This is a genomic window from Stackebrandtia albiflava (genome assembly GCF_007994225.1).
Lineage (GTDB): Bacteria > Actinomycetota > Actinomycetes > Mycobacteriales > Micromonosporaceae > Stackebrandtia > Stackebrandtia albiflava.
In genome coordinates, this window is record NZ_VLLL01000005.1 from 1,218,502 (window position 1) to 1,273,221 (window position 54,720).

Sequence of the window (54,720 nt, forward strand, 5' to 3'; positions counted from 1 at the left end):
AGCCGTTGGACGCATGGCGCACCCGCGTGAACCTGCGGATGGCCTTCGCGCCGGAGGGGGTCACGGAGAAGGCGGGGGCGGCGACCGGCCTCGTCGGTGGCCGGATCGAGGGTGATCTCGACCGGTTCAAGGACTTCATCGAATCACGGGGTGCCGAGACCGGGGCGTGGCGCGGCCGCGTCGAACCGGGTGGCATGACCCCGCCGATCTGATGACACGGGCGTCGTGGCCGGACACCGTCTCACCGGTGTCCGGCCACGACGTCGTCGTTCGCCACATCGCCCGGATGCTCCGCCCTCGTGTCGGTAGGCTCGGTGGGGCCCGTGGAGCGGCCGAGGGAGGCGGTGTGGCATGTCGACGGCGGCGGATCCCACGGTGATCCTGTTGCACGCCATGGGTTCCAGCCGTCGCATGTGGCGTGCGGAACGTGCGGCGCTCGCGGATCGGTTCCATGTGGTCACCCCCGACCTGCCCGGACACGGCGGCCGCACCGAGTCCTTCACCCTGGAGGCGGCGGTGGCCGAGGTGTGCCATCTCGTCGGGGCGGCCACCCGCCCGGTGGTGCTGGCGGGTTCGTCTCTGGGGGCGACGGTCGCGTTGCGGGCCGCCGTGACCGTTCCGGAACGGGTGGCCGGGCTGCTTCTGTCCGGCGCGATGGTGTCGGTACCGCGGTTGACGTTGTCCCTGCAGCGGGCGGTGACCCGCGTCCTGCCGCTGGAGTGGACGGCCAAGGCGTCGGTGAACATGATCGCCCCCGCCGAGGAGACGGACGGGTTCGCGTTGCTGGCCGACATCCGGTCCGCCGGGAAGCGGGTCCAGACGGCGGTTCTGCGGGAGCTGGCGGCGGCGGACCTCGACGCGGGGGTGGAACGGGTCTCCGCCCACACCGTCGTGGTGTGCGGGGAACGGGATCGGCTCAATCTCCGTTCGGCGCGGTTGCTCGCCGAACGGATACCGGACGCGCGTCTGGTGGTGCTGGCGGGCGAGTCCCATCTGTGGCACATGTCCCGGCCCGGTGGGTTCGCCGAGCTGGTGCGCCGGGTCGCGACGGCCTCCCGGAGTAGTGGGGCGTAGTCCCGGCCGGCCCCGCCGGTCCGGATGGCCGGGTGACGGGGCGCGACGGGGAACGCGCCGGAAATCGCGTGACAGCGGAAAGGTCATGAGGTGGAATCGGGGCGGACCCTGCACTGAACGGACTTCCAATGTATATCGAACCCGAGGCATTCGCCGCCGGGCGCGCCGGCGCCCCCGGAGCGGCACCGATCACCGAGTCGCCCCACGGCCGACATGAGCTGGCCCGCCGGTGGCGTGCCGGGGAGCGGTTCCGTTTCGTCCACTTCTGGGGGGCCGCTTCCGGCGCGGACCACGAGGTGGGCCGACGCTGCCTGAGCCAGTGGTCGCCCGCGGAGTTCACCACCGAGGGCCACCGGTTCCCCACCGCCGAGCACTACATGATGTGGCGTAAGGCGGTGGTCTTCGGCGACCACGCCACCGCCGACCGCGTGCTCTCCGCGTCACACCCCGGCGAGGCCAAACGGCTCGGCCGCCAGGTCTCCGGGTTCGACCCGCGCGAGTGGGAACGGGTCCGCGAGTCGGTGGTGTTCGCCGGCAACCACGCGAAGTTCACCGCGCACCCGCGGATGCGCGCCTACCTCGCCGCCACCCGCGCCCGGGTGCTGGTCGAGGCGAGCCCGGTGGACACCGTGTGGGGGATCGGCCTGAGCGCGGACGACCCCGCCGCCGCCGATCCGACCCGATGGCGCGGTGACAACCTGCTCGGCTTCGTGCTCATGCGGGTGCGCGCCGCACTCGCGGCGGAGTGAGGACGCCGGTCAGTCGGCGTCGAGGTGTCGTCTGATGTGGACCTCGATGCCGTCCAGGATGCGTTGGAGCCCGAAGTCGAGGAGACCGTGGTCGATGACGTATTCCAGCTCGTCGCCCGGACCGGCGATCATCTCGGGGTCGACGGCGGGGAAGAGGCCGTCCTCGACCAGGCGGTGGAGCGCCGGTAGCCGCTCGGCGGTCGCGAAGCGCTCGAATCCTCGTTGGAACAGCAGTTCCTCCTGCATCGTGTCCGTGCCGCGGCGCCGCTGCTCGCGCAGGTTGCCGCCGCCCATGGCGACTTCGTTGCGCGCGTAGCCGTTGAGGAGCATGAGGCAGCTCAGCTTCTCGATGGGCGGTAGTGGGACGTCGGTGAGCAGGGAGGCGCCCCAGTCGGTCCACTCCAGGCTGCGTGGCATGAGTGGTCCGCTGGAGATGGACGAGGCGATCTCGATGCTCCACGGATGCCGGCCGAGTTCGAGGAGGATCTGGCGGGTCCACACGGTCAGGCCGTCACGCCACTGCATGCCCTCGGTGAGGTGGCGTGGCGCGGGGCCGAGGGCGGCGTCCTGCATGTGTCGCAGCAGTTCGTCCTTGTTGGCGACGTGCCGGTACAGCGACATGGTCGTGTAGCCGAGTGCCTTGGCGACCCGGCCCATCGACACCGCCGCCAGGCCCTCCCGGTCGGCCAGTTCCACGGCGGTGGCCGTGATGGCCTCCAGTGAGAGTTCGGCGCGGGGGCCTCGGCTGCCGCCGGGGAGTTCACCCCAGGCGGCCAGCACCTCACGGGGGAGTTCCGTCGGGACGTCGTCGGTGCTCATCGCTCTCCTCTCGTCGCGGTTGCACGAGTGGAGAAACTGTGTGTATATTACACACACAGTTTTTCCACACATGTCGTGATCACTCATCATGCCAATCGGGAGCGCCATGACCCTCACCCCGATCGTCGAAGTCGTCGGTCTCCGCAAGTCCTATCGAGGTCTGCGGGTGCTCGACGGCGTCGACCTCTCCATCGAAGCCGGCCGGATTCTCGCCCTGCTCGGGCCGAACGGCAGCGGGAAGACCACCACCGTCGGCATCCTCAGCACACTTCGCAGGCCCGACGCCGGACGTGTCCGGGTAGCCGGGTTCGACGTCGTCGCGCAACCCGACGGCGTCAGGTCCGTCATCAGCCTCACCGGGCAGTTCACCGCCGTGGACGAGTTGCTGACCGGACGCGAGAACCTGCGGATGATGGCGCGGCTGCACCGGCTGCCCGGCCGCGAGATCGCCTCGCGGGTCGCGGACTCGCTGTCCCGCTTCGGATTGACCGAGGCCGCGGACCGGCGCGCGGGCTCCTACTCGGGCGGCATGCGCCGCAGGCTCGATCTGGCGATCGGGGTGTTGTCGAAGCCGCGCGTGCTGTTCCTCGACGAACCGACGACCGGCCTGGACCCCCACAGCCGCCGAGAGGTCTGGCGGGCGGTGACGGAGCTGGCGGCACAGGGCGTGGCGGTGCTGTTGACGACCCAGTACCTGGAGGAGGCCGATCAGTTGGCCGACCGGGTCGCGGTCCTGAACGACGGCCGGATCATCGCCGAGGGCACGCCCGCCGAACTCAAGCGGCTCGTCGGCGCCGATCTCGTCGAGGTGCGCTACGCCGACGGCACCCTTCGCCGCGTTCCCACCGACGGCACCATACCGGGCCTCCAGGCCATCCTCGCCGACCTCGCCGCGCAGGACGCGCGGGTGACGTCGGTCGCGGTACGTCCACCCAGTATGGACGACGTGTTCCTGCAGTTGACCGGTCGGCCCACCGCTGCCGCCGCACGAGAGGAGGTCGCGGCATGACGACCGCGTACGTGAGACGACGCCCGGTGTCGGATTCGATGGTGATGGTGGGCCGCAGTGTCCGGCACGCGTGGCGCAACGGGGATTCGCTGGTCCTCGGCGTCGTGTTGCCCGTGATGATCCTGGTCCTCTTCACCGTGGTGTTCGGCGGGGCGCTCGACACCGGCGGTGTCGACTACGTCGACTACGTGGTGCCGGGGATCATCCTGCTGTGCAGCGGTTACGGCGCCTCGACCACCGCGATCAGTGTCACGAAGGACATGACGGAGGGCATCGTGGACAGGTTCCGCACCATGACGGTGACGGGTTCGGCGGTCCTGTTCGGTCACGTCGCCGCCAGTCTGCTGCGGAACCTGGTGTCCACGGCGCTGGTCGTGGTGACGGCCGTGGTGCTCGGGTTCCGGCCGGCGGCGGGTCCGGTGGAGTGGCTCGCGGTGGCGGGCGTGGTCGTGCTGTTCGTGCTCGCGATGTCGTGGTTGGCGGCCATGGTCGGACTGCTCACCAAGACGGTGGACGCGGCGGCGTCCATGAGCTTCTTCATGCTGTTCCTGCCGTACGCCTCAAGCGCGTTCGTGCCGATCGAGACGATGCCGGGTTGGTTGCAGCCCGTCGCGCGGCACCAGCCGGTGACTCCGGTCATCGAGGCGATGCGGGGTTGGCTGTCGGGCGGTGACGTCGGTGGCGACGGTTGGGTGGCGGTCGCCTGGTGCGTCGGCATCCTGGTGGCCGCCGTGGTCGGTTCCGCGTTGCTGTGGCGGCGTTCCACTCGGGACTGATCGGAGTCGTGGTCCGGCGGTGGGACGCCCCGCGTCGGCGGGCTCGACCTTCCCCGGCCGTGCCGACGGGGTACCGGCGGCTCAGTCGCCGGCCGGCCGGTAGTAGGAGTCGACCGCGGGTTGTCCGGTGTGGTTCGGGCCCGCGTCGGCGTCGGCGCCCAGGTAGGTGAGCCGCCAGTCGATGTCGCGCGGTCCCGTGCACGACAGTCGCCGTGCCCGGGGATGGTACTGCACGTCGTGGTCGCGCAGCGCCCGGTGGAACCGCCGTGTGAGCGGACCTCCGGTCGCGGAACGCAGGGCCGTGGCGGCGAGGTGGGCGACGAACCGGCCGTCGGGAGCCAGCGTCGCGACCGCCCGCGTCACCGCGAGCAGTTTGTCGCCGACGTAGTGGAGGCCGTGAACGCAGGTGATGAGGTCGTACCGAGCGCCGGGCGGCGTCGGCCAGGTGGTGACCGAGGCGGTGTGGAGGTCGGCCGCCGCGCGGGCCGCCGGGTCGAAGTGGTCGACCAGGTCGACGCCGGTCAACGTCACCCGGTCCGCCAGGCCGTACCGGGTGAGTGCGCGACGGGCCTCCGTCAGTGCGTTCCCGGAACCACAGCACAGGTCCAGCCAGTGGGCGGTCCCGTGTCGCCGTACCGCCTCGACGAGCGTCGCGACCACGTCGAGGCCGAGTTCGCGCCGATACCCGTCGAGGCCCCGCAACCGGTTCATGTCGCAGTTCGCGACCACCGCCGACGCCTCGAGCGTCCGGTCGTCGACGAGTCGGTCCTTCGCGGGCATGTGTGTCCTTCGCTTCCCGGGGTACTCCGTCGAGAGTAGTCGCCGGTTACCGCTCCGGCCGGATGCGGACGGCCGGGGGAAAGCGCACGATTGGCGGCGTCGACGGTTCGGCGTGGAAGGGAGAATAAGGTGATAGTGGTGGACATCGCAGTCCCGGCGGGACGGTACGGGCCCGAGCGACTCGACCGCATCGGGCGTGAGGTGGCGGCGCGGTTGTTGACGGAGTCCGACGCGGTGGCGCCCACCGTGGCCTCCTTCCGGGAGTGGACCCGGGTACTGGTCTCGGAGGTGCCCGGTTGGTTCGCCGGTGAGGGGGAGGAGCCGTTCGGTTTCACGGTCACGGTGACCGTGCCGGGCCTGTGGCGGAAGGAGGTGACGGGGCACTTCATCGCGCGCGTCACCGAGGGCTTGGCGGCGGCGGTCCCGGAGTCGGCGGACCGGATTCGGCGGGAGCCGGCGGCGTGGGTGCAGGTGGTCGGTGTCCCCGAGGGCGGGTTGGGCGTGTACGGCCGGTCGGTGGGTTCGGCCGAGCTCGCGGAGCTGATGTCGGCGGGTTTCCGTGACGCGGCCGACCGCGACGGCCTGGTCGGCCGGCCGCCCGAGGGCATGTCCGTCGACCCGACATGCGGTGCGATCGTCCCCGAGGACTCGGTTCTCACCGCCGTGTACGGCGGGGTCCGTTTCGGATACTGCTGTACGGACTGTCGTGACGCGCACGCGGTACGGATGTCAACGGCGGGCGCGATGCCGGAATCCGTCGAGGACGTGTCGCTTCAACAGGTGACCGAATCCGGCCCGGTCGAGCTGGATCCCGAACTGCTCCGGCGTCACCCGTAGTCGCGCGGCGGCGTCGGAAAGCCGCCAGCCGCAGTCGCCCAGCACCGTGAGCAACCGACCCCGGCGGATCTGCGTCTGCGACAGCCGGAACGTCTTCAGGTAGGCGACCTGTCCGGTGTCGTAGTCGACGATCTCCTCACCGATGTGGCATTCGGCGGTCTGCGTGAACGTGGGGGTGAATCGGCGCAACACGAAGTCGCCGGCCGCGCGGATCTCCCGGACGTGACGGTCGGCGAACAGGTCGGCGGTCATGACGTCGTCGTGGAACCGCCGCCAGGACTCGGTGTGCGCGGCGGCCTGCCGCCGGATGTCGGCGAGGTCGCGGATGGCGGACTCGTCGAAGCGCACCTCCATGTCGGAGACGGCGTCGCCGTGCCCGGCGTACCGCGCGATGAGTTCTCCGTAGGTCTCGTCGAGCAGCGCCGGGTAGAGGGCCCGGAAGTCGTCGGGGTGCGGTGTCGCGAAGACCGACGCGAGTGCGTCGCCGATGTACACGGCGACGCCGCACTGGCCGTCGTGGATCTCGAACCGGCGCATCGCCTCGTCGAGTCCGTCTATGCCCGATCCGTGGTGCCAGGTCTCCGTTCGGGGCGCGGTTCCGCTGTGGAGTGCGTGTTGTGACCACTCCTGCCAGGCGACCGGCGGCCCGCCGAACTGCAACAGCAGGAATCCCTCCATCGCCACGTGCATGGGCAGGAAACGGAACCGCACGTCGTCGAGTCGTTTGTGCATCCGGTGGTGGAGGCGGATCCTCCTTTCGGGGTCGCGGCTGCCGGGGACGCTCAGTCGGGTGCCGTACGCGGCCTCCACGAACTCCTCGCCGGTGTCGACGATCATGGCGTGGGGGACGAACGAGTGGTAGAGGTTACCGCCGGAGCAGACCCCGGCCCAGGGTTCGGCGAGTTCGCGATGGTACAGCCGGATCTGGGGAACGGGTTTCTCCCGCAGCAGCGGGACCATGCGGACGGTGCCCCAGGTCTGGCCGGGCGCGGCCGTCAGGTCGTGTGGTCCGGGGCGGCGGTAACGCGGCCGATCGGTCGTCATGTCCCCTCCCGAGGAGTCGCGCCACTCGCAGGTCCAGGTGCGCGTGGAGTTCCGCCATGCCGCGCCGTCCCTCCGCGAAACCGGCGAGTTCGACCAGCGCGGGTATGTCGGCGGCGTCGCGGATACCGATGGTGGGGACGCCGTCGGCGAGCCGCCGCACGTCGTACCGGCGTGGGTCGTAGCCGGGGTTGAGGTGTACCACCGCGGTCTGTCGTGCCACGTCGATGCGCCGTCGCCATGCCCCCAGGACGGCCTTCGCCAGTCCGGGCGGTGAGTTGTCCCAGCCGTCGGAGACGATGATCAGGTGGTCGGGGCGCAGTTCCAGTGCGTCGATGACGCGTCCACCGATGCCGCTGGCGCCTCGGGGCGTGACCAGCAGTGGGTCGCGTGACCTCGACAGCCACAGTCCCCGGTAGTCCTCCGCCCACGCCGCCAGGATGTGGTGGGCGGCCAGCGCGACCGCCAACGGACGGTTCCGGCGTTGCGGCGACCCGAGGCTGGAGTAGCTGTCGTCCAGTACCGCCACGACGGTACCGGGCAGTCGACGGCCCGCGACGATCCGCGCGGCGGCGGTCCGCAGTGCCGAGGACAGTTCCGCGCGGCGGTCGCGGCGTTGCGCCGTCGTCAGTGACAACACGTATGCGCAGATCCGTTGGAGCGGGGCCTGGGAGAGGTCGGCGTTGGACAGGCCGTGCCGCGTGCGGGTGTCGCGCAGTCGCAGCCGCTCCAGGCCGGTGAGCCGGTCCTCGATACCGGCGAGGAACCGGTCGCGTGGGATGCCGTGCCTGGCGGCGAACCCCTCGGCGACGGTGAACGGCAGCCGGTAGATCGCCCGCTGGTCGTAGTGGGCGCGCCACCAGTCGTTCAGCAGCGGATCGGTGAAGGGGCGCCGGTGGTCACCGAACAGGAACCGGGCGAGCTCCTCGGGCAACGACAGGTGCGCGTGCCGGACCGCCACCTTCAGGCCCGTCCGGTACTTGACGGCGTCGAGTGCCAGGGGGCGACCGGCGAGCCAGTCGCGGATGACGGCGCGGGTGCGGCGGTTGTTGACCCGGGATCCCCGCAACCGGCGGAACAGCCGGTACACCCGCGGTGGGGTCATCCGTCGCAGCGCGGCCATGATCAGGGCGGTCTCGTCGGGGTGCGCCTCGCCGTCGGGCCGGGTCGCGAGCAGGCCCGCGATCATGAGCCCGGCGTTGTGGTCGTTGACGTCCAGGGCGAGGGAGGCCGCGTAGAGGCGACGGTAGTTGACCCGCATGTACTCGTGCAGGAAGTCTAGTGACAGGGCCCGGGTGGCGGCGTCGTCGTGGAAGTCGCGTGCGCCCGTCGCCGTGACGGCGGCGTTGGCGAACATCAGGATGTCGTCACACGCCACCAGGTCGCCGAGGGTGTCGGTCATGGTGTGTGCTCACGTTCGGTGGTGGTCGGGGGCCGGCCGGGGAATGGGGGCACGAGCAGCGAAGGTGCTGTTTCAAGACAGGTTCCGGGAGTCGTACCGAAGTCCCGCGGCCGGCTCCGGGGACGATACGGCACGCGGTCAAGTACCGCCACACCGAAACTATCGTCCACAGTGGTTTCTTTCGGTGCGGGGTCGCCGAAAAGCCCGCGACGGCGCCACCGGCCTGCGGATACGCTGTCGGCTTCGTCACCTCACAATGGAAGAGGCACAGTGGAGCACTCGCCTGTCGCAGACCTCGCACACGACGTCGAGACCGCCGCGCTCGCGGCGATACGGGGCGTCGCCCCCGACGTGGAGCGTCCGGCGGTCCCGGTGCGACGAGGCGAACGTGCCGACTTCCAGATAGACGCCGCGTTCGGTCTGGCGTCGGCGTTGTCGGCGCCACCGCGGGTGATCGCCGAGCGGATCGTGGCGGCCTTGCCGCTCCCGCTTCGGGACGGCGCGGACGTGTCGGGGCCGGGTTTCGTGAACGTGCGGGTGCCTGCGGAGTCGCTGTGGCGGCGGGTCGACCGGTTCCTGGCCGTGGACTCCGTGGTGGCACCGGACCGGGTGCCGGGGACCGTCACCGTCGTGGACTACGCCGGCCCCAACGTCGCCAAACGGCTGCACGTGGGCCACCTGCGCGCGACCCTGCTGGGTGACGCGTTGGCCCGGCTGCTGGCCGACCGCGGTGACGTGGTGATCCGCCAGAACCACCTGGGGGACTGGGGAACCCAGTTCGGGATGCTCGTGCAGTACCACGCCGAGCACCCGGAGTCGGCCCCGTTGCCGCCGGGGCCGGGCGCGCTCGACGCCCTGGAGGACCGGTACCGGCGGGCGCGAGCGGCGTTCGACGCCGACCCGGGATTCGCCGAGCGGTGCCGCGGCCGCGTCGTGGCGTTGCAGTCGGGCGACCGCGAGAGCCTGGAGGTGTGGCGCCGGATCGTGTCGGTGTCGGTGGCCGGTTTCCAGGCGGAGTTCCACCGGCTCGGCGTGGACCTGACCCCGGAGGACGTGGCGGGGGAGTCCGGTTACAACGCCGTACTTCCGGGCCTGGTCGACGAACTCGTGGACGCCGGTGTGGCGGTGGAGTCCCGGGGCGCGTGGTGCGTGTTCGACGACGACTTCACCGATCCCGAGGGCACGCCGGTGCCGCTGATCGTCCGCAAACGCGACGGCGGTTTCGGTTACGCCGCGACCGATCTCGCGGCGTTGCGACACCGGGTGGCGGTGCTGGGGGCACACCGGCTGCTGTACGTGGTGGACCAGCGGCAGTCGCGGCACTTCGCGCAGGTGTTCGCCGCGGCGCGCCGCGCGGGTTGGCTGCCCGACGACGTCGAGGCGGTGCACATCCCGTTCGGGACGGTGTTCGACCACGCGGGCAGGCCTTTCAAGACCCGGTCGGGCGACACCGTGCCGTTGCACGACCTGTTGGACACCGCGGTGGCGCGCGCCCGGCAGGTGCTCGCGGAGCGTCCCGCCCCGCCCGAGGGTGACCTGGACGCGGTCGCCGAGGCGGTGGGCGTCTCGGCGGTCAAGTACGCCGACCTCGCCACGTCCCGGACCAGGGACTACCGGTTCGACGTCGACCGCATGGTGTCGTTCCAGGGCGACACCGGCGTGTACATCCAGTACGCCTACGCCCGCATCGCGGCACTGTCACGGCGCGCCGGCGGGGTTCCGGCGGCCGACTGCGACCCCCGGGGGCCGGTGGCCGACGCCGAACGGGCGTTGATCCTGCACCTGGACGGCTACCGCGCCGTCCTGGCCGAGAGCGCGCGACGGTACGAGCCGCACAGGTTGTGCGGGTACCTGTACGGGCTGGCCCGGTCGTTCACCACCTTCTACGAGGAGTGTCCGGTGACGACGGCCGAACCCGTCGTGCGGAACCGGCGGTTGCGGCTGGTGGAGGCGACCCGCCGGGTGTTGTCGCACGGTATGCGCATCATCGGCCTCACCCGGCTGGAACGCATGTGACGCCGGACGGCGGTATCGGATATCGGACACAACAGTGTCGGGATGGATACCGAGCCGCCGCCACCACCGTCCTAACGTGATACCGGACCGAAGGGCGGTGCCGGTGGGCGACGCCGCGGGACGACGTCAGGCACGGCGGGGCGAGGGCGTCCGGACACACCGGATTCCGGCCGCCGATTCCGGAGTGGTGGCCATGGATTACCAGATCAACTTCGACAGTCGCACCTCGGCGGCCGCGCTGGCCGAGGTACTCGCCACCCGGTACCGGGTCGAGCCGTCGCGGATCTACATCGGCGGATCGGCCGGGCTCGGTGACTACGGGGGGCCGGCGCCGACGGTGTTGTTGTCGCCGGCCCCGGCGCCGGACCCCCGGTTCGGTTGCCTGTTGCGGGCCGGTCCCGCGTTGTCGAGGCACATCGGCGGGTTGAGCGGTGTCGGGTTGGCCGAGGAGCTGTGCCGGGAGTTGGGAACCCACGCGCTTGTCGCCGGAGGCGCCACCGGGTGGACCCTCGTCACCTCCGACGGGCGCACCTGTGAGGCGGTCATCGACGACGACCTGTTCGCCGAGGAGGGGTTCGTCCTGGTGGCGGTGTTGAGTCCGATGCCGAGGCTGCCCGAGGTGCCGGTGCGGTCGTCCCACTGGCGGACCGGCCGGTTCGCGCGGTGAGCGTCAGCCGCCGCGGGTGTGCATCTCCAGGTGCGGGTCGCGTCGCAGGCTCTCCACGCCGATGAACACCCGCCGCCCGTCGGTGCGCAACCGGTCCACCGCGCCCTGGTCGTCTCGCCGCCGCCACACCGTGGCCAGGAGGGACGCCAGGTCGTCCGCGGTGGCGCCGTCGCGCAGCGGCCCGCGCAGGTCGGTGCCGGTGTGGGCGTAGAGGCAGCGCAGCCACATGCCGTCGGCGGTCAGGCGGCTGCGGTCGCAGGCGCCGCAGAAGGGTTGGGTCGTGGACGAGATGACGCCGAACACCGTCCCATCGGGGAGCCTGAACCGGTCGGCCGGTGCCGAGTCGGGGCCGCCCTCCGGGACGATCGGTCCGTAGTGGGCGGACAGGTCCGAGAGGATGTTCCGCCGGGAGTACACCTGGTCGGGGGTCCACGCGGTGGCGCCGCCGACGTCCATGTACTCGATGAACCTGACCTCGGCGGAGCGGTCGCGGCCGAACTCGATCATGTCGACCAGTTCGTCCGAGTTGAACCCGTTCATGACCACGGTGTCGAGTTTCAACGTCCCGAACTCGGCGGCGGCGGCGTCGACGCCGGTGAGGACGGCGAGGTGGGATCCGCGGCGGGACAGTCGCCGGAACCGTGCCGGGCGGAGCGTGTCGAGGCTGACGGTGACGCGGTGCAACCCGGCCGCCCGCAGTGCGGCGGCGTGCCCGGTCAACAGGACGCCGTTGGTGGTCATCGCCAGGTCGTCGACGCCGGGCAGCGCGGCCAGCCCCGACACCAGTTCGGTGAGCCCGGGGCGCAGCAGCGGCTCACCGCCGGTCAGCCTGACCCGGTCGACACCCACCCGCGTGAACGCGTCGGTGAGGCGGGTCAGTTCGTCGAAGGTGAGGATGTCGGCCTTGGGGAGCCAGGCGTACTCCTCCTCGGGCATGCAGTACCGGCAGCGCAGGTTGCACCGGTCGGTGACGGAGATCCGCAGGGACCGCATGGGGCGTCCGCGTGTGTCCCGTGGGGCCGGGACGGCGGGCTCGGTCATGGGTGCTCCTGTACGACGGCGGCGGTCGGCCCCGGAATGACCGTTTCGCCGGACTGGACCGAGATCGAGGCTAACAGAGGGCACCGACGTTCCCGTCCGGCCGCGGCGGGGTCTCAGGGCCAGGTCAGGTCGATCCCGTGGTCGCGGGCGAGCCATTCCTCCAGCCGGTAGCCGTGGCGGGCGATGCCGTCGGCGGCGTCGAAAGCCACGGACAGCGCCCACTCGGCGGTCTCCTGGTCGACGAGTCCCGCGGCGACGGCCTGCAGGAACTCGTCCTGGTCGATCACCTCGGCCCGTCGACCGGTGTACACCCGGATGTCGAGGTAGTAGTCCGTCATCTCGTACCGGTCGCCCACGACGCGGGTGCGCGCGATGTCGATGTAGTAGTCCTCCAGTCCGACCACCCCCGGGCGCGCGATCCAGGAGATGACCCGCAGTCCCAGTCCCGGCAGCAGCCAGGCACGCTGTCCGACCGCGCGCGACGCCGGTCGCCGGAAGGTCCGGCGGCCGTACATGCCGAACGGGGTGACCCGGTACGTCTCCAGGTCACGCCGGTCACCGTCGCGGTTGAGGATGGTCCCGGTGTCGGCATGCCACACCTCGCGGTGTGGCGGGTGGATGCGTGGTCGGCTGGTCAACTGCATACTGCTCTTCGAGTCCTTTCGGCCGGGCGGGCCGTCGGTGGGACCGCACGGCGTGGTCGGGGGTGATGCGGCGTCCCGTCCCGCCGGGTGCGGTGTGCGTCGTCCCGGGGGGCCGCGGCGGCCGGGAGGGCATACGGGGTGGCGTGCCGGCCTGGACTCGATGGTAGCGACACCGGTGCGCCGGGTCGCGGTTCCGTGTAGACGGACCGGTGACACGTCTGTGAAGTCCGGGCGAACGGTCAGGCCGTCTCCGGGAAGGTGTGGGTCACCCGGATGGTGCCGACGATGTGCCGGTTGAACTCGGGAAGCTCCTCGGCGGGGACCCAGAGTTCCAGTATGTCGCGGCCGCCGGCCTGCTGAACCGGGTAGCGGGACACGAAGTCGGTGTCGACGTCGAACTCGGTGACGAATCCGGCGCCGGAGTGAGGGACGTTCCAGTCGCGGGCGATCTTGATCGCGTAGTCGACGTTGAGAACCGGGTAGAAGATCGGCTGTTCGGGGAGCCGGGGTGGCCACTCCCGCCATCCGGAGGCGGCGACGAGGTCGAGTTCGGCCGGTCCGGTGGGACGCCACAGGGTGGTGGTGCCGGGCATGGTTCTCCGTTCGGTGGTGCCGCGAAAAGGAGGTGACGGCGGGGGCTTTCGGCTTCCACAATGGTGCCATGACATTCCGACGCCGGATTCGCGCGGTGTTCGACACCGAGACGGTGCGCGTCTACCAGGCGTACGCACCCGAGATCGCCCGACCCGCCACCGCCGCGGGCCGATTCGTGCCGCCGTTCTCCCGGACGCGCATGACGTGGATAAAACCGTCGTTCCTGTGGATGGCGTACCGGTGCGGTTGGGCCACCAAACCCGGCCAGGAACGTGTGTTGGCGGTCGACGTCTCACGCGGCGGCTTCGAATGGGCGTTGCGGCATTCCGCGCTCAGCCACTTCGACCGCGCCGGCTACCCGGACGCGCCGTCGTGGCGGGCGGCGGTGAAGGCCAACCCGGTGCGCGTCCAGTGGGATCCGGAACGCGACGTGCGGTTGCGTCCGTTGCCGCACCGGGCCATCCAGATCGGTATCGGCGGAGCGGCCGTCGCCCGTTACGTCGACGAGTGGACGGTCCGGATCACCGACGTCACCGACCTGATGACCGAGGTGGGACGGTTGGCCTCGATCGGTGCCGTGGACGAGGCGGTGAGGCTGGCGCCGGCGGAGCGCCCGTACCCGTTGCCGGAGGACATGCCGGCCCACGTGCTGCCCGCCGGCTGACCGCGCTCACCGGCGTGACCGGCGAGCGCGAGGGCATGATTTTGCTCAACCGAGCAACACGCGTGTTATGGTTTGCTCATGCGAGCAAGAAACAGCTCAACTGAGCGGAGCGTCACCGAGCTCGCCCGGCGGGCGCAGATCGTCGCGGCGGCGATCGAGGTCATCGCCGAGGAGGGCTACACCAAGGCGTCCTTCGGCCGGATCGCGGCGCGGGCGGGCCTGAGCAGCACCGGCCTGATCTCCTACCACTTCGCGGGCAAGCAGGACCTCATGGACGCGGTCTGCGAGGCGATCCTGCGTGAGTTCGCCGATTTCGTGCGGGAACGACCCGACGACGGCACACCCGCGGGGCAACTGCGGACGTTCCTGATCGCCAACGCCGACTACATGGCGGCGCACCGAGGGCAGATGGTGACGCTGCTGCGGATCCGGCGGGCGCAGGTGCGGCCCGACGCGGTGAACGCCCGGGGCCGCACCGACCGGCGCGACCTGGCGGCCCTGCTCGCGGAGGGCAGGCGCACCGGTGACTTCGGCGAATTCACGCCCGACCTCATGGCGGGCTTCATCCTGTCGCTTCGTGACGGGCTCATCGAACGGCTCGCCGAGGAACCCGGGTTCGACGTGGAGGCGGCGGCCTCGGAACTCGTCGCCGCGGTGGCGGCGATGACCGACAACGGAGGGAAGACATGAGACGTGGGAGGACGACCGCCCTGGTCGTGACGGCGGTAGTGGCACTGCTGGCGGCGGGGACGGCGCTGGCCGAGAGACCGGAGGAGAACCGGATGGCGCGCAGTACGGTGCACACCGACGCCGGGGTGCTGCGGGGCACGGTGGCCGACGACCACCGCAGCTTCGAGGGCATCCCCTATGCGGCGGCCCCGAAGGGGGAACTGCGCTGGCGGCCGCCGCAGCCGGTGAAGCCGTGGCGCGGGGTACGTGACGCCACCTCACCCGGCAGCCCGTGCCCGCAGACCGGGACACCGTACGGCGGTGAGGAGGTGCTGGAGGAGGACTGCCTGTACCTGAACGTGACCACTCCGGTGAGCGGCCCGAGGGACAAGCCGGTCGTGGTGTGGATCCACGGCAACGGGACCATCGGGTCCGGTGACGTCTTCGACGCGCGGCGCCTCGCCACACGGGGCGACGTGGTGGTGGTGACGATCAACTACCGCATGGGGGTGTTCGGGGCGTTCGGCCACCCGGAGCTGCCCGAGTCGGGCGTCCTGGGGTTGCGGGACCAGCGCGCCGCGTTGCAGTGGGTGCAGCGCAACGCCGAGGCGTTCGGGGGTGACCCGTCCAACGTCACGTTGTTCGGGGTCTCGTTCGGTGCTACGGCGATCTCCGGTCACATGATGTCGCCGGAGTCGCACGGCCTGTTCCACCGGGCCATCCTGCACAGTGGATTCACCGTGATGGACGCCCCCTCGGGGGCGATCTACCCGTTCCTGGAGGAACTGCCGCGCTACGGCTGGACGACCGACGCCCAGGTGAGGGAGACCGGCGCGGCCGTGGCGGCCGAGCTGGGCTGTGGCGAGGCGTCCGACGTGATGGCGTGCCTGCGGGCGAAGCCGGTGAAGGAGCTCCTCGCGTACCCGTCCGTCATGAACATCTTCCAGTCGTACGCGCTCGGTTCGGCCGAACTGCCGGGCGACCCGGCGACCGCCTTGGCGGCGGGGGAGTTCGCCCGGGTGCCGGTGCTCGCGGGCAGCACACTGGACGAACACCGCACCATGGTGGCCATCCGGGTCCTGTCCGGTTACCCCATAGAGGACGCCACGCAGTACACCGCGGCGTTGCGGCAGGCGTTCGGGGAGGACGCCGAGGCGGTGGAACGGGAGTACCCGTTCGCCGACTACCGCAACGGCAACGAGGCGTTCGCGCAGGTCATGACCGACCGGATGTGGGCGAGGGCGACGCTGCGGCAGCACACCGCGCTCGCCGGGCACACCGAGGTGTACGCGTACGAGTTCGCCGACCGGAATCCGCCGCAGGAGTTCCCGTTCCCGCCGGAGGTGGAGCCGGGCGCCTACCACAACGCCGACATCAGTTACCTGTTCAGGGACCCGGAGTTCGAGGCCGAGTTGAGCCCGGCGCAACTGCGGCTGTCGGACACGATGATCGACTACTGGACGGCGTTCGCCCGCAACGGTGACCCCCGCACTCCCGGGGCACCCGAGTGGGAGCGGTTCGACACCACCGGAACGGTACTGGGACTGGCGCCCGGCGATGGTGGCATCGCCCCGGTCGACTTCGCGGCGGAGCACCGGTTGGAGTTCTGGGAGCGGATGCCGTGACACCTACGGGGCCGGGGTGCGGTGGGCAGGGCTCACCGCACCCCGGCCCCGGTGAGCCGACAGGACGACGGCCACGACGCAGGCGATCACGCCGAGCAGGCTCGCGATTCCGAATTCTCCTCGTACCGCGTAGGAGGAGACCGACGTGAGCAGGACTCCGGCCGCCAGGGAGAGGCCGGCGATCAACCAGGGCGTCGCCACGCGCGAGGGCAACGCCGCCACCACGGCGAGCACCGCGCACAGGAGGAGATCGGGTATCAGGAAGAGGTTGTCCGCGTGCCAGGAGTCGTGGAGGAACAGGAAGACGAAGGTGGCCGTCGACACGACGGCGGCGGTGATGCGTGACCAGGTCTGGGCGGACACGACGCACTCCCCATTATAGTCAGTAATACTGATGATCAGTCTAGTTGATCTACTGCGGGGCGGCGCGCACCCCGCGGGGCGCCGACGGCCGTAGGATCGGCGGGTGGCGACCTCCTCTATCGACCCCTTGGCGGGGATGACCGGATTCCTGTTGGTGAAGGTGGGGATCGCCGCATCGGCGGCCATCGAGGAGACCCTGCGCCCACTCGGACTGCGGGGAAGGGAGTTCCGGCTGCTGAGTTTCCTGGCCGCGGAGCCGCACTCACAGCGGGAACTGTGCGCGCTGACCGGACTGGACCGTACGACGATGGTCTCGGTGGTCGACGGACTCGAATCCACCGGACTGGTCGTGCGTGAACGCAGCACGACCGACCGCCGGGTACACCTGGTCACCATGACCGACGCGGGCCACGAGACCCGTCGGGAGGCGCTCCGGCGATTGCGGCTGGCGCAGGAGGAGTTCCTCGCCCCGCTGTCGGAGACCGAACGGGACCGTCTCCACCACGCCGCCGAGCGGCTCTACACGGTGCACTCCGACGGATGCGCCGCCGAGTGACCCGGCCGGCGACGCCACGCACCGGCCGGGGACGACACGTCGTCAGTCCGCGGCGAACCCGGCGATCAGGCCGGTGATCTCGTCCGGGCGCTCCAGGCTCGGCAGGTGCCCCGCCCAGTCGAGCTCCCGGTACTCCGCCCCCGGGATCACCTCGGGGATCCCCGCGGCGGCGGCCCTGAGGTCCGGCAGGTCGAACCGTCCACCGATCGCCAGCGTGCGGGCGGTGATGCGGGACGGATCGCCGGGTACCTCTCTCCCGGAGACCTCCGGTGCGGCGAGCTGCACCTCGAACGCGTGCCGTTGCATCTCGATCACCGCCACGCGGGCCGCTTCCCCGGCCTCGGGACCCAGCCAGGTGTCGGCGTTCAGCACGGCCGCCTCCTGGACCCGCCCCTCGGCGAGCAGGTTCTCCTCGGCCGTTTCGAACGCGGCCATCTCTGCGGACTGTTCGCCCCACTCCAGCGGTGCGGGACACAGCAACAGGAGCCGCTCCACCCGTTCGGGCCAGGCCCCGGCGACCTGCTGCGCGACCCGGCCGCCGAACGAGGAGCCGACCAGCGTCACCCGGTCGAGGTCGAGATGGTCGAGCAGTGAACGCACGTCCTCGGCGTCGGCGTAGTCCTCGGCGGGGACCGGCGTGTCGCCGTGGCCGCGGAAGTCCGGGCACACGACACGGTGACCCGCCGCCGACAACCGGGTCACCTGCGCGTCCCACATCCGCCGATCGCAGACCGAGGAGTGGAGCAGGACGATGGGAGGGCCGTCTCCGGCCACGTCATGAAAGAGAATCATCGCGGCGAATGTAGCCGGGGCCGGGCGGCCTGTCACCCGAATTCGCCCGGAGGATGCCATACGCCATCGGTCCCGACGGCAACCGGCTGTGGACGACCCGATCTCAGGCTCCGGCGGGGCCGCCGGTCGTGCTGTGCCACGGCGGACCGGGGTTGTGGGACTACCTCGATCCGCTGGTGACCCTGTTGCCCGCCGACCGGCAGCTGATCCGGTTCGACCAACGCAACTGTGGACGCTCGGCGGGACCGGCCGACTACCGGCTCGGCACCGCCCTCGACGACCTGGAGACGGTACGACGGCACTGGGACGTGGAACGGTGGATCGTGGTCGGGCACTCCTACGGCGCCTCGCTCGCCCTGGCCTACGCGTGGCGGCATCCCGAGCGGGTCGCCGGGCTCGGATACCTCAGTGGGACCGGGCCGGGCACCGACTGGCGGCCCCGGTACCGGGCCGAACGCGCCCGCCGGCTCGGGCCGGAACGGGAACGACGGCTCCGCCGGTTGCAGGCGGTGGAGACGCGAACCCCGGCTGAGGAGCGGGAACTGCGGACCCTCGCCTGGTTCACCGACCACGCCGAACCCGAGACGGGAGAACGCTGGGCGGCCGAGGACGCCGCCGCACCGTGGCCCGTCAACGAGGCGGCGAACCGGGAACTCGGTGCCGCCGTCGAGTGGCGGGCGGCGGACGCCCTCAAGCACACCGCCCGGTCGAGGGTTCCGGCGCTCTTCGTCCACGGTGACGCCGACCCGCGCCCCTGGGAGGGCGCCCGCCGGCTCGCCGGGGCGCTGCCCGGTGCCGTGTGGCGGCTCCTACCCGGCACCGGACACCACCCGTGGCGCGAGTCGCCACGTGAACTGGCGGTCGCGCTGACGGAACTCCTCGGCCGGGTCTAGCCCGTGACGGTGCGGGGACCGGCGGCGAACTGTTCGACCATGTGCTCGCAGAAGACCGGCAGGTCGTCGGGCTTGCGGCTGGTCACCAGCCCGGCCTCGACCACGACCTCGCTGTCCTCCCACTCCGCGCCCGCATTGCGCAGGTCGGTCTGAAGACTGGGCCACGAGGTCATGCGGCGACCACGGACGACGTCGGCCTCGATGAGCGTCCACGGGGCGTGGCAGATCGCCGCCACCGGTTTGCCCACCGTGAAGAACTCGGCGACGAACCGCACCGCCTCCCCGTTGGTGCGAAGGAAGTCGGGATTGGCCACTCCCCCCGGAAGTACCAGGGCGTCGTAGTCGGTCGAGGTTACGTCGGTGACCACCTTGTCGACGGGGAAGCGGTCGGCGCGGTCGAGATGGTGGAACGCCTGGACCTCGCCCTGTTCGGTGGATACCAGTTCGGGGCGGCCGCCCGCCTTCTCCACCGCCTTCCACGGTTCGGTCAACTCCACCTGTTCGGTGCCCTCAGGAGCCACCAGGAACGCGACTCGCAGGCCATCCAGTGATTCGGCCATGGATATCTCTCCCTCTCCCCATTCGTCGTTCGATCGTCACTCCAGCCGTTACCCGGCGCCCGCGCCCTTCAAAACGCACGGCGGGGCGTCTGCGCAGGTGACGGCCGCGGCGTGCCGTGACGGGGGTGGGGGAGGTGCGACGCCGACGACCCGGAGCGGTCGACGACCGGTGAACGGTGCCGCAGTCGTCGGAGGTCATCCGACGACCGCTCTGGTCAGCCGTCCAGCGAGCCGCCGGTCATCGCGGCCGCCAACCGCATGTGGCCGGTGGCCTCCTCGGGGCGGCTCAGCCGCTGGAGGGTCCGGCCCAGCATGAGGTGCGCGTAGGGCTCGGCCGGGTTCTGGTCGAGGACGTGCCGAAGCTGCTCCTCGGCGCGGCCGAGCTGGGCGGAGTGGTAGTACGCCCGGGCCAGGAGCAGTCGCGCGGCGAGGTGCGTCGGGGCGGCCTCGACGACCTCGACCAGCCACTTGGCGGCCGTGATGTAGTCACCGGCTTCGAAGAACTGCACTCCTCGCTGGTACCGCATCGCCATGTCCACGGCTGACCCCCTTCCGGCTCGTCGTTCGGTCGCTGTGGAAACGACGGCGCCGTCCGGTTCATTCCCGGAAGCCGGCCCGTCGGACTCAGCCTACGACCGCGCGGGGACGTCGTGCCACCGGAATCGTCGGCGAGGTCCAGTGGGCGGCGCGTGGCAGCAGCGCGATCAACAGGATCGTCGCGAGGACGAACCCGTTGTCGGTCAGCAGTCGCACCGCACCGTCACCCCAGCGTCCCAGCCCGGGGAGCGCGGGCCACCAGATGGGCGAGATCGCGAACCACAGCCACAGTGCCGCCGTCACGATCCGGCGGTTGACCGGCCGGTCCAGCATGCGGCGCTGTCGCAGCGGTGGCGGCGACACGAACGCCCAGCGGGTCAACACCGCCATCGCGGGGATGACCCACACGAGCTGGTGGGACCAGCTGATCGGGCTCACCAGTACCCCCGTGAGTCCCACCGTCGCGATCGCCGCGGCCTCGTCGCCGTGGAAGTAGGTGTCGCGCGCGTGCGCGAGCCCCCAGACGGCGGCGAACAGCGCGAAACCCAGCCAGGTGACGGCGGGAGCGGAGTCGCTCTCGTACAGCCGCGCGATCAGGCCCGAGAGCGCCTGATTCCCGAACGAGCTGAAGTGGCCGGTGCGGTCCGGTTCGAACAGCACGTGGGACAGGTACTCACCCATCGTCTGCGGCATGGCGAGGAACGCCGCGACCCAGGTCGTGACCACGGTCGCGATCGCGGTGAGCCCGGCGCGCCATCGACGGGTCGCCAGCAGGTACACGCCGAACAACCCGAAACCGAACTGCACGGCGGTCGCCAGTCCGATTCCGATTCCCGCCGCCGGGTGGCCGCGACGGGCCAGCGCCAGGTCGGCGAGTACCAGGGCGAGCAGTACCAGACTGAGCTGCCCCAGGCCGAGTGTCTGACGCACCGGCTCCAACGCCAGTGCGGCCACGGCGGCCGCCGCGTACCACCACCGGCCGGGCCGTCCCGCCTCCACGGCGATGCGCCGGAACGTGTGGCGCACGCAGTACAACAACGCGGTGAGGCTGAGACCGGTGCTGATCGCCACGGCCACCGGCACCGGCCAGATCAGGACGGGCGTCAGCGCGACGGCGGCCAGAGGCGGCAGGTTGAAGCCCTGCCCGGGCGCGTGCTGTGCGTACAGTGGACCGCCGGACCACCAGTCGACGATGGCGGCGTGGTACTGCCGCAGGTCGCCGAAGTCGTACCAGAACCTGGCCACCATGACCGCGAGCAACCAACCGATCGCCAGTCCCGTCGTCATCCCGAGGTGTCGTGGGCGCACGGCGGCCGGAGCGGACATCGATTCTCCTTTGAGGCTGTCGTCGAACCTGCTGTTCTACTGCGCGACGACCGGTCGGCGCCTCGCGGCATTGTCGGGTACCCCGCGTACAACACCGGTACGCGAAGTCTCCTCCGCCTTGCGAATGCACTCGACCGGACCGCCGCTCGCCACGAACGAGGTTCGAAGACGGCCTCTGAGCGGCCCGAGACCCCCGGCGCCTGGAACGGTTGCGGCAGGCCGGATCCTAACAGACCGGTGACCGTCCCCTTCGGTGGTCCGGTGCCCGGGTGCGCTTCCGCTGAAAGGACTCCGTTCAGTTTCTCCGGGTTCATCACCGCGTTGACCTCCGTTATCCGGCCGTCCTCCACTTCGAGCGACACCGCGGCCACCGGCCGGTCCCCGTGTCGCATCACCAGTCCCGGCATCGCGTTCACGTCCATGACGGACGTCGTGATCGCCTCGGAGTTCACACCGGACCAGACCGGTTCGGACATCACGGCCAGAATGAACCGCGACACCTTGTCCGCACCGTGGATCCCGCGCAACGCCGCACGCACCCGGCCACCCCCGTCGGTGCGCAGGACGACGTCCGGCGCCAGGACGTCCAAGAGCGCGGCGAGGTCACCGCCCCGGGCGGCGGAGTGGAAGCGTTCGGCCGCCGCCCGGTGTGCCGCCCGGTCGGCCGCGAAGCGGGGACGGCGCGCGTGGACGTGGGAACGCGCCCGGTGCGACAGTTGCCGGACCGACTCGGGCGTCCGGTGCAGGGCGGCGGCGATCTCCCGGTACGAGAAACCGAACGCCTCCCGCAACACGAACACCGCCCGCTCGTCCGGTGTCAGCGTCTCCAGCACGATCATCATGGCCATCGATATGGAGTCCGCGGCTTCGGCGGCGGCGTCGGCCGGATCGGTCAACACCGGCTCCGGCAGCCACGGTCCCGGGTAGCTCTCCCGGCGGGCCTTCACGGCGCGCAACCGGTTGAGCGCGGCGTTGGCGACCAGTCGGACCAGGTAGGCGCGTGGTTCCCGCACGGTCTCGGGATCGACCCCGGACCAGCGGATCCAGCCGTCCTGGACGGCGTCCTCAGCGTCACCGACACTGCCGAGGATCCGATAGGCCACCGACACCAGTAGCCGCCGGTGCTGCTGGAACGTCTCGTCCGCCGGGCGCATCACCGCTCCGACGGGGGAGAGGCCGGCAGCGCGCAGGCGGCGTCGAAGCCCTGCGAGGTGATGCCCAAGGCGTGGTTGGTGCGTGCCCGCATGTTCTCCACGGCGATCAACGTGGTCAGTTCGACCAGCTGCGCGTCGGTGAACACCCGCCGCAGCCCGGCGACCATCTCGTCGGTGACTGTCACGGGCGTGTCCGTCATCGCCTCGGCGTAGGCCAGGACGAGACGCTCGGTGTCGTCGAAGTGGTCGCTGTCGCGCCAGCGGGGAACCGCGGCGATCTTCTCCGGCGGCACCCCCTTGCCCCGCGCGGACCAGGAGCCGAAGTCGACGCACCAGTCGCAGCCCAACCGCACGGCGGTGGCCATGACCGCCAGCAGCTGGATCGACGGGGTCAGGCGTCGCCAGCGTCCGACGCCCAGTTCGAAGAACGAACCGGTGATGAGGACACCGCGGTGGTGTCCGGCCGCGCGTACCGGGTCCAGGTGGCCGCCGAAACGGCGCCGGACCGCCCATTCGATCGTCCGGGCCAGCGGGCCGCGCGGTGAGTCCAGGGGTATTCGTGCCATGACCGCCTCCTCGTTCGCGTCGTGGTCGGTGATGGGACCCGTCGGACTGCCCGAAACGTGACATCCGGTGGCCCGGACCACTCGGCGGGTCGGCCGGAACGGCGGCGGGGTGGGGGTCAGGCGTCGCGGATGAGGCAGGTGATCCGGCCGGTGCAGATCCGCCGGTCCCCGTCGTCGGTGACGGCGATCTCGTAACTGGCGGTGCTGCGTCCCAGGTGCAGCGGCGTGGCGACCCCCGTGATCAGGCCGGATCGGGCGCCGCGGTGGTGAGTGACGTTGAGGTCCACGCCCACGGCGATGCGGCGGGGGCCGCCGTGCAGCATCGCCCCGATGGAGCCCAGCGTCTCGGCCAGCACCGCGGAGGCGCCGCCGTGCAACAGACCGTACGGCTGGGTGTTGCCCTCCACCGGCATGGTCCCCACCACGCGTTCTGGTTCGGCGCGCAGGATCTCGATCCCCATCCTGGTGCCGAGCCGTCCGGCGGAGAACAGCGCGACCAGGTCGATCCCGACGCCGGCGAACTCCTCGACGATGCGGGCGGGGAAGACCTCGTGGGCCGACTTCTCGGTCATGACACTCCTGCATGTCGCGGTGGCGGTGGGCAGTCATTCCTACCAGCCGCCGGCAGTGGCGAGCAAGCCAACCGGCCGGTAACCGGACTGACCTGGTACTTTGGCTTCTGGGCATGCTACTCGCGAGGTGTATACACCGCGTGTATAGTCGTCGCATGGCTATCGGACAGACATTCCTGGGACTGCTGGAGGCGAAACCCCGCCACGGCTACGACCTCAAACGCGCCTACGACGAACGCTTCGGCGCCGACCGGCCGCTGCACTACGGGCAGGTGTACGCCACGTTGTCGCGGCTGCTGAAGAACGGCCTCGTGGAGGTCGACGGAGTCGAACCCGGCGAAGGCCCCGAACGGAAGCGGTACGCCATCACCGAGGCGGGCATCACCGACGTCGCCGGCTGGCTCGCCACGCCGGAGAAACCCGAGCCCTACCTCCAGAACACCCTCTACGCCAAGGTCGTGCTGGCGCTGCTGACCGGCCGGTCGGCCGCCGAGGTCCTCGACACCCAGCGCGCCGAGCACCTGCGGTTCATGCGCGACCTCACCCACCGCAAGACCCACGGCGACCTCGCCGACCAACTCATCTGCGACTTCGCACTGTTCCACCTGGAGGCGGACCTGCGATGGCTGGAACTGACCGCCGCACGTCTCGACCAGCTCCGCGCGGAGGTGACCCCGTGACCACCCCGCTGCTGACCGCGACCGCGCTGCACAAGCGCTACGGCGAGACCGACGCACTCGCCGGCGCCGACCTGACCGTGACCGCCGGGGAGGTCCTGGCCATCATGGGACCGTCCGGTTCGGGCAAGTCGACACTGCTCCACTGCATCGCCGGAATCGTCACACCCGACTCCGGCAGGATCGAATACGACGGGGTGGACATGACCGCCATGTCGGACTCCCGGCGCAGCGCCCTGCGCCGTACCGAGTTCGGCTTCGTCTTCCAGTTCGGCCAACTGGTTCCCGAACTGACCTGCCTGGAGAACGTGGCGTTGCCGCTGCGGATGAATGGCGTCGCCCGCAAGGCCGCCGAACAGCGGGCCGCCGACTGGCTCGCGAAACTGGAGGTCTCCGACGTCGCCCGCAAGCGCCCCGGACAGGTGTCCGGCGGCCAGGGACAACGGGTCGCCGTGGCCAGGGCACTGGTGGCCGAACCACGGCTGCTGTTCGCCGACGAACCCACCGGCGCACTCGACTCCCTCAACGGCGAGGCGGTGATGCGTCACCTCACCAGCGCCGCCGCCGAACTGGGCACCGCCGTCGTCCTGGTCACCCACGAGGCGAGGGTCGCGGCGTACTCGCATCGCGAGATCGTGGTGCGGGACGGCCGCACCCGCACGGTCGTGGCGGCCGCGTCGTGACCCGCGGGAACCCCACCGGGATGCGCAGGTGGGCCATCGACTTCGCGACCGGGCTGCGGCTGGCGTCGGCCGGTGGCGCCGGCGGCCTCGTCCGGACCACCCTGACCGCCGTCGCCGTGGGCCTCGCGGTCGGCCTGCTGCTGGTCGCGGCGTCACTGCCGCACATCTTCGTGGAACGCGAGGCGCGCGCGCAGGCCGTGGACGTCCCGTTCCCCACCGAGGGGCTGGAGGCGGGGCCGCACACGGTCCTGGTCCAGCAACGTGACACCCGGTTCGGTGAGATCACCATCATCGGGCACCTGGTGAAGGCCGAGGGCGACACGCCCGCCGTGCCCGCCGGGCTGGAGAGGTTGCCCGGCCCCGGCGAACTCATGGTGTCCCCGGCCCTGGCGGAACTGCTGGAGACGTCGGAGGGCTCACTGCTGGCGCCACGCCTCGACGGCGAACCGGACGGGCTCATATCCCAGGACGGCCTGGTCGGACCGGGAGACTACCGCTACTACCTCGGCTCGGACGCACTCGACCTCGAGAACTCCCACCGGGTCGCGCAGTTCGGGGTCGAAGAACCCGGCGAGCCGTTCCCCATGATGCTCGTCCTGTTGGCGCTCATCTCGTTCACCGTCCTACTGCTGCCGGTGGCGATGTTCATGGGTGTCGCGGCACGGTTCGGAGGCGACAGCCGTGACCGGCGGCTGGCAGCCCTGCGACTGCTCGGGACCGACAGGGCCATGACCCGGCGCGTCGCGGCGGGGGAGGCGCTGCTGGGCGCGTTCGCCGGCCTCGTCGCCGGGACGGTGTTCTTCCTCATCGGACGCCGGTTCGTCGAGGGGATCGTCCTCTGGGACGTCAGTGTCTTCGTGTCCGACGTGGTCCCCGATCCGGTGCTCACCCTGCTGATCGTCGTCGCCGTGCCCGTCATCACCGTCGGTGTGAGTTGGCTGGCCATGCGCCGCCTGATCATCGAACCACTCGGTGTGTTCCGGCAGGCCGCCGTCGGCCGACGCCGACTGTGGTGGCGGTTGCTGCTGCCGGTGGCGGGACTCGCCTCCCTGGTCCTGTTCGCCCGCGACGGCGCCTTCACCGGGGGAAACCTCGAACAGGTCGGGGTGGCGGCCGGAGTGATGCTGGTCCTGATCGGTGCCGCCACGCTGCTGCCCTGGGTACTGGACGCGGTCGTACACCGGATCGAGGGCGGACCGGTGCCGTGGCAGTTGGCGATCCGGCGGCTCCAACTGGGGGGTGACGCCGCCGCGCGAGCGGTCAGCGGCATCGCGGTGGCCGCCGCGGGCGCGGTGGCGCTCCAGATGCTCTTCTTCGGGGTGCAGGGCCAGTACGTCACCGACACCGGCGTCACCGACGGCCACTCGGAGGCGGTGCTGCAGTCATACACCGCGGACGTCGACCCGGACGCGGTCGTGCGCGCCGTCGACGAGATCGACGGGGCCGAGACCTCCCACCGGTTCTGGAGCCTGGTGGCGTACTGGGATATCGAGGGTGAGGAGTGGCCGACCGCCTTCCCCGCCATGGTGGGGGAGTGCGCGGACCTGGCGGCCCTCGCGGACGTCACCGGCTGCGCCGACGGCGACGCCTTCTTCACCGATCCCGGCGGATACCCGGCCCCACCGGAGTCGACGACCCTCACCTGGGGCGATCCCGCCCTGTCCGAAGGCCTGGAGTGGACGGTGCCCGCAGATCTGCGACAGGTCGAGGCGCGGTACGACCCGATCAACGGGCAGTTCGGTGGGCTGCTGCTCACACCCGGCGCCGTGGAGCCGGAGGCACTGGCCACGGGCTACGCGCAGCTGCAGGTCCTGGTGTCCGACGATCGGCCCCTGGCGATCGAACACATCCGCAACCTCGTGGAGCCGACCGGGTCCTGGCAACCGGTCACGGTCATCGGCAACGAGGTCAGCGAGCCGAAGTTCGACGGGATCCGGCGGGGCCTGCTCATCGGCGTCACCGGTGTGATGACGCTCGTCGGCTTCAGCCTGCTCATCGGGATGCTGGAGCAGCTGCAGGAACGGCGCAGGCTGTTGTCGGTGCTGTCGGCGTTCGGCACCCGTCGGCGGGTACTGGGCTGGTCGGTGCTGTGGCAGGTGGCGTTGCCGGTGGCGTTCGGACTGGTGCTGTCGTTGGCGACGGGCACTGTCGTCGGCGGTGCGCTGTTGACCATGGTGGACCTCCCGTTCGCGGTCGACTGGTGGAACCTGGCCATGGTGGCCGGCATCGGGGCCGGGGTGGTCCTGCTGGTGACCGTGATCAGCCTCCCGGTGCTGTGGCGGCTGATGCGCGCAGACGGAATCCGCACCGAGTGAGACGGGCCGCCGGGCGTGACCTCTCCGGTCGCGCCCGGCGGCGCGTCCGGGGCGGCGTCGGCGGCCTCGGATCAGTCCGATGTGGGGGACTCGGTCAGCCCGGCGCAGTCACGCAGCCGGGCGATCTCACCGGAGATCCGTTCCGCCTGCGCGCCGACTGCGGGGATCGGCTGGCCGGTGGTGCGGTCGATGTGCGCCGGTACAACCTCCGCGCCCACCAGTCGGCCGTCCTCGAGCGTCAGGGACGCCACCCCGGTGTCGTTCGAGTCGGCGTCGTTCCACCACCAGAGAAAGTTACCGAGACCGTATGCCACGTAGGTGTTCCCGAGGTAACCGTCGCCCTGCAGGCGGTGGGCGTGGGTGCCGATGATCGCGTCGGCGCCGGCGTCGGCCAGGCGGTGTGCCCAGTCCCGCTGCTCGGCGTTCGGACAGGACTCGCCCTCGGTGCCCCAGTGGGGCAGCACGACCACGACGTCGGCGGCCTCGCCGGCGGCCCGCACCGCCGCCGTCACCAGATCGCCGTGCGCCACGTGCGCCACTCCGGAGCGGTCCGGTGTGGCCATCCAGGTGTCCCACAGCTCCCACACCTGCGAGAACGCCAGGTAGGCCACCCGCGTCCCGTCGAGCGTGACGAAGTGCGCCGACAGCGCGGCGGTCCGGTCCGGCCCGGCGCCCACGACCGGTATCCCGGCGGACGCCGCCGCCTCCAGGGTGTCCGCGAGTCCGGTGCGACCGTAGTCGAGGGCGTGGTTGTTGCCGAGACTCACCAGGTCGATGCCGGCGGCGCGGATCGCCTGGAACGCCGCCGGAGGCGCCCGGAACAGCCACTCCTTGGGCTCGGCCGTGCCACGTTCGGTCACCGGCGTCTCCAGGTTCACCACCGCGTGGTCGGCGGCGGTGAACAGCTCCGCCACCGGTCCGAACGCGGTGTCCGGCTCGGCGAGCAGGTCCAGGGTGCGTTCGGCGAAGTGGACGTCGCCGGCCACGGCGAGCGTGGCGATCCCGTCCGGTGCGGGCTGCTCGGGAGCGGTCTCCGTCTGGGAGGGGGCGTCGGCCGGGGCGTCATCGGAGGGGCCCGCCGGATCACCGCCACACCCGGCGAGCAGTGTGAGAATGACCCCCACGACGGCGAACCGTGACCTCGATGACATGGCGATTCCCATACTGTGTCCGACGGCGCCGTGCGGTGTCTGAGACGATACGCCGCCCCCGGTGCCGGTGGGGCCGGTGAGGCACGGCGACACGTGCCCCGCGACCGGTTCCGGTGATCTTCTACGGTTTGTGGCGGTTGACACCATGGACAGGCATTGTGGGAACCGGTCGGGATACGCGACAGTAACCTAGGAAACTTGACTCGAAAGCGACGAGGAGGTCGCAATGACCACTTTGGTGGATGTGCCCCGTGGACTTGCCGGGGTTGTGGTCACCGATACCGAGATCGGTGACGTCCGCGGTGATGAGGGCTTCTACCACTACCGCCAGTATTCGGCGGTGGAGTTGGCCGAGAAGTGCGGCTTCGAAGACGTCTGGCACCTGATGTTCCACGGCACGCTGCCCACGCCCGCCGAACGTGACGCGTTCGTCGCCCGAGTGCGCCCCCTGCGCCATCTGAGCCCGCAGTTGTCGGCGTTGTTGCCGTCGTTGGCGGGCGCGAAGCCGCTGGACGGCCTGCGGACCGCGTTGTCCTTCGCGGCGGCGGATCGCGGCATGCGGCCCCTGCTCGACACCGACGAGGCCGAGCGTGCGGACGACGTGCTGTTCGCGTGCGCGATCGTGCCGACCATCCTGACCGCGCTGTACCGGTTGCGTTCGGGGCAGGAGCCGGTGGCCCCGCGAGACGACCTGGGTTACGCGGCGAACTACCTGTACATGCTGACCGGTGCGGAGCCGACGCCCCGGCACGCCGCGGCGATCGAGAAGTACCTGATCTCGACGGTCGACCACGGTTTCAACAACTCGACCTTCACCGCGCGCGTCATCGCCTCCACCGGCGCCGACGTCGGCGCGTGCCTGGTCGGCGCGATCGGTTCCCTGTCGGGCCCGTTGCACGGCGGCGCCCCGAGCCGGGCGTTGGCGGCCCTGGAGGAGATCGGCACGCCCGACAAGATCGACTCCTGGGTGCGTGGGCGCGTCGAGGGCGGTGAGCGGATCATGGGATTCGGCCACGCGGTCTACCGCACCGACGACCCGCGCTCGCTCATGCTGCGCGACGTCGCGACCGAGCTGGGCGGTGACCTCGTCGATTTCGCCAAGCAGGTGGAGCGCAAGGTCGTGGACATCCTGGCCGAGTTGAAGCCGGGCCGCAAGTTGTACACCAACGTGGAGTTCTACGCCGGTGTCGTGATGGAGCAGTGCGGCGTGCCGCGCGACATGTTCACCCCGACCTTTGCGGCCAGCCGCATGGTCGGATGGAGCGCCAACGTGCTGGAGCAGGCCCGCGACTCCAAGATCATCCGCCCGCGTGCCCGCTACACCGGCCCGGAGGCGCCGCAGCCCGTCGTCCTCCCCGAGTGACACCGTGGGGGCGGCGCCCGGCCGCCCCCGTCCGCTTCCCGCCCACCCCTTCTGCCGCATCGGGTGGCGCGCCGACGTGCCTCGAACACGCTCTTCCGTCCGTTTTCCGCCGGACCTCCCACCACCCAAGGCGGGTTGTCGGTGGCGGCTGAACGGGGGTTAGGGTCGGCCTATGCGTGATCTTCAGTTGACGGGCGACGGCTTCAGCATCGAAGACGTCGCCGACGTGGCTCACCGTCGAGCCCGCGTGTCCCTGGCCGCCGGGCTCGCCGAACGGATGGCTCCCGCCCGTGGTGTCGTCACCGAGGCGGTCCGGCGGAAGGACGTCGTCTACGGGGTCACGACGGGCTTCGGCGCCCTCGCCGACACCACCATCGGCGCCGACGACCTGGCCAGGCTCCAGGTCGGCATCCTGCGCAGCCACGCCGCCGCCACCGGTGACCCGCTGCCACCCGAGGTGGTGCGGGCGCTCCTGCTGCTGCGGGCACGGACGTTGTCCGCCGGGTACTCCGGGGTCCGCATCGACCTGCCGGCCATGTTGCTGTCGCTGCTGGAACACGACCTGCTGCCCGTGATCCCGTCGAAGGGGTCGGTGGGGGCGTCGGGAGACCTGGCGCAGCTCGCCCACCTGGCCCTTCCGCTCATCGGTGAGGGGCGGTTGCGTGCGCCCGGAGACGGTCCGCAGGGCCGCCCCGCCGCCGAGGTCCTCGCCGAGTACGGCCTCACCCCCCTGGAGCTGGAGCCGAAGGAGGGGTTGTCGCTCATCAACGGGACCGAGCCCATGCAGGCCGTCCTCGCGTTGGCGATCGTGGCCGCCGAGGAGTTGTGCCGGGTCGCGGACATCGCGTGCGCGGTGAGCGTGGAGGCGTTGTTCGGCACCGACCGGGCCTACGACGCCCGGGTCCAGGTGATCCGGCCGCACCCCGGCCAGCTCGACTCGGCGTCGAACCTCCGGGAGCTGCTGGCGGGAAGCCCGTTGCTGGCGAGCCACCGGTTCTCCGACCACGCGGTGCAGGACTCCTACGCGCTGCGCTGCGCGCCTCAGGTGCACGGTTCGGCGCGGGACCTGATCGCGCACTGCCGCCGCGTGCTGAGCGTCGAGCTGTCCTCCATCGTGGACAACCCGGTCGTGGTGCGCGACGAGACCGGTGACGGCTTCGAGGTCATGAGTACCGGGAACTTCCACGGGCAGCCGATCGCGTTCGCCGCCGACGCGCTGGCCATGGCGGTGGCGGAGCTGGCCAGCATCGCCGAGCGCCGCGTCTACCGGATGCTGGACCCGGCCACCTCCCGGGGCCTTCCGCCGTTCCTGGCGCCCGACGCGGGAACCAACTCCGGTTTCATGCTGGCGCAGTACACCGCGGCGAGCCTGGTCAGCGAGAACAAGGTGTTGTGCCATCCGGCCAGTGTGGACACGATTCCGACGTCCGGCAACCAGGAGGACCACGTGTCGATGGGATGGCACGCGGTACGCAAGGCGCACGAGGTCATCGACAACACCCGGGCGGTGTTGGCGATCGAGTTGCTGTGTGGTGCGCAGGGCCTCGACCTTCGGTCGGACGTCGCCGCGCCCGGGGAGGCGACCGGCGCGGTACGTGACCGGATCAGGTCGGAGGTTCCTTCGATGATGGTGGACCGGGAACTGGCCCCGCAGATCGAGGCGGTGAAGGGGATGCTGCCGGAACTGGTGGCGGTGTCGGGGGTCGCGCGGTTATCCCCGGATCGGCGTGGGCGTGCCCGGTCGTCCGGACACGCCCGGCCCCGGTCAGCGTTCGGCGAGGAGTCTGGCCACCGCCGAGTCGACGTTGAGGGTCTCGGGCTCCTTCCCCTTGGGTACGAGTGCGTAGCTGCGTCTGAGGAAGCGCGACACCAGGCTGCGAGAGATCTCGAACAGCGCGTTGCCGTCGGGAGACGACAGCGCCAGCGCGATCGCGTCGCCGCGGGGTGTGGACCACGGCCACACCCGCACGTCGCCGATACCGGCCGGTTCGACGAGTCCGGTCGCGAGCAGTTCGCGGGCGAACGACCAGCTCACCTGCTCGGCGTCGATGTTGCTCGGGTGGAACACGACGTGGACGGCGTACGGGTCGCCCTGGTCGTAACGCATGCTGGCTCGCACGTTGATGGTGGTGAAGTCTGGCGCGACGAAACGCATCGTGGTTTCTACTTCCACCGTCGCCGGACGTGTAGTCGCCATGGTGTGCCCCCCCTGGCCATCAGGGCGAGCCCCCCGGGACTCGCCATAGTCATATCTGAGGTTTACCACCTCGAAAGCGGGTTTACCTGCCGATCCACGACAGTGGTGACTGCGCGTTTCGGTGATATCACCGCAGATCATCCCAAACGGGTGCTGTCGGGAATCCGTCTTTTCGGAAGCCCGGGTTCGCGTGTGGGGAGGGCGTTCTTCTGGTAGGCGTCACAGCCGGATGCGGCGGACCTCGATCAGCAGTCGCTCGGCGGCGGCCCGGTCGGGGCGTGCCGGCAGCCGGGTGGCCGACCGCGCCGCCTCGGCGGCGGCGGCCAGCTCGTCACGCCATCGCTGCACGGTGGCCCAGGGCACCTCGCCGTGCCGGACGGCGAGCAGCTTGTCGCGGTACGCGGCCACGTTCACCAGCGGTTCCCCGGTGGCGAGGAAGTGCCGGGCGCTGATGAGCAGGCGCAGCATGTGCATGGTCTGTTTCCAGTCGCGTGCCGTCATGGCGGTGCTGAGCCGGTCGACCTGTGAGTTGGCGTAGCCGAGGAAGGTGCGGTACACCTCGCGTGACACGAGTCTCCCCCGGAGCGCGCGCAGCTCCTCGCCGATCGTGTCGCAGTGTTCGACGATCGGTGACCACAGGCACTCCAGTACCGTGGGGTTGGCGGCGAGCGCCAGTCCGAGGAAGCGTTCGAGTTCCCAGGAGAACCGTTCCGGATCCGGTCCGTCCACATGGGTGGGCGGTTTGTCGAAACCCCACCAGCTGCTCGTCGGGGCCGCGTACACCCCCCGCCGGTCGAAGTCGCTGTCGGAGTCGGCCAGTCCGTACGCGCGTGAGCCGACGACCACCGACAGGACCGTGTGGTCGGTGACGAGCTGGTGCGGCGGGATCACATCGACGAGACTACGCCCGGTCCGCGGTGGATGGTGATGCCGGATCCGATGTGGCCGTGAGGTTATGGGGCTTTCACGACGGTTGTGGGGGAATGACCGTCATGGTGCGGGCGGAGTGGGCAGGTCCAATGCGGTCTGTATCTCGGCGACGATCTGCTGGGGGGTGGTGGCGACGTCGACGGTGACGACGGGTTCGTCGGGGCCGGGTTCCTCCAGGTCGGCGATCTGTCCCTCCAGCATGTGCGCCTTCATGTAGTGGCCGTGCCGCTGTGCGAGCCGGGTGGCGATCACCTGCCGACTGCCGTGCAGGTACACCAGCCGCACCTGCGGCCGGCCGGCGCGCAACCGCTCACGGTACTTGCGTTTGAGACCCGAACACGCCAGGACGAGTGAGACGTCCTCGGAGTGCCGGGCGTCGAGCCAGTCGCCGATGGCGTCGAGCCAGGGGTCGCGGTCCTCGTCGGTGAGCGGGTGTCCGTGGCTGAGCTTGGCGATGTTCTCGGGGGAGTGGAAGTCGTCGGCGTCGCCGAAGCGCCACCCCATCCGGGCGGCGAGCAGCTTGCCGATGGTGGTCTTGCCGCTGCCGGAGACGCCGGTGACGATCACTGCCATGTCATCCACGGCTTCACCGTAATCGATCGGCGGGCGGGCGAGGAGCGGGGCGAGCACTCACACGGAACAAGAGCCACTTGCATATGTCGATTCCATGTGGTTCGCTGACTGCAAATAATCCTTACTTTTGGTGTCATCCGGCACCGATGCCAAAGGAGGAGACATGCTCCGCCACGCCCTGGCCGTGCTGGCCGCCGCGACCGTACTCACGCCCGTCGCCGCCGTCGCCGAACCCGCCCCCACGGCCTCCGACATCACCTACGCCCCCTACATCGACATCACCATGTCCGAACCCCGCCTGACCGAGGTCGCCGCCGCGACCGGCGTCACCCACTTCACGCTCGCATTCGTCCTGGGCTCCCACTCCGGTTGCGACCCGAAGTGGGGCGGCACCATCGACCTGGACGATCCACGGATCATCGGGGAGATCGACGCGCTCCGTGCCATGGGCGGTGACGTGGTCATCGCGTCCGGTGGCGCGCTCGGCCCGTACCTGGAACACGTGTGCGGCAGCGCCGACGCCCTGTACGAGGCGTACAGCGCCGTCCTGGACGCCACCGGCGCCCGGCATCTCGACATCGACGTCGAGGCGCCCATCCCGCACGCGATGGTCAACACCGCCCTCAAGCGGCTGGTCGACGAACGCGGCACCTCCGTCGGCTACACCATGCGCGTACAGGGCCAGGACTACGGCATGGACCCGTACTCGGTGCAGGTCCTCCAGGACGCCGCCGCGAAGGGACTCGAACCCCTGGTCAACCCCATGCTGATGAACTTCGGCTACTCCGGCGACTGGGGAGCGGCCATGATCGACGCCGCCGAGGCGACCCGTGGACAACTCGGCGCCATCTGGCCCGGCAAGTCCACCGCCGAACTCAACGCCATGCTCGGTGTCACACCCATGATCGGCCGCAACGACACCGGCATGACCACCACACAGGCCCACGCGCGCGCCCTGCTGAACTGGGCACAGGCCAACCGGATCGGCTTCATCGGATTCTGGTCGGTGGGACGCGACAACGGCGACTGCCCCGGGGGCGGGGTCAGCCCGGTGTGCAGTGGCATCGCGCAGTCCGAGTACGAGTTCACGAAGATCTTCGCCCCGTTCGGCTGACGCCTGTCGAAGGACGTCGCCCGGTTCCGACGTCTCGGTGGAGGCGGCCACCCCCGGCCGCCTCCACGATCGAGGAGGAACCGTGAGATTCGCGCTGTTGGCGTACGCCGAGGCCGCGCCGGAACTGACCGACCGGATCCGTGACCGGCTCACCGCCTCCGGGGAACTGGTACATCTCGTCGAGCTGGCCGACGGTGGCCACACCCGCACGTTGAGCACCGGCGCGGCGGGCGTTCTCGCCCGCGACGGGGAACTCGACGAACCCGGACGACGCCTGGTAGCTTTCGGCATTGTGGACTGTGAATCCTACGACCGGGCCACCCACCTGGCGGCGCGGCTCGTCAGTGGGCTGCCCGGCGCCGTGGCGGTCAGGCCGGTCATGACGACCACCGGCAGCCTGGACGTGTGATGGAATCCGCCTCGGACGCCGTCGTCGAGCGGCTCCTCCGCGAACACACCCCGCACGTGCTCGGTGCGTTGACCCGCCGGTTCGGCCACTTCGGCACCGCCGAGGACGCCGTCCAGGAGGCACTGCTGGCCGCCTCCCGGCAGTGGCCGTCCGAGGGGATCCCCGACTCGCCGCGCGGCTGGCTCATCACCGTCGCCTCCCGTCGGATGACCGACCTGCTGCGTAGCGAGCAGGCGCGCCGGCGCAGGGAGGACACCGTCGCCGCCCAGGTGTTGCCCGAGGAGTTCCTGTCGCCGGGAGCCGATGCGCCGGCCGGCGGCGACGACACGCTGATCCTGCTGTACATGTGCTGCCACCCGGCGCTCACCGTGGACGCCCAGGTCGCGCTGACGCTGCGCGCGGTGGGTGGCCTCACCACCGGCGAGGTCGCCAGGGCGTTCCTGGTGCCCGAATCCACGATGGGACAACGGATCAGCCGCGCCAAGCAACGGATCAGGAGATCGGGGCAGCCGTTCCGGATGCCGCCCGAGGCCGACCGCCCGGCACGGCTGGCCGCCGTACTCCACGTCCTGTACCTGGTGTTCAACGAGGGCCACACCGCCACCAGCGGCGACGCGCTCACCCGGACCGACCTGTCCGGGGAGGCGATCCGGCTGACCCGGATGCTGCGCGGGCTGCTCCCGGGCGACGGCGAGGTGACCGGGCTGCTGGCACTCATGCTGCTGACCGACGCGCGCCGCGGGGCGCGGGTGGACGCCCGAGGCGACCTCGTCCCACTCGGCGAACAGGACAGGACACTCTGGAACAGGGGACTGATCGACGAGGGGACCGGCCTCGTGACCGAGGCGTTCGCCGCCGGACCACCGGGACCCTACTCGCTGCAGGCCGCCGTGGCGGCGTTGCACGACGAGGCCGACTCGGCCGAGACCACCGACTGGGAACAGATCGCGGCACTCTACGGGGTCCTCGAAGGATTGCAGGACAACCCGATGGTCACCCTCAACCGGGCGATCGCCGTGGCGATGGCGCACGGGCCCGCGGCGGGCCTGGCCCTGCTCGCGCCACTGGCCGACGACCCCCGGATGGCCCGGGGCCACCGCCTCCACGCGGTACGCGCCCACCTGTGGGAGATGGCAGGGGACACCGACGCGGCAGTCGAGTCGTACCGGTCGGCGGCCCGGATGACCACCAGCATCCCGGAACGCCGATACCTCGACCGGAAGGCCGACATCCTCGCCGGTCGCGCGCGATGACGTGTCGCCTCCGGCGATTCGCGCGGTCCGCGTGCCGGCGTGTCGCGGGGCCTCGCCCGCCGGTGACGCCTCACTCCGGTGTGGCGACACCGAAACCGGCCCCTGCGGGGTCGGTCAGGAACGCGATCCGGCCGATGCCGGGCACCTGCGCGGGCCCGTAGTCGAGGGACGCGCCGAGCCGTTCGGCGGCCGCCGCCACGGCGTCCACGTCGCCCACCAGGAAGTCGTGGACCCAGCGGATCGGGACGTCGTACGGCACCGCCTCACCCAGCACGTGCAGCTTCCCGAAGGACTCACCGGACTTGGCCGCGGTCAGCAGCAGGTCTGCGGACCGGGCGCGCAACGGTTCGCTGCGCCAGTCGAACACCGCCCGGTAGAAGTCGAGCTGCCCCGGGTCCCGGCTCAACAACGTGAAGTGGCTGGGTGCCCCGTCGGAGTGCCAACAGCGGGCACCGCCGTGCTCACCCGCGCGCGTCACCCCGAAACGCGCACCCGCCGGGTCGCGGAACAACGCCATGACCGGCATTCCGGGCGCGTGGTCCGGCCCGAACTCGGTCGCGCCGCCGGCGGCCGTCACCGCGACGATCGTGGCGCCCACGTCGGCGACCTTGAAGAACGGCAGCCACTCGGGTACGTTTCCGGCCAGTCGCGAGGTGATGCCGCCGAACTCGTCCCCGTCGACACTGATCGCCCGGTAGTGCCCGGTGCGGTCGGTGACCGGTTCGGTCCGCCAGCCGAAGAGATCCGTGTAGAACGCGGCGGCGGCGTCGGTGTCGTTGGCGTACAACTCCACCCAGCACGGTTCACCGTCGTAGAAGCGGGGCATCAGCCGGCCTTTCGCCGTGGCCGTTCGTCGCCCTTGGTCCCCGACTTGGCGGACTTCTTCGCCGCCTTCTTCGCGGTCTTCTTCGTCGACTTCCTCGCGGTCTTCTTCTTCGTGCGGCCGGTGGACTCGTCCTCGTCGGGTTCGCCCCTGGTGGCCTTGGCGCGTTTCACACTCGCCTGCAGGGCCGACATCAGGTCGATCACCTCGGCCTTGGGCGCCGCCTCGGGGACCTCCAGGGACTCGTCGCCCTCGATCTTGGCGTCGATGAGCCGGTTCAGGGCCTCCCGGTAGTCGTCGTGGTACTGCGAGTCGTCGAACTCCTCGGAGGTCATCTGGTCGATCAGCGACTTGGCCATGTCGAGCTCGCGATCGGACACCTCGATGTCCTGTTCCAGCGCCTCGAACTTCGGCTGCCGGACCTCGTCGGGCCACATCATCGTGTTCAACACCAGCACGTCCTGATAGCGCCGCAGCGTCGCCAACTGCTCGCGTTGCCGCAGGGCCACCTTGACCACGGCCACGACGCCGGAGTCGGTCAGGGCGTCACGCAGCAGCACGTAGGGCTTGGCGGCGGCGCTGGGCTCCAGGTAGTACGACTTGGCGTAGCGCACCGAGTCGATCGCCTCCTCGGGCACGAACTCCAGGACCTCGATGACGTGGGTCGTCGGCAGTGGCAGCTTCTCGAAGTCCTCCGGCTCCAGGATGATCGTCTCGCCGTTCTTCAGGGAGTAGCCCTTGGCGATGTCGCCGTACTCGACCTCCTGACCGTCGAGTTCGCAGACCCGCCGGTACCGGACCCTGCCGCCGTCGGTGCGGTGCACCTGGTGGAACCGCACGTCCTTGTCCTCGGTCGCGGAATACGCCTTCACCGCGATCGAGACGAGTCCGAACGACACAGCGCCGTTCCAGATGGCGCGCATATCGAAATGGTGCACCGACACGGCCTCCGAAGTGCGAGAAGTCGTGATCTCGGGGTGGCGTCACGCCTGGATTCGTAGCATCTGCCCGTGCCCGTCGACAGCTTCGCGCCCATGCTCGCGGTCTCCGGTGAGTTGCCGGTGGGACCGGCGTGGGCCTATGAGTACAAGTGGGACGGCATCCGGGCCGTCGGCCGCTCCGCGTCCGGACGGTGGCGGTTGGCCAGCCGTACCGGGCGCGAGATCACCACGGCGTTCCCGGAACTGGACGGGTTGGCCCGGGAGGTGCCCGACGCGGTCCTCGACGGAGAGCTGATCAGCCTCGACGACGCCGGACGGGTCTCCTTCGGCCGGATCATCGAGCGCATGCACACCGGTGACCCGGCCCAGGTCGCCCGCCTGGTCACGGCGGTCCCCGCCACCTACATCGTGTTCGACCTACTGTGGCTCGACGGGAACGACCTGCGGGGCCTGCCCTACACGGCCCGGCGCGAACTCCTGGAGGACCTGGAACTGTCCGGTCCGGCCTGGCAGACGCCCGGCTATCTGACCGACGGCCCGACCGCCCTCGATGCGGCCATGGACAACGCGTTGGAGGGAGTGGTCGCCAAACGCCGGGACTCGCCGTACCGGCCGGGCGTCAGGAGCCGCGACTGGATCAAGGTGAAACCCGTGAAGACGGTCGACCTGGTGGTGGGCGGCTGGCGGCGGCGGAAACGGGAACTGGGCGCCCTGCTGGTGGGAGAGCAGCGCGCGGACGGGCGGCTGCGGTTCCGGGGACGCGTCGGTGGCGGTATCGGAGTCGCCGACGAGACCCGGCTGCTGGCCGCGCTGCGGCCGCTGGTGGCCGACGACCCGCCGTTCGCCACCGGACTGTCCTCCGAGGACCGGCGAGGGGCGACATGGGTGCGGCCCGACGTCGTCGTGGAGCTCGACTACGGCACGGTCACCGACGACGGCAGGCTCCGCTTCCCTAGGTTCCGGCGGATGCGGCCCGACAAGACCCCGGAGCAGACCCGGAACGCCTTCACCGCCTGACCCCCCGCTCCGCCCATCCGATTCGGCGCTCTGACCCCTTGGTCCCCGCCCGGTCGCTCCCCGGCCCCCTTGGTCCCCGCCCGGTTGGCGAACCGGCCACTATGGCGCCCGTTTTGCGCTCTATTCGACTGTTTGTCCGAATCCTGCGGGGACCAAGCGCGATCCGGCGGGGACCAAGCGGTTCAGGGGGGTGGGGCGCCGTGGAGTGCCGCCTCCGCCAGTTCCCGGCACCGCGCCAGCGTGTGACCGGCCAGCGCCGCCCGCACCGGTGCCAGCGCGGCCGCCGACATCGACAGGCTCGTGACGCCGAGGCCGACCAGCACGGGAGCCAGCCGGGGGTCGGCCGCCGCCTCACCGCACACGCCCACCGGCTTCCCGGCGGCGGTACCGGCCCGGGCACACATCGCGATCAGTTCCAGCAGCGCCGGCTGCCACGGATCGAGCAGGTCGGCCAGTTCACCCGCCATCCGGTCGGCGGCGAAGGTGTACTGGCTGAGGTCGTTGGTGCCGATGCTGAGGAAGTCCACGACCTCCAGCAGCCGGGCGGCCTGCAAGGCGGCGGCGGGAACCTCCACCATCACCCCGACCTCGGTGACACCCGCGGCGCGGGCCGCCTCGGCGAACTCGACGGCCTCCGCCACGGTCGACACCATGGGCGCCATGACCTTCACACGGGCGGAGGCCGTGTGTGCCGCCGCCGCCACGGCGTGGAGCTGGTCGGTGAGCAGTTGCGGCGCCCGGCGTGCGGTCCGCAGCCCCCGCACCCCCAGCGCCGGGTTCGGTTCTCCCGGCTGCGTCAGGAACGGCAGCGGCTTGTCGGCCCCGGCGTCCAGGGTCCTCACCACCACGGGCATGTCGGGCCAGGCCGCGAACACCTCGCCGTAACCGGACACCTGTTCGTCGAACGACGGGGCCGTGGCCCGATCGAGGAACATCAGCTCGGTGCGGAACAGGCCGACCCCCTCGGCGTCGCCGGTGGCGTCGCCGGCCGCACCGATGTTGGCCAGCAGCGCCACCCGGTGGCCGCAGGCGGTCCGGCCCGGTCCGGTGACCGTCGAGAGCGCTGCGCGGCGCGTGACCTCGGCCTCCCGGGCCGACGCCACCGCCTCGGCCGTCACGTCGACCTCCACCGCGCCGTTCCCACCGTCCACGGTGATCCGGGTGCCGTCGGCCACGCCCGTCACGCCCGCGCAACGCACCACGGCCGGAATGCCCGCCGCCCGCGCGAGGATCGCGGTGTGACTGGTGGGGCCGCCCTGCTCGGTCACCAGCGCCAGCACCCTCGCCGGATCGAGTCCGGCGGTGTCGGCGGGCGACAGGTCGACCGCGGCCAGCACGAACGGCTCCCCGGGGTCCGGAACGCCCGGCGGTGGCACGCCCAGGCACGCGGCCACGGCGCGCGCCCGCAGGTCGTCCAGGTCGGCGACCCGTTCGGCCAGCACACCACCGGCGGCCGCGAACGCGGCCCGATGCCCCTCGAAGACCTCGTCGATGGCGTGTGGCGCGTCGGTTCCCGCCTCCACCCGTGCCGCGACGTCGGACGACAGCATCGGGTCGGCGGCCATCATCGCCTGCGCCCGCAGCACGTCACCCGCGGCGCCGTCGGCGGCCTCCGCGCGGCGGGTCAGGTCGTCGGCGACCAGGGTCAGGGCCGCCGTCGCCCGTTTCCGCTCGGCGGCCACGTCGGAGACCGGTGCGGCGGCGGGAAGCGTCACCGGATCCGGCATCCGGTAGACCGGGCCACCCGCCAGGCCGGGGCTCACACCGATTCCGGTGAGTCGGTCAGGCATCGGTGGTCTCGGCTTCCAGGTCACCGGCGACGAGCGCGGCCAGGTCGTCCACCACCGCCTCGGCCTCCGGCCCGTCGGCGGCGATCGTGACCTCGGTCCCCCGGCGTGCTCCCAACGCCAGCACCGCGAGCATGCTGCGCGCGGGGACGGCGGGTTTGTCGGCGGTGCGGATGGTGACCTCCACCGGTGCGGCGGCGGCAGCGGCCACGAACAGGGCCGCCGGGCGGGCGTGGAGTCCGCCGGGGGATCCGACCTGGACTGTCCTTTCGATCATGTCTGCTCCTGATCACTTCGGGGGACGGTCGTCACGGTTCGATCGTGACCTTGATCGCCTCGCCCCTCGCGACGACGTCGAACGCCTCCAGGGCGCGGTCGAGGGGGAGACGGTGCGTGATGAGGTCCGCGACCGGCACCTCGCCGGAGGCGATGAGCCGGAGCGCGGCGGCGTTGTGGGCGGGGCTGGAACCGTTGGCGCCCACGATGGTCAGTTCCCGGTAGTGCACGAGGTTGGAGTCGCAGGTGATCGTCGGGTCGTCCTTGGGGAGTCCGCCGAAGAAGCTGATCCGGCCGCTTCGCGCGGCGATGCGGAGTGCCTGTTCCTGCGCGGTGCCGGAGGCCGCGGCGGTGATCACCACGTCGGCGCCGCGGCCCTCGGTCAGTTCGGCCACGGCGGTCACGATGTCGGTCTCGGCCCCGCAGATCGCCGCGTCGGGTTTGACGAGGTCGGCGGCGAGGTCGAGGCGGTGACGGCTGAGGTCGACCAGGAACACGCGGGCGGCGCCGCGGGCGCGGGCGAGCCGGACGTGGAGGCAACCGATCGGACCGGCGCCCATCACCACGACGTCGTCGCCCTCACCGACACCCGCCAACTCCTGTCCGTTGAGGACACAGGCGAGTGGTTCGGCCACGGACGCCTCGGCCGCCGACAGACCCTCGGGGATCCGGTTCAGGCCGTCGACGGCCAGCACCTTGGCGGGGACGACCATGTACTCGGCGAATCCGCCGTCGTAGTGGTAGCCCATCGACTCCTGGTTCGGGCAGACCGTCATGCGGCCGCGCCGGCATTCCGCGCAGTCGCCGCAGGGGATGGCGGCGATCACCTGCACCATGTCTCCCACACCGAAGCCGGTGACCTGTTCGCCGACCTCGACGACCTCACCGGCGATCTCGTGTCCCATGACGCGGGGCGGGACGATGTGGTGGTGGCCGAACCGGGAGATCTTCACGTCGGTGCCGCAGGTGGAACACGCGGCGACGCGGATCTTGACGTCCCCCGGACCGGGCACCGGTTCCGGTGCGGCCTCGATCCGGATGTCACCGGGGGAGTGGAATCGCACGACCTTCATGTGGTGGTCTCCTTTCCGACCGGCTCCAGTAGCCGGATCACGTCGTCGGGGTCCTCGGCGTCACGTAGCGCCCGGGCGGCCTCGGGGTCGAGCAGGATCGCCGCCAGCGCGGACAGCAGGGCCACGTGGCCGTCGCCGCGCGCGGCGATCGGCACGCAGACCCGGACCGGTTGCCCGTCCCAGTCGACGCCGTCCGGGAACCTGACCACGGCGATCGCGTCGCCGTGGACGTCCTCCTTGGACGCCAGGGTGCCGTGGGGTATGGCCACACCCTCGCCGACGTAGGTGGAGATCGACCGTTCACGTTCCAGCATCGCGGCCGTGTAGGCCGGTGAGACGGCACCGACGTCGGCCAGCACCTCTCCGCAGATCCGGATCGCCGAGTCCCGGTCCGGGGCCGTCTCGTGCAGCCGGATCGCGTGCCGGCGCAACACCGCGGGGTCAGCCATCGATCGCACCGCCGCCCTTGACCGCGGCGATCAGGCGGTTGACGGCCGGGTCGCCGATGAACACCTGCACCGGGATGATGGTCTTGCCGGGGGCGCTCTTCCTCGCCCGGTCGGCCAGACCCTGGTGGCACACCACGACGTCGGCGTCGGCCGGGATCGAGTTGACCGGCGTGTGAGCGACGGTGACGTCCTGTTTGGCCAGTTGGCGCCGGAGCTGGCTCGCCAGCATCACGCTGCTGCCCATGCCCGCGTCGCACGCCACGATGATCTTCTTGACGTCGTTGCCCTGGATTGACATGTCGTCCTCCTCGTCGAGGTCAGGAACGCGCGGGTGCGGCACCCGCGTCGTCGGTGTGGTCGGTCGCCTGTGCCGACTCGGCCTCGGCGGCGGCGGCTTCGGCCGCCTCCTCGCGCCGGGCGACCCGGCCGAATCCCATCAGGGCCGCCGCCACCAGGAACGATGCCGCGGTGGCCAGCACGATGCCCAGCAGGGTTCCCCACCAGCCGCCGGGGGTCATGACCGGAAGGTAGGCGAAGATGCTGCCGGGGGACGGTGCGGCGACCAGGCCGGCGCCGGTGATCAGGAAGGTGCCCACCCCGGTGGCGCCACCGGCGATGACGGCCAGGATCAGCCGGGGCTTCATCAGCACGTAGGGGAAGTAGATCTCGTGGATTCCGCCCAGGAAGTGGATGATCCCGGCGGCGGGGACGCTGGGGCGCAGCCGGCGGGGACCGAACATCCAGAAGGCGATCAGCAGTCCCAGCCCGGGGCCGGGGTTGCTCTCGATCATGAACATGATCGACTGCCCGGTCTCGGCGGCCTGCGCGGTACCGATCGGGGTGAACACGCCGTGGTTGATGGCGTTGTTGAGGAACAGCACCTTGGCCGGTTCCACGACCACCGACACCAGCGGCAGCAGGCCGTGCTCGATCATCCAGTTGGCGCCCGCTTCGGCGGCCGAGGCGATGGCCTGCATGACCGGGCCGATGCCCCAGTTGCCGAGCAGTGCCACACCCGCGCCGATGACGCCCGCCGACATGTTGTCGACCAGCATCTCGAAGCCGGGACGGACCCGGTCCTGGACGAGGCCGTCGAACAGGCGCAGCACGTACGCGGCCAGCGGGCCGATGAGCATGGCGCCCAGGAACATGGGCATGTCGGCGCCCACGACGATGCCCATGGTGGCGACGGCACCGACCACGGCGCCGCGCTGACCGTGGACCAGGCGGCCGCCGGTGTATCCGATGAGGACGGGCAGCAGGACCTTCACCATCGGGTCGACGAGGGCGCCGAACTCCTCGTTGGGGAGCCAGCCGGTGGGAATGAACAGCGCGGTGATCAGGCCCCAGGCGATGAACGCGCCGATGTTGGGCATGACCATGCCCGCGAGGTGGCCGCCGATGCGTTGCACGGTGGCCTTGAATCCGGTGCCTTGTACGGGTGGGGTGTATTCGCTCGACATGGGAGTGTCTTCCTCGGGGGTGCGGCGGAGGGCCGCGAGGGCTAACTTCTGACTCGGTCGGGGGTGTGGGGCGCCGCGCTGCCGATGGGCGTCACCCGGACGCCGTCGCGGTGCAGGTCGGCCGGAGTGGGCATCCGGCTGCCGGGCAGTCCGGCGGCGGCCGAACCCCAGGCGAGGGCCTCGGTGAGGGCCTCGGGTCCGGCGGCGCCCGCGGCGAGGAATCCCGCCAGCATCGCGTCACCGGCGCCCACTGTGGAACGCGCCGGAACGGGGGGAGGGGTGCCGAACCAGGCGCCGTCGGGAGCGGCGAGGACCGCTCCCCGGGAGCCCAGGCTGGCCAGGACGGTGCCGGCGCCCAGGGTACGCAGCCGTTGCGCTGCGGCGAGTACGTCGTCGGCGGTGGACAGCGGACCGCCCACCGCCTCGGACAGTTCGTGCCGGTTGGGTTTGAGCAGGGCCGCGCCGGCTTCGGCGGCGGCCAGCAGGGGTGGTCCGCTGGTGTCGACCGCGAGTGGAACACCGGTGGCGGTCAGCCGTGCGCACAGCCGCCCGAAGTCGGCGGTGGTCATGCCCGGCGCCATCCGGCCGCAGAGCACCAGCCACCGGGCGTCCCGGCCGGCCGACAGCGCGTGGTCGATGAGGGCGTCGAGTTCGGTGGCCGACAACTCGGGTCCGGACTCGTTGATCTTGGTGACCACGCCGTCCGCCTCCACGAGGGTGACGTTCGACCTGGTCCTCCCGCCGATCGGTACGGCACGGAGGTCCACTCCCTCCTCGGCGAGCAGTCGGACGAGTTGGTCGCCCTCGGCTCCGCCGCTGGGGATGATCGCCCGGGAGGCGATGCCGTTGCCGATCAGGGCCCGGGAGACGTTGACGCCCTTGCCGCCGGGATCCAGGTGGGTGCCGGTGGCGCGGATGACCCGGCCGCGGTGCAGCGTCTCGATGTCCATGGCCCGGTCGAGACTGGGGTTGAGCGTGACGGTGACGATCATGCCTGCACCAGCCTCACGCCGGAGGCGTCGAGTTCGGCGCCCAGCTCCGGATCGAGATCGGTGTCGGTGATCAGGACGTCCAGGTCGGACAGTCGTCCGAACCGTGCCATGTGGTCGGTCCCGATCTTGGTGTGGTCGGTCAGCAGCACCACCCGGCGCGCCGCGGCGATCATCGCCCGCTTGACGGCAGCCTCGGCCTGGTCGGGGGTGGTGAGGCCGCGCTCGGCGGTGCAGCCGTTGGTGCCCATGAACGCCACGTCGACGTACAGGTCTTCGAGGGGGCGCAGCGCCCAGTCGTCCACGGTGGCCAGTGTCTTGCCCCGGACCCTCCCGCCCAGCAGAAGGACGGTGAGGTTGCCACGGGGACCCAGCAGGGTCGCCAGGGCGGGGGAGTTGACGATGACGGTCAGTTCGCGGTCGGCCGGCAGCAGTTGCGCCAGTCGCGCGGTCGTGGTGCCGGCGTCGAGGATGATCGCCCCCGCCTCGGGTACCTCGGCGAGGGCCGCCTTGGCGATGCGCTCCTTCTCGGCGGTCAGCACCGTGTCACGGGTGGCGACCGCGCGTTCGAAGCCGATGCGTTCGATCGGTATCGCTCCGCCGTGGACGCGCCGCAGTACCCCGGCGCGTTCCAGCACGGTGAGATCCCGGCGCACGGTCTCGGCGGTGACACCCAGCTCCTCGGCCAGCGTCATGACATCGACGCGGCCGTCGGTGCGTGCCCGTCGCAGGATCTCCTGCTGCCGTTCCTCCGCGTACATGAGTTGGTTTCACCGCCGTTTCCATTTGGTTTCGTGTGAGATTACGCCCGGTTCGATCCGGTGTCAACATCTGAATATCGGCTTTCCTCGGTTTTCGCGGGCGTACTCCCGCAGGAGTGCCCACCGTCGCCCGGTTCTGTGTTCGTGTGGGTTTCACCGGTCGGGCGTGGAACGCCTCGCCGCAGGCGAGGTCGTCAGGGAGACGTGAACCGGGCCGGGACCGCCGACGGCGGTCCCGGCCCGGACCGGTCGGCTCCGATGCCGGGTGCTACGAGTCGCCACCGGTGTCGTGGATGGCGCCGTCCCAGTTGTCCGGCGGGTCGTCGCCGACGTAGCTGCCCCGGCCGCCGCCACCGCCGTCTTGACCGTCCTCTTCGGAGAACTGGACCAGTCCCTTGGTGTAGTCGCCCGGATCGGTGATGATCTTGGGCGGCATGAGCAGCAGCGGTGTGGCCTCCTCCATGTTCAGGCTGACCACGTCGGAGACCTCTCCCTGGGTCTTCTTCAGGGCCTCCAGCAGATGGCCCTCCTCCTCGGCGAGCCGTTCACCGATCTTGTTGAGCGCCTCCCGGACGTTGTCCATGACCTCTTCGACGGTGTCGCCGCCGAGCGGGACGGTGGGGCCCTCCTTGACGAAGGGGCCGCCGAGCACCGAACCGGCGATGATCGAGGCGTTGAAGAGCTGCGCGCTGAGCGCCGCCTGCGCCGCGCCGAGGACCGGCCCCATCAGAGTTCCCGCCGCGATCAGCACCGCGAGGAGGATCTTGAGATCGGAACCCTTGCAGTCGGTGATCGCGTCGATGGCCTCCTGGCCCTTCTCCGCGATGTCCAATGCGTCCTGACGGCCCGACTCGTAGATGGACTTCATCATCTGCATGTGGAGTCGCAGGTAGGACGCCAGTTTGCCGTGGTTGGCGGCGATGACCGGGAACGGCCCGAGGAAGTTCTCCCGCAGGCTGATTGCCAGCGCGCCCTCCCACTGGGCGAGGTAGTTGGCGGAGACCTCGATCATCCCGAGGTCGGGGTTGCCGAAGGAGTCGTCCTCCTCGCCGAACGCCGCCTCCACCGACTTCATCTTCTCGATTATGGGATCGAAGTCGCGCGGGAAGGGCTTCAGGTACTTCCGGAAGGCGTCGACTATCCATTCGGCCTGTTCCTCGATGTACTCGTCGGAGGGCCCCGGGCCGCGGCCGGTCCACTGGGTCATCGAGGCGGAGGGCCGGTTGTCGTCGCGTTCGTCCTTGGCCTTCTCGATGGCCTTGCGACGGAGTTCGTGCGCCGCGTCCAGGATCGCCTCGTCGGTGATGTTGTCGACCATGATGACCTCCTAGTGATCTTCGGGAACGTCCGGGTCCGAGGGCGGGCCGGGCCGTTCGTCGCCGGTCAGATTGTCGTCCGGGTCGTGCAGGTTCGGGTCGCTCAGGATGTCGATGAGTTCCTGTCCGGCCGAGGTGATCTGGGCGGAGGTCTCACCGTCGGTGAAGGCGAACTCGCTCACGGCGAAGGTCAGGCCGACACTCGCGCTCTTCAACATCACCGCGTTGTAGGACAGTGCTATCTCCAGTGAGAGGCAGATCCTGGCCCACTCCGAATGACAACGCCCGAACTTGTCCTCGTCGGCCGACGAACACTCGTGCACCACGTTGGACTGGTCCGCGAAGACCTTCTCCACCGTGGGCAGCGTGATGTTGGCGACCCGCCACAGTGAGTACAGGTCTCCGCCGGTGACGTCTCTGGTGACTGCCATGTCGTATTCCTTCCCGTCGGCCTCATGCCGACCGGTGTGTGCCGGCGAAACCCGGCCCGTAGTGTTTGGCGCGGAGGCGCCGCATGTTGTCCGCGTGATCGCGCATCAGGGTGTGGAAGGCGCCGACGCACTCGGCGGCGAACTCCTCCTCCGGGACACGGGCGACAGTGCCGTCACGTACCACGACGTGCCAGTTGCGCATCCCGACGTTCTCGACGTAGACGACGTTTCCCGGCGACATGCCCGAGGCCTTGGTCTCGGCCTGCTCCTCGCGGAACCGGCGGCGGTTGGCGTTCCAGCTCTCCCGGTCCTCCTCGACCGGATGCCCGACCACTGCGGCGACCGCCTCGTCGTACTGTCGCTGGTAGTCGACCCACATCAGAGTGGCCAGCCGGGCGAGCTGGTACTCCAGGGTGCGTTCCTGGTAGTGCCGGTAGGCGTCGCCGGAGAAGTACAGGGTCAGTTCGTCTCGATGCCGCAGCGTCGCGCGGATCCGGCCGTCCGGTGAACGCACGTCCACCACCATCGAACTCAGGCGGTCGGCCATGATGCCCATGAAAACCTCGGGATCGTCGTCACGGATTGGGACAGGTGGTGGCGGGACCACGTCGTCCCGCCACCTCGGCGGTCAACGCCCGCCGTGGTCACCGGGACCGCGGCGGCCGATGACCGGCCGTACCGCGTTCCCGTCGTCGAACCACTCGATGTCGGACTCGTTCGCCGGCTCCGGCGCCGTCTGGGCCGTGTCCGCCGCGGCGAACACCTCCTGACCGGCCTTGCCGCCGATCGGGACGCCGTCGGCGTCACGCCTGCGCCGCCGCCACGAGCCGCGTCCGATCGCCCGCTCGGCGACCGCCTCGCCCCGCCACGACCGTCGTCGGGTGCGTTGGCCGGGCATCCGCTCCGACGGTGCCGGAGTCGGAGAGGCGGTGGGTCGCATGGTCACCTCGCCGGGCATCGGCCTGCCGACGACCGGACGCGCGGGTGGGGTGGGCAGCCATTGGCCGGTCGGGGTCATGAACTTCGGCGTGATGGAGATCCGGGTCGCCCGCATCACGAAGCGCGGCCCGCCCGGTTGGGTTCCCGACCGGTTGCCCGTGCCGCGGCGGTTCCCGCCACGGGCACTCCACGGTCCGATGACCGGTGGGCGAACCGGGATCCCGCCCGGGCCGGTGGTGCCGGCGGGCACCGGCCGGGCGACCCCGGGCGGTGCGGTCTGCCCGGTGTTGACCGGTGGCGCCGGGACTCCGATGGGGCGGAATCCGCCGGGAACGTGTCCACCGGTGCCCGGACCGGGCAGTGGCGGACGTACCGCCGTCGTCGGCCAGACCCCCGGACGCGGTGGCGGAGGCTGGGTGGCGGGCGGCGCGCTCGGAGGCGGCGCGACGGGGCCGGGGCGACCGCCGATGACCGGGGGAAGCGGTTGACCGGGCCGGGGTATCGGGGCGGGCGTCGATGGCGGTGGGGTGCCCGGCCGTTGGCCGATGACCGGCGGCAGCGTGCGGCCGGGCGGTGGAACGGCGGGTGACGGCACCGGTGCGGGCGGACGGTTGCCGATCACCGGTGGCAGGACGCCGCGCGGTGGTGGCGGGGCGGTCGGGGCGCCCGGTCCGGGGAGGTTCGGTCGTGCCCCGATGACCGGAGGCACGGTGGTCGGTGGCGGCGGCGCCAGGGGCGTGCCCTGGACGGGTGGTGGTGCCGGGGCCGGCCCGGGCACGGTGGTCTGCGGGACACCACCCTGCAGGTGCGGTCCGGAGTCGGTGCCCGGCGGCGCGGCGGTGACCGGGGGAGTCGCGCCGTCGTGGCCGGGTTCGAGGATGGGTGTGGTGGGGGCGGGTGCTCCGTAGCTGCGGGTCCAGTCGCCGGTGGGCTCGTCGGGGGCGTCCTGCCTGAGTCCGGGGTAGAAGTCCGGTTGTGGCAGGCCGTCGGCCGTCTCCAGGTACCCGGTGACGGCGTCCTGGAGGATCCGTCTCGCCTCCTGGGTGTCGGCCTCGGGGGCGGGGCCGCCCTTGGCCTTGACGTGAAGCCCGTCGATGGATATGAGGGTGGTCGTCACCCGGGACGAGAAGTCGTCCATCGCGGCGGCGTTGGCCTCGAACACCTCCGGGGCCGACTCCGTCGCCGCGAACAGCCGCAACAGTTCGGTGCGCATCATCCCGGAGGACTCGCCCGTCCACACCGCCGACTCGACGTCCTCGGGTGCCTGCGGGTCCAGGGCGGAGTCGCCGAACAGTGTGGTCATGACGCCCCGCATCAGGTCCACGGAGTCCTGCAGCCGGCCGCCCATCTCCCGCAACACCCGGGCGTGCTCGGCCATGTCGCCGGCGTACTCGGCGTCGGTGCGGCTCAGATGTAGAAGGGCGTCGATGTCGAGGTGATCGAACTCGGTGGTCATGTCTGCTCCATTCCGAACCAGTCGACCGCGTCGGGGGTCCGGCCGTTCACCACGAGGACGACGCAGTGCAGGTCCTCGACGAGGGAGTTCAGTTCGTCGGCGGTGAGCCGGTCGTCGTCCTCCAGCGCCGCGGCCATCTTCGCCATGACGGTGCCGAGCGCGCGGAGGCCGTCCTCCACCGCCCGATAACCGTCCCCACAGGACTTGAGCCGGTCGGCGACGAGCTCGCCCGCGCGGCTTCCGGAGTGTTGGTAGGGGGCGGCGCCGAGGGTCACCTTGATGTCGTTCCGGGACTTGATGACCGGGCGCTCACCGGCGCCGATCGCCAGTCGGCTCAGTAGTGCGGGTCGGTCGGCCTTGAGCCGGGCCGCCGCGTCGGACAACCGGGCGGCGTATCGGCGTACCTCTGCCACGTCGACCTTCATGTGTTCCGCCATCGTCTCGCTGTGCTCCTTGCCTGCGAGGTGCGTTCCACGTCCGGGATGTCGCGGGTCGCGGACTGCGATGTGGACTTCGTTGCCCGACTGTTTCCGAATCTGCCCGAACGTGTCTGTTATTGCCAGTATTTAACATGATCGATGCCGAAATGGCAACCCCGCCGACACCGCCGGTTCCGGACCGCCGCCTCGCCGGGCGTGCCGAGGCGCCGGACGGCATGAGGAACGCCCGCCGTCCGGTGGACGACGGGCGTGTCGGATGTGGACGCTCACGACGGGCGTGGTCGGCCCGTGCGGCGACGGTTCACGGGTGGGTCAGAGGTACTGTCCGAAGGCCGGTTCGGCGACCCGCGCGATGTCGGGTGAGGTCCCGTTACGGGTGGCGTACAACTCCGCCAGCGTCATCTCACCGTGGACCGGATGGTCCGGACCCAGCCAGCGGGACGCCTCCACCGACGACAGCGGACCCACCTCGATCTGCGCCAGGCAACGCCCGGGCCGCACCACCGCCGGGTGGAGCTGGTCCAACCGTTCGTTGGTCGTGATGGCGACCAGCACGTCGCGGCCCTGGCCGAGCAGGCCGTCCGTCAGGTTGAGCAGGCGCGACAACGCCTGACCGCTCGACTGCTTCGCCTGCGCGCGGATGAGTTCGTCGCAGTCCTCCAGGACCAGCAACCGCCACCGGCGGCGCGGCTCGTCCTCGTCGGTGACCTGCGGCCCGTCGTTGCCCATGACGACCTCCATGAGGTATGCCGGGCTGTTGAAGAACGCCTCCGGGTCCAGGACGCAGTCCATGTTGGCCCAGGTGCGCCAGCAGCGCGCCAGACTGCGCAGCGCCGTCGTCTTACCGGTGCCGGGAGGGCCGTGCAGCAACACCAGCCGGCCGGAGACCTCGTCCCCGCTGAACCGCATCAGCCGGTCGAGTGACCGCACCGCCTCACCGGAGTAGTTCTGCTTGATCTCGTCCCACGCGGGCGTGGCGATCGTCCGTTCCCTGCGGTAAGGCCCGTGACCGCCCTGGTACCAGAACCCGATGTCGACGGCGTTCTCGTCCTTGGTCTCGGGCTGTTCGGCCCCGTCGGTCGCCTCGGCGAGGACCCTACCCGCCAGTTCCTCGCTGACGGCGGTCACCGCGACGAAGCCGGAACCGTTGGTCCACCGGACCGAACGGGACGTCCAGTCGGGCCCGCACGCGAGCACCGCGACGGTGCCGTTGTCGTCGGCCGAACGCAGGATCGTCGCCTCCGGAGGAACCAGCGTGGCGTCCTTCGCGACCCGGTTGATCCGTTTGGTGACCGCCCACGGCTGGCTGCCGTCGACGAACGCCGCCAACGCCAGCACGTCGACGACGTCGGCGGGCGTGTTGGCGTCGTTGAGGCTGGAGATCACCGGCAGACGCGTCAGTGGGTCGACGGCCGTGCCGGTCGGTGGAGTCACCTGGTCGGGGGCCGTTCTGCGGGTCTGCTCGATCAAAGTCATCTACTCCAGGATGGCGACGGGGGCACGCAACTGTACAGCGGTTTTCCGGCCGGACCGGTCGGTGAGACCGCCGGGCCGACGCGCGGTCCATCTTAGGAGACGGCGACCACGCCGGGGCGTCCCCGCGACGGGCGCGTCAGGCCGGAAGGTGCCACGGGCCGGGCTGGAACCGTTCGACCGTGACCTCCCGCCACACGTCACCGGTGACGTAGGGCTCCTCCGCCAGCCACGCGTCGAGGGCGGCGCGATCGGGCAGGTCGAGCAGCAGCATCGAGCCGGTCATGCGGCCGTCGTCGTCGACGAGCGCCCCGCCATGTACGAGTACCCCCTCTTCGGCTAGCCGGGACCCGGCGGCCAGGTGCGCCTGCCGGGCGGCGGCCCTGCGGTCGGGGGCCTCGGGGTCGGTGCCGTCGCGGCCGATCACCAGGAACCTCATCACTCGCCTCTCGTCGTGGCGGACCGTGTCGCGGTCAGGATAGGCGGCTCCCGAGTCGCGCCGTCAGTCGCGCCACCGCGGGGGTGCGGCGTGCCGCCGGACGTCCGGACCCGCTCCGGGTCGCGACTCGCGGCCCGGGCCGGTCACCGGCATCTCGCGTCGTTCCCGGTGCCGTGCCAGGACGACGACGGTGACGGCGAGGCCGCCCCACATGACGAGGATCGATATCACCAGCATGGTGACTCCGCCGATGGACATCTCACCCCTCCCTCCGGTAGTCGATGAAGGCCGTCTCCCGCTCCCGCCACGGGACCAGTGACACCAGCACCCCGAGGGCGAGCGCGGTGCCGGCGACGCCCCAGCCCAGGGCCGCGACGAAGCCGGCCGGGTAGCCGCCGTACGGCTCGGTCAGTTCGGTGATGACGGATTCGACGCTGAGCCACCCCAGTACGACCGGTGTGACGACCGCCAGCAGGATCGTCCACGCCCTGCCGACCCGCAACGCCGAGGTCAGGTTGGCGTGATCGCGCAGTGTGGACAGCCGCCGCAGCAGCCACGCCACCACCACGATGGACGCCAGCGAGGCGGCGGCGACCCCGTACTGGTTGATGAAGTGGTCCATCACGTCGAGGTAGTACAGCCCCTGATCGGTCGGGAACAACAGGACCGACACGGTGGCGATGACGCCGCCGACCGTCAGCACCGCCGGGACGCGGCGCATGTCGGTGCGGTCCTGGACGGCCGCGACGACCACCTGCACGATGCTGATCAGTGAGGTGAGGCCCGCCAACACCAGCGAGACGAAGAAGGCCGCCCCGAACAGGTGCGCGCCCGCGGGCAGTGTGGAGATGATCTTGGGAAACGCCACGAACGTCAGGCCGATGCCCTGGTCCGCCGCGTATCGCACCGGTACTCCGGAGCTGACCGCGATGAACCCCAACGCGGCGAAGACGCCGATGCCCGCCAGGATCTCGAACGCGCTGTTGCTGAACGCCGCGACGAGCGCCGACCCCGTCATGTCGGCGCGGCGGCGCAGGTACGACGCGTAGGTGATCATGATCCCGAATCCCACCGACAGTGAGAAGAACACCTGGACGTAGGCCGCCAGCCACACGTCGGCGCGCAGGATGGCACTCCAGTCCGGCCGGAACAGCGCCTCCAGGCCGGTCCAGGCGCCCTCCAGGAACAGGGCGCGCACCACCAGGATGCTGAACAGCACGATCAGTGTGGGGACGAAGATCTTGTTGGCGGCCTCGATGCCCCGGCGGACACCGAGGGCCAGGATGGCGAGGGTGATCACCCACACCCCGATCAGCGGCCACATCACCCCGGTGTTGGTCTCCGAGATTCCTCCGGGGGTCTCGGCGACGTTCAGGAACTCGTCGAACAGGAAGGTCTCGGGGTCGCCGCCCCACTGCAGGCTGATGGAGAAGCCGAGGTAGCGCACGGCCCAGGCGATGATGACGGCGTAGTAGATCGCGATGACGAAGCAGACGGCGACCTGCCACCAGCCGATCGGTGTGGCGGCGCGGTGCAGTGACCGGAACGCGGCGGGTGCGGAGCCGCGGCTTCGGTGGCCGAGCGAGAACTCCATGATGAGCAGCGGGATTCCGGCGGTGAGCAGGGCCACCAGGTACGGGATGAGGAAGGCGCCGCCGCCGTGGGCGTACGCCTCGTAGGGGAAACGCCAGATGTCTCCTAGGCCGATCATGGAGCCCACGGCGGCCAGGATGAAGCCGGCCCGGGTTCCCCAGTGCTCTCTGGGTTGCGACAACTTCCCACCTCAAGTCCATTGCGGACGCCCGCTGCCGTGTCGGTCGTACACGGGGCGTCTCGGGTGACCTCCCGCGTGTGATCTGCGACGCTAGCCGGGTTATGGGGAAGTTGTAAACACTCTTGAATCGGAATTGTTAAGTATAGAAGTTTGGCCATGCGCAGATGCCGGAACGGGGGCGCCGCCGGTCGGTTCGGTGACCGGTCAACCGCCGAGTGGCCGGATCGGTTCAACGTTTCCGGCGTACTCCCGGTACGTACCGAGAACCCCGGCGTCCTTCCGGGACGCGCCGCCCGGGTGGGCGGGGTTCATCGTGCTCCGTGCGCCGGCGTGCCACTCTTGGGCGGAGGTGCCGAGCCGCGGCACCGCCGACTAGGAGGACATGTTGAGGGCCATCGTCATCGACACACCCGGCGGGCCGGACGCCATGCGCGTACGACAGGTCTCGCCGAGACGACCGGGGCCGGGCGAGGTCCTGGTGG

General features: G+C 70.7%; 60 protein-coding genes and 1 pseudogene (2 of these 61 cut by a window edge). 23 read left to right on the top strand and 38 right to left on the bottom strand.

Going from position 1 to position 54,720, the window contains the following annotated elements; all coding sequences use genetic code 11:
• The 3 genes from LX16_RS06415 to LX16_RS06425 form a co-directional block, all read left to right on the top strand.
• On the top strand, nt 1–212 hold the final stretch of the coding sequence (locus LX16_RS06415; RefSeq protein ID WP_147134522.1) for an SRPBCC family protein. It extends 265 nt beyond the left edge of the window; only the last 212 of its 477 coding nucleotides appear in the window; the start codon falls outside the window, past its left edge; it ends in the stop codon at nt 210–212.
• A 139-nt stretch (nt 213–351) separates the two neighbouring features.
• Complete coding sequence (locus LX16_RS06420) at nt 352–1,074, top strand: alpha/beta fold hydrolase (RefSeq protein ID WP_147134525.1); 723 nt, start codon at nt 352–354, stop codon at nt 1,072–1,074.
• 128 nt (nt 1,075–1,202) lie between these two features.
• A complete protein-coding gene (locus LX16_RS06425) occupies nt 1,203–1,823 on the top strand; it encodes a riboflavin biosynthesis intermediates N-glycosidase (protein WP_147134528.1) in 621 nt (206 codons plus the stop codon).
• Nucleotides 1,824–1,832: 9 nt separating this feature from the next.
• Here LX16_RS06425 and LX16_RS06430 read toward each other — a convergent pair whose 3' ends face one another.
• Nucleotides 1,833–2,642 carry a TetR/AcrR family transcriptional regulator gene (locus LX16_RS06430; RefSeq protein ID WP_158645506.1) on the bottom strand — a complete coding sequence of 270 codons (810 nt, stop codon included), beginning with the start codon at nt 2,640–2,642 and terminating at the stop codon, nt 1,833–1,835.
• Between the two features lie 106 nt (nt 2,643–2,748).
• Between LX16_RS06430 and LX16_RS06435 the strand changes: the two genes are divergently transcribed.
• Both LX16_RS06435 and LX16_RS06440 read left to right on the top strand, forming a co-directional pair.
• Nucleotides 2,749–3,651: an ATP-binding cassette domain-containing protein gene (locus LX16_RS06435; protein ID WP_147134534.1), complete on the top strand. Its 903-nt coding sequence runs from the start codon at nt 2,749–2,751 to the stop codon at nt 3,649–3,651.
• Entirely contained in the window at nt 3,648–4,427 is a 780-nt protein-coding gene (locus LX16_RS06440; protein ID WP_147134537.1) for an ABC transporter permease, read from the top strand. Before LX16_RS06435 ends, LX16_RS06440 begins: the two co-directional genes overlap by 4 nt.
• 81 nt (nt 4,428–4,508) lie before the next feature.
• Here LX16_RS06440 and LX16_RS06445 read toward each other — a convergent pair whose 3' ends face one another.
• On the bottom strand, nt 4,509–5,207 hold the full coding sequence (locus LX16_RS06445) for a methyltransferase domain-containing protein (RefSeq protein WP_147134540.1): 699 nt from the start codon (nt 5,205–5,207) through the stop codon (nt 4,509–4,511).
• Nucleotides 5,208–5,345: 138 nt separating this feature from the next.
• Here LX16_RS06445 and LX16_RS06450 point away from each other — a divergent pair, with 138 nt between their 5' ends.
• Entirely contained in the window at nt 5,346–6,044 is a 699-nt protein-coding gene (locus LX16_RS06450) for a hypothetical protein (RefSeq protein WP_147134543.1), read from the top strand.
• On the opposite strand, the gene LX16_RS06455 is transcribed toward LX16_RS06450, so the two are convergent.
• Together LX16_RS06455 and LX16_RS06460 are read right to left on the bottom strand one after the other, a co-directional pair.
• Complete coding sequence (locus LX16_RS06455) at nt 5,937–7,004, bottom strand: ARPP-2 domain-containing protein (protein ID WP_158645507.1); 1,068 nt, start codon at nt 7,002–7,004, stop codon at nt 5,937–5,939. The two genes, LX16_RS06450 and LX16_RS06455, sit on opposite strands and share 108 nt — an antisense overlap.
• Nucleotides 6,910–8,487, bottom strand: a complete 1,578-nt coding sequence (locus LX16_RS06460) for a hypothetical protein (RefSeq protein WP_211354311.1) — start codon at nt 8,485–8,487, stop codon at nt 6,910–6,912. Before LX16_RS06460 ends, LX16_RS06455 begins: the two co-directional genes overlap by 95 nt.
• A 270-nt stretch (nt 8,488–8,757) precedes the next feature.
• Here LX16_RS06460 and argS point away from each other — a divergent pair, with 270 nt between their 5' ends.
• On the top strand, nt 8,758–10,503 hold the full coding sequence (gene argS / locus LX16_RS06465) for an arginine--tRNA ligase (RefSeq protein WP_147134549.1): 1,746 nt from the start codon (nt 8,758–8,760) through the stop codon (nt 10,501–10,503).
• A 193-nt stretch (nt 10,504–10,696) separates the two neighbouring features.
• Nucleotides 10,697–11,170, top strand: a complete 474-nt coding sequence (locus LX16_RS06470) for a hypothetical protein (protein ID WP_147134552.1) — start codon at nt 10,697–10,699, stop codon at nt 11,168–11,170.
• Nucleotides 11,171–11,173: 3 nt separating this feature from the next.
• On the opposite strand, the gene moaA is transcribed toward LX16_RS06470, so the two are convergent.
• The 3 genes from moaA to LX16_RS06485 form a co-directional block, all read right to left on the bottom strand.
• Entirely contained in the window at nt 11,174–12,211 is a 1,038-nt protein-coding gene (gene moaA, locus LX16_RS06475) for a GTP 3',8-cyclase MoaA (RefSeq protein ID WP_147134555.1), read from the bottom strand.
• Between the two features lie 113 nt (nt 12,212–12,324).
• Nucleotides 12,325–12,855 carry a ribonuclease FAU-1 family protein gene (locus LX16_RS06480; protein WP_147134558.1) on the bottom strand — a complete coding sequence of 177 codons (531 nt, stop codon included), beginning with the start codon at nt 12,853–12,855 and terminating at the stop codon, nt 12,325–12,327.
• Between the two features lie 239 nt (nt 12,856–13,094).
• A complete protein-coding gene (locus LX16_RS06485; protein ID WP_147134561.1) occupies nt 13,095–13,448 on the bottom strand; it encodes a hypothetical protein in 354 nt (117 codons plus the stop codon).
• A 68-nt stretch (nt 13,449–13,516) separates the two neighbouring features.
• Between LX16_RS06485 and LX16_RS06490 the strand changes: the two genes are divergently transcribed.
• The 3 genes from LX16_RS06490 to LX16_RS06500 all read left to right on the top strand — a co-directional run bounded on the left by LX16_RS06490 (nt 13,517) and on the right by LX16_RS06500 (nt 16,407).
• Nucleotides 13,517–14,113: a DUF4291 domain-containing protein gene (locus LX16_RS06490; protein WP_147134564.1), complete on the top strand. Its 597-nt coding sequence runs from the start codon at nt 13,517–13,519 to the stop codon at nt 14,111–14,113.
• Nucleotides 14,114–14,191: 78 nt separating this feature from the next.
• Complete coding sequence (locus LX16_RS06495) at nt 14,192–14,803, top strand: TetR/AcrR family transcriptional regulator (protein ID WP_147134568.1); 612 nt, start codon at nt 14,192–14,194, stop codon at nt 14,801–14,803.
• Nucleotides 14,800–16,407, top strand: a complete 1,608-nt coding sequence (locus tag LX16_RS06500) for a carboxylesterase/lipase family protein (protein WP_211354312.1) — start codon at nt 14,800–14,802, stop codon at nt 16,405–16,407. Before LX16_RS06495 ends, LX16_RS06500 begins: the two co-directional genes overlap by 4 nt.
• Nucleotides 16,408–16,410: 3 nt before the next feature.
• Here the strand turns inward: LX16_RS06500 and LX16_RS06505 are convergent, their stop codons facing one another.
• Nucleotides 16,411–16,770 carry a hypothetical protein gene (locus LX16_RS06505; protein ID WP_147134571.1) on the bottom strand — a complete coding sequence of 120 codons (360 nt, stop codon included), beginning with the start codon at nt 16,768–16,770 and terminating at the stop codon, nt 16,411–16,413.
• A 103-nt stretch (nt 16,771–16,873) separates the two neighbouring features.
• Between LX16_RS06505 and LX16_RS06510 the strand changes: the two genes are divergently transcribed.
• A complete protein-coding gene (locus tag LX16_RS06510; RefSeq protein WP_147134574.1) occupies nt 16,874–17,326 on the top strand; it encodes a MarR family winged helix-turn-helix transcriptional regulator in 453 nt (150 codons plus the stop codon).
• A 42-nt stretch (nt 17,327–17,368) separates the two neighbouring features.
• On the opposite strand, the gene LX16_RS06515 is transcribed toward LX16_RS06510, so the two are convergent.
• A complete protein-coding gene (locus LX16_RS06515) occupies nt 17,369–18,118 on the bottom strand; it encodes an alpha/beta fold hydrolase (RefSeq protein WP_147134577.1) in 750 nt (249 codons plus the stop codon).
• A 53-nt stretch (nt 18,119–18,171) separates the two neighbouring features.
• Between LX16_RS06515 and LX16_RS06520 the strand changes: the two genes are divergently transcribed.
• Nucleotides 18,172–19,011, top strand: a complete 840-nt coding sequence (locus tag LX16_RS06520) for an alpha/beta fold hydrolase (RefSeq protein ID WP_147134580.1) — start codon at nt 18,172–18,174, stop codon at nt 19,009–19,011.
• Here LX16_RS06520 and LX16_RS06525 read toward each other — a convergent pair.
• The 6 genes from LX16_RS06525 to LX16_RS06550 form a co-directional block, all read right to left on the bottom strand.
• A complete protein-coding gene (locus LX16_RS06525; protein ID WP_211354313.1) occupies nt 19,008–19,571 on the bottom strand; it encodes a type 1 glutamine amidotransferase domain-containing protein in 564 nt (187 codons plus the stop codon). The two genes, LX16_RS06520 and LX16_RS06525, sit on opposite strands and share 4 nt — an antisense overlap.
• A gap of 215 nt (nt 19,572–19,786) precedes the next feature.
• Nucleotides 19,787–20,098 (bottom strand): tetratricopeptide repeat protein, encoded by a 312-nt coding sequence (locus LX16_RS06530; protein WP_244615694.1) that lies wholly within the window; start codon nt 20,096–20,098, stop codon nt 19,787–19,789.
• Nucleotides 20,099–20,195: 97 nt separating this feature from the next.
• Nucleotides 20,196–21,434: a glycosyltransferase 87 family protein gene (locus LX16_RS06535; protein ID WP_147134586.1), complete on the bottom strand. Its 1,239-nt coding sequence runs from the start codon at nt 21,432–21,434 to the stop codon at nt 20,196–20,198.
• Nucleotides 21,392–22,588, bottom strand: coding sequence for an RNA polymerase sigma-70 factor (locus tag LX16_RS06540; protein ID WP_147134589.1), 1,197 nt, complete (start codon nt 22,586–22,588; stop codon nt 21,392–21,394). The genes LX16_RS06535 and LX16_RS06540 overlap by 43 nt, the downstream gene beginning before the upstream one ends.
• On the bottom strand, nt 22,588–23,154 hold the full coding sequence (locus LX16_RS06545; RefSeq protein ID WP_147134591.1) for a carboxymuconolactone decarboxylase family protein: 567 nt from the start codon (nt 23,152–23,154) through the stop codon (nt 22,588–22,590). Before LX16_RS06545 ends, LX16_RS06540 begins: the two co-directional genes overlap by 1 nt.
• 116 nt (nt 23,155–23,270) lie before the next feature.
• Nucleotides 23,271–23,726, bottom strand: coding sequence for a PaaI family thioesterase (locus LX16_RS06550; protein ID WP_147134594.1), 456 nt, complete (start codon nt 23,724–23,726; stop codon nt 23,271–23,273).
• A 155-nt stretch (nt 23,727–23,881) separates the two neighbouring features.
• Between LX16_RS06550 and LX16_RS06555 the strand changes: the two genes are divergently transcribed.
• Genes LX16_RS06555 through LX16_RS06565 form a run of 3 tightly spaced genes read left to right on the top strand, consistent with a single transcriptional unit; the run spans nt 23,882 to nt 27,401 of the window.
• Nucleotides 23,882–24,406 (top strand): PadR family transcriptional regulator, encoded by a 525-nt coding sequence (locus LX16_RS06555; protein ID WP_147134597.1) that lies wholly within the window; start codon nt 23,882–23,884, stop codon nt 24,404–24,406.
• Nucleotides 24,403–25,086, top strand: coding sequence for an ABC transporter ATP-binding protein (locus LX16_RS06560; protein ID WP_147134600.1), 684 nt, complete (start codon nt 24,403–24,405; stop codon nt 25,084–25,086). Before LX16_RS06555 ends, LX16_RS06560 begins: the two co-directional genes overlap by 4 nt.
• Nucleotides 25,083–27,401: an FtsX-like permease family protein gene (locus tag LX16_RS06565; RefSeq protein ID WP_147134603.1), complete on the top strand. Its 2,319-nt coding sequence runs from the start codon at nt 25,083–25,085 to the stop codon at nt 27,399–27,401. Before LX16_RS06560 ends, LX16_RS06565 begins: the two co-directional genes overlap by 4 nt.
• Before the next feature lie 71 nt (nt 27,402–27,472).
• On the opposite strand, the gene LX16_RS06570 is transcribed toward LX16_RS06565, so the two are convergent.
• On the bottom strand, nt 27,473–28,552 hold the full coding sequence (locus LX16_RS06570; protein ID WP_158645508.1) for a CapA family protein: 1,080 nt from the start codon (nt 28,550–28,552) through the stop codon (nt 27,473–27,475).
• A gap of 226 nt (nt 28,553–28,778) precedes the next feature.
• On the opposite strand from LX16_RS06570, the gene LX16_RS06575 reads away from it, so the two are divergent.
• Together LX16_RS06575 and hutH are read left to right on the top strand one after the other, a co-directional pair.
• Entirely contained in the window at nt 28,779–29,915 is a 1,137-nt protein-coding gene (locus tag LX16_RS06575) for a citrate synthase/methylcitrate synthase (protein ID WP_147134609.1), read from the top strand.
• Nucleotides 29,916–30,087: 172 nt separating this feature from the next.
• A pseudogene (gene hutH, locus LX16_RS27415) lies at nt 30,088–31,587 on the top strand (histidine ammonia-lyase); the annotation flags it as partial.
• Nucleotides 31,588–31,680: 93 nt separating this feature from the next.
• Here the strand turns inward: hutH and LX16_RS28095 are convergent.
• The 3 genes from LX16_RS28095 to LX16_RS06595 form a co-directional block, all read right to left on the bottom strand.
• Nucleotides 31,681–32,112, bottom strand: coding sequence for an SsgA family sporulation/cell division regulator (locus LX16_RS28095; RefSeq protein ID WP_147137137.1), 432 nt, complete (start codon nt 32,110–32,112; stop codon nt 31,681–31,683).
• A 219-nt stretch (nt 32,113–32,331) separates the two neighbouring features.
• Nucleotides 32,332–33,000 (bottom strand): nucleotidyltransferase domain-containing protein, encoded by a 669-nt coding sequence (locus LX16_RS06590; RefSeq protein WP_425304419.1) that lies wholly within the window; start codon nt 32,998–33,000, stop codon nt 32,332–32,334.
• Nucleotides 33,001–33,102: 102 nt separating this feature from the next.
• Nucleotides 33,103–33,615, bottom strand: a complete 513-nt coding sequence (locus LX16_RS06595; RefSeq protein ID WP_147137140.1) for a gluconokinase — start codon at nt 33,613–33,615, stop codon at nt 33,103–33,105.
• A 163-nt stretch (nt 33,616–33,778) separates the two neighbouring features.
• On the opposite strand from LX16_RS06595, the gene LX16_RS06600 reads away from it, so the two are divergent.
• The 3 genes from LX16_RS06600 (at nt 33,779) to LX16_RS06610 (ending at nt 36,391) form a co-directional block, all read left to right on the top strand.
• Nucleotides 33,779–34,729 carry a chitinase gene (locus LX16_RS06600; RefSeq protein WP_147134615.1) on the top strand — a complete coding sequence of 317 codons (951 nt, stop codon included), beginning with the start codon at nt 33,779–33,781 and terminating at the stop codon, nt 34,727–34,729.
• Between the two features lie 82 nt (nt 34,730–34,811).
• Nucleotides 34,812–35,138 carry a YciI family protein gene (locus tag LX16_RS06605; protein WP_147134618.1) on the top strand — a complete coding sequence of 109 codons (327 nt, stop codon included), beginning with the start codon at nt 34,812–34,814 and terminating at the stop codon, nt 35,136–35,138.
• Complete coding sequence (locus LX16_RS06610) at nt 35,138–36,391, top strand: RNA polymerase sigma factor (protein ID WP_147134620.1); 1,254 nt, start codon at nt 35,138–35,140, stop codon at nt 36,389–36,391. Before LX16_RS06605 ends, LX16_RS06610 begins: the two co-directional genes overlap by 1 nt.
• A gap of 70 nt (nt 36,392–36,461) precedes the next feature.
• Here LX16_RS06610 and LX16_RS06615 read toward each other — a convergent pair whose 3' ends face one another.
• Nucleotides 36,462–37,217: a VOC family protein gene (locus LX16_RS06615; RefSeq protein ID WP_147134623.1), complete on the bottom strand. Its 756-nt coding sequence runs from the start codon at nt 37,215–37,217 to the stop codon at nt 36,462–36,464.
• Nucleotides 37,217–38,137, bottom strand: coding sequence for a non-homologous end joining protein Ku (ku, locus tag LX16_RS06620; RefSeq protein WP_147134626.1), 921 nt, complete (start codon nt 38,135–38,137; stop codon nt 37,217–37,219). Before ku ends, LX16_RS06615 begins: the two co-directional genes overlap by 1 nt.
• 87 nt (nt 38,138–38,224) lie before the next feature.
• On the opposite strand from ku, the gene ligD reads away from it, so the two are divergent.
• Nucleotides 38,225–39,172 carry a non-homologous end-joining DNA ligase gene (gene ligD, locus LX16_RS06625; RefSeq protein ID WP_211354317.1) on the top strand — a complete coding sequence of 316 codons (948 nt, stop codon included), beginning with the start codon at nt 38,225–38,227 and terminating at the stop codon, nt 39,170–39,172.
• Nucleotides 39,173–39,354: 182 nt separating this feature from the next.
• Here the strand turns inward: ligD and ptsP are convergent, their stop codons facing one another.
• The 17 genes from ptsP to LX16_RS06710 form a co-directional block, all read right to left on the bottom strand.
• The gene (gene ptsP, locus LX16_RS06630; protein ID WP_147134628.1) at nt 39,355–40,962 is read right to left on the bottom strand and encodes a phosphoenolpyruvate--protein phosphotransferase; all 1,608 of its coding nucleotides are present in this window, start codon (nt 40,960–40,962) and stop codon (nt 39,355–39,357) included.
• Complete coding sequence (locus LX16_RS06635; RefSeq protein ID WP_147134631.1) at nt 40,955–41,236, bottom strand: HPr family phosphocarrier protein; 282 nt, start codon at nt 41,234–41,236, stop codon at nt 40,955–40,957. Before LX16_RS06635 ends, ptsP begins: the two co-directional genes overlap by 8 nt.
• A 31-nt stretch (nt 41,237–41,267) precedes the next feature.
• Nucleotides 41,268–42,308 (bottom strand): zinc-dependent dehydrogenase, encoded by a 1,041-nt coding sequence (locus LX16_RS06640; RefSeq protein ID WP_147134634.1) that lies wholly within the window; start codon nt 42,306–42,308, stop codon nt 41,268–41,270.
• Nucleotides 42,305–42,757, bottom strand: a complete 453-nt coding sequence (locus tag LX16_RS06645; RefSeq protein ID WP_147134637.1) for a PTS mannitol transporter subunit IIA — start codon at nt 42,755–42,757, stop codon at nt 42,305–42,307. Before LX16_RS06645 ends, LX16_RS06640 begins: the two co-directional genes overlap by 4 nt.
• Nucleotides 42,750–43,055 (bottom strand): PTS lactose transporter subunit IIB, encoded by a 306-nt coding sequence (locus LX16_RS06650; protein ID WP_147134640.1) that lies wholly within the window; start codon nt 43,053–43,055, stop codon nt 42,750–42,752. Before LX16_RS06650 ends, LX16_RS06645 begins: the two co-directional genes overlap by 8 nt.
• Before the next feature lie 19 nt (nt 43,056–43,074).
• Complete coding sequence (locus tag LX16_RS06655) at nt 43,075–44,220, bottom strand: PTS transporter subunit EIIC (RefSeq protein WP_147134643.1); 1,146 nt, start codon at nt 44,218–44,220, stop codon at nt 43,075–43,077.
• Nucleotides 44,221–44,261: 41 nt separating this feature from the next.
• Entirely contained in the window at nt 44,262–45,212 is a 951-nt protein-coding gene (locus LX16_RS06660) for a 1-phosphofructokinase family hexose kinase (RefSeq protein ID WP_147134646.1), read from the bottom strand.
• Nucleotides 45,209–45,970 (bottom strand): DeoR/GlpR family DNA-binding transcription regulator, encoded by a 762-nt coding sequence (locus LX16_RS06665; protein ID WP_147134650.1) that lies wholly within the window; start codon nt 45,968–45,970, stop codon nt 45,209–45,211. Before LX16_RS06665 ends, LX16_RS06660 begins: the two co-directional genes overlap by 4 nt.
• A 268-nt stretch (nt 45,971–46,238) precedes the next feature.
• A complete protein-coding gene (locus LX16_RS06670; protein WP_147134653.1) occupies nt 46,239–47,288 on the bottom strand; it encodes a hypothetical protein in 1,050 nt (349 codons plus the stop codon).
• A gap of 9 nt (nt 47,289–47,297) precedes the next feature.
• Nucleotides 47,298–47,717, bottom strand: coding sequence for a hypothetical protein (locus LX16_RS06675; protein ID WP_147134656.1), 420 nt, complete (start codon nt 47,715–47,717; stop codon nt 47,298–47,300).
• Nucleotides 47,718–47,739: 22 nt separating this feature from the next.
• A complete protein-coding gene (locus LX16_RS06680) occupies nt 47,740–48,264 on the bottom strand; it encodes a hypothetical protein (protein WP_244615695.1) in 525 nt (174 codons plus the stop codon).
• An 81-nt stretch (nt 48,265–48,345) separates the two neighbouring features.
• A complete protein-coding gene (locus LX16_RS06685) occupies nt 48,346–50,112 on the bottom strand; it encodes a hypothetical protein (RefSeq protein WP_147134662.1) in 1,767 nt (588 codons plus the stop codon).
• Entirely contained in the window at nt 50,109–50,549 is a 441-nt protein-coding gene (locus LX16_RS06690; protein WP_147134665.1) for a hypothetical protein, read from the bottom strand. Before LX16_RS06690 ends, LX16_RS06685 begins: the two co-directional genes overlap by 4 nt.
• 315 nt (nt 50,550–50,864) lie before the next feature.
• Nucleotides 50,865–52,028 (bottom strand): DUF5925 domain-containing protein, encoded by a 1,164-nt coding sequence (locus LX16_RS06695; RefSeq protein ID WP_147134668.1) that lies wholly within the window; start codon nt 52,026–52,028, stop codon nt 50,865–50,867.
• Between the two features lie 136 nt (nt 52,029–52,164).
• Nucleotides 52,165–52,464, bottom strand: a complete 300-nt coding sequence (locus LX16_RS06700) for a YciI family protein (RefSeq protein WP_147134671.1) — start codon at nt 52,462–52,464, stop codon at nt 52,165–52,167.
• A gap of 63 nt (nt 52,465–52,527) precedes the next feature.
• Entirely contained in the window at nt 52,528–52,722 is a 195-nt protein-coding gene (locus LX16_RS06705) for a MetS family NSS transporter small subunit (protein WP_147134674.1), read from the bottom strand.
• 1 nt (nt 52,723) lies between these two features.
• A complete protein-coding gene (locus tag LX16_RS06710; protein WP_147134678.1) occupies nt 52,724–54,238 on the bottom strand; it encodes a sodium-dependent transporter in 1,515 nt (504 codons plus the stop codon).
• Nucleotides 54,239–54,620: 382 nt separating this feature from the next.
• On the opposite strand from LX16_RS06710, the gene LX16_RS06715 reads away from it, so the two are divergent.
• A protein-coding gene (locus tag LX16_RS06715) for a quinone oxidoreductase family protein (RefSeq protein ID WP_147134682.1) crosses the window boundary here: on the top strand, nt 54,621–54,720 show its beginning. It continues 866 nt past the right edge of the window; the window shows 100 of its 966 coding nt (coding positions 1–100); the start codon lies at nt 54,621–54,623; its stop codon lies off the right edge, out of view.

Bases quoted from the DNA above. Each gene is read 5' to 3' on its own strand.
- LX16_RS06420 (WP_147134525.1), top strand. From the start codon at position 352: ATGTCGACGGCGGCGGATCCCACGGTGATCCTGTTGCACGCCATGGGT.
- LX16_RS06425 (WP_147134528.1), top strand. From the start codon at position 1,203: ATGTATATCGAACCCGAGGCATTCGCCGCCGGGCGCGCCGGCGCCCCC.
- LX16_RS06430 (WP_158645506.1), bottom strand. From the start codon at position 2,642: ATGAGCACCGACGACGTCCCGACGGAACTCCCCCGTGAGGTGCTGGCC.
- LX16_RS06435 (WP_147134534.1), top strand. From the start codon at position 2,749: ATGACCCTCACCCCGATCGTCGAAGTCGTCGGTCTCCGCAAGTCCTAT.
- LX16_RS06440 (WP_147134537.1), top strand. From the start codon at position 3,648: ATGACGACCGCGTACGTGAGACGACGCCCGGTGTCGGATTCGATGGTG.
- LX16_RS06445 (WP_147134540.1), bottom strand. From the start codon at position 5,207: ATGCCCGCGAAGGACCGACTCGTCGACGACCGGACGCTCGAGGCGTCG.
- LX16_RS06455 (WP_158645507.1), bottom strand. From the start codon at position 7,004: ATGGTCCCGCTGCTGCGGGAGAAACCCGTTCCCCAGATCCGGCTGTAC.
- LX16_RS06460 (WP_211354311.1), bottom strand. From the start codon at position 8,487: ATGACCGACACCCTCGGCGACCTGGTGGCGTGTGACGACATCCTGATG.
- LX16_RS06470 (WP_147134552.1), top strand. From the start codon at position 10,697: ATGGATTACCAGATCAACTTCGACAGTCGCACCTCGGCGGCCGCGCTG.
- moaA (WP_147134555.1), bottom strand. From the start codon at position 12,211: ATGACCGAGCCCGCCGTCCCGGCCCCACGGGACACACGCGGACGCCCC.
- LX16_RS06480 (WP_147134558.1), bottom strand. From the start codon at position 12,855: ATGCAGTTGACCAGCCGACCACGCATCCACCCGCCACACCGCGAGGTG.
- LX16_RS06485 (WP_147134561.1), bottom strand. From the start codon at position 13,448: ATGCCCGGCACCACCACCCTGTGGCGTCCCACCGGACCGGCCGAACTC.
- LX16_RS06490 (WP_147134564.1), top strand. From the start codon at position 13,517: ATGACATTCCGACGCCGGATTCGCGCGGTGTTCGACACCGAGACGGTG.
- LX16_RS06495 (WP_147134568.1), top strand. From the start codon at position 14,192: ATGCGAGCAAGAAACAGCTCAACTGAGCGGAGCGTCACCGAGCTCGCC.
- LX16_RS06500 (WP_211354312.1), top strand. From the start codon at position 14,800: ATGAGACGTGGGAGGACGACCGCCCTGGTCGTGACGGCGGTAGTGGCA.
- LX16_RS06515 (WP_147134577.1), bottom strand. From the start codon at position 18,118: ATGATTCTCTTTCATGACGTGGCCGGAGACGGCCCTCCCATCGTCCTG.
- LX16_RS06520 (WP_147134580.1), top strand. From the start codon at position 18,172: ATGCCATACGCCATCGGTCCCGACGGCAACCGGCTGTGGACGACCCGA.
- LX16_RS06525 (WP_211354313.1), bottom strand. From the start codon at position 19,571: ATGGCCGAATCACTGGATGGCCTGCGAGTCGCGTTCCTGGTGGCTCCT.
- LX16_RS06530 (WP_244615694.1), bottom strand. From the start codon at position 20,098: ATGCGGTACCAGCGAGGAGTGCAGTTCTTCGAAGCCGGTGACTACATC.
- LX16_RS06535 (WP_147134586.1), bottom strand. From the start codon at position 21,434: ATGTCCGCTCCGGCCGCCGTGCGCCCACGACACCTCGGGATGACGACG.
- LX16_RS06540 (WP_147134589.1), bottom strand. From the start codon at position 22,588: ATGCGCCCGGCGGACGAGACGTTCCAGCAGCACCGGCGGCTACTGGTG.
- LX16_RS06545 (WP_147134591.1), bottom strand. From the start codon at position 23,154: ATGGCACGAATACCCCTGGACTCACCGCGCGGCCCGCTGGCCCGGACG.
- LX16_RS06550 (WP_147134594.1), bottom strand. From the start codon at position 23,726: ATGACCGAGAAGTCGGCCCACGAGGTCTTCCCCGCCCGCATCGTCGAG.
- LX16_RS06555 (WP_147134597.1), top strand. From the start codon at position 23,882: ATGGCTATCGGACAGACATTCCTGGGACTGCTGGAGGCGAAACCCCGC.
- LX16_RS06570 (WP_158645508.1), bottom strand. From the start codon at position 28,552: ATGTCATCGAGGTCACGGTTCGCCGTCGTGGGGGTCATTCTCACACTG.
- LX16_RS06575 (WP_147134609.1), top strand. From the start codon at position 28,779: ATGACCACTTTGGTGGATGTGCCCCGTGGACTTGCCGGGGTTGTGGTC.
- LX16_RS28095 (WP_147137137.1), bottom strand. From the start codon at position 32,112: ATGGCGACTACACGTCCGGCGACGGTGGAAGTAGAAACCACGATGCGT.
- LX16_RS06595 (WP_147137140.1), bottom strand. From the start codon at position 33,615: ATGGCAGTGATCGTCACCGGCGTCTCCGGCAGCGGCAAGACCACCATC.
- LX16_RS06600 (WP_147134615.1), top strand. From the start codon at position 33,779: ATGCTCCGCCACGCCCTGGCCGTGCTGGCCGCCGCGACCGTACTCACG.
- LX16_RS06610 (WP_147134620.1), top strand. From the start codon at position 35,138: ATGGAATCCGCCTCGGACGCCGTCGTCGAGCGGCTCCTCCGCGAACAC.
- LX16_RS06615 (WP_147134623.1), bottom strand. From the start codon at position 37,217: ATGCCCCGCTTCTACGACGGTGAACCGTGCTGGGTGGAGTTGTACGCC.
- ku (WP_147134626.1), bottom strand. From the start codon at position 38,137: ATGCGCGCCATCTGGAACGGCGCTGTGTCGTTCGGACTCGTCTCGATC.
- ptsP (WP_147134628.1), bottom strand. From the start codon at position 40,962: ATGCCTGACCGACTCACCGGAATCGGTGTGAGCCCCGGCCTGGCGGGT.
- LX16_RS06635 (WP_147134631.1), bottom strand. From the start codon at position 41,236: ATGATCGAAAGGACAGTCCAGGTCGGATCCCCCGGCGGACTCCACGCC.
- LX16_RS06640 (WP_147134634.1), bottom strand. From the start codon at position 42,308: ATGAAGGTCGTGCGATTCCACTCCCCCGGTGACATCCGGATCGAGGCC.
- LX16_RS06645 (WP_147134637.1), bottom strand. From the start codon at position 42,757: ATGGCTGACCCCGCGGTGTTGCGCCGGCACGCGATCCGGCTGCACGAG.
- LX16_RS06650 (WP_147134640.1), bottom strand. From the start codon at position 43,055: ATGTCAATCCAGGGCAACGACGTCAAGAAGATCATCGTGGCGTGCGAC.
- LX16_RS06655 (WP_147134643.1), bottom strand. From the start codon at position 44,220: ATGTCGAGCGAATACACCCCACCCGTACAAGGCACCGGATTCAAGGCC.
- LX16_RS06660 (WP_147134646.1), bottom strand. From the start codon at position 45,212: ATGATCGTCACCGTCACGCTCAACCCCAGTCTCGACCGGGCCATGGAC.
- LX16_RS06665 (WP_147134650.1), bottom strand. From the start codon at position 45,970: ATGTACGCGGAGGAACGGCAGCAGGAGATCCTGCGACGGGCACGCACC.
- LX16_RS06670 (WP_147134653.1), bottom strand. From the start codon at position 47,288: ATGGTCGACAACATCACCGACGAGGCGATCCTGGACGCGGCGCACGAA.
- LX16_RS06675 (WP_147134656.1), bottom strand. From the start codon at position 47,717: ATGGCAGTCACCAGAGACGTCACCGGCGGAGACCTGTACTCACTGTGG.
- LX16_RS06680 (WP_244615695.1), bottom strand. From the start codon at position 48,264: ATGGCCGACCGCCTGAGTTCGATGGTGGTGGACGTGCGTTCACCGGAC.
- LX16_RS06685 (WP_147134662.1), bottom strand. From the start codon at position 50,112: ATGACCACCGAGTTCGATCACCTCGACATCGACGCCCTTCTACATCTG.
- LX16_RS06690 (WP_147134665.1), bottom strand. From the start codon at position 50,549: ATGGCGGAACACATGAAGGTCGACGTGGCAGAGGTACGCCGATACGCC.
- LX16_RS06695 (WP_147134668.1), bottom strand. From the start codon at position 52,028: ATGACTTTGATCGAGCAGACCCGCAGAACGGCCCCCGACCAGGTGACT.
- LX16_RS06700 (WP_147134671.1), bottom strand. From the start codon at position 52,464: ATGAGGTTCCTGGTGATCGGCCGCGACGGCACCGACCCCGAGGCCCCC.
- LX16_RS06705 (WP_147134674.1), bottom strand. From the start codon at position 52,722: ATGTCCATCGGCGGAGTCACCATGCTGGTGATATCGATCCTCGTCATG.